General features: G+C 59.3%; 57 protein-coding genes (1 of these 57 cut by a window edge). 29 read left to right on the forward strand and 28 right to left on the reverse strand.

Going from position 1 to position 55,118, the window contains the following annotated elements; translation table 11 throughout:
• Together QOL84_RS24535 and QOL84_RS24540 are read right to left on the reverse strand one after the other, a co-directional pair.
• Positions 1–387, reverse strand: partial view of an MOSC domain-containing protein gene (locus tag QOL84_RS24535; protein ID WP_283438880.1) — the 5' portion only. The gene continues 420 nt to the left of window position 1, outside the view; only the first 387 of its 807 coding nucleotides appear in the window; the start codon lies at positions 385–387; its stop codon lies off the left edge, out of view.
• A gap of 168 nt (positions 388–555) precedes the next feature.
• Positions 556–1,491, reverse strand: coding sequence for a chemotaxis protein CheV (locus tag QOL84_RS24540; RefSeq protein ID WP_007908676.1), 936 nt, complete (start codon positions 1,489–1,491; stop codon positions 556–558).
• Between the two features lie 454 nt (positions 1,492–1,945).
• On the opposite strand from QOL84_RS24540, the gene QOL84_RS24545 reads away from it, so the two are divergent.
• The 3 genes from QOL84_RS24545 (at position 1,946) to QOL84_RS24555 (ending at position 4,419) form a co-directional block, all read left to right on the forward strand.
• Complete coding sequence (locus QOL84_RS24545; protein WP_283438881.1) at positions 1,946–2,416, forward strand: hypothetical protein; 471 nt, start codon at positions 1,946–1,948, stop codon at positions 2,414–2,416.
• Between the two features lie 453 nt (positions 2,417–2,869).
• The gene (locus QOL84_RS24550) at positions 2,870–3,763 is read left to right on the forward strand and encodes a sensor histidine kinase (protein WP_129396158.1); all 894 of its coding nucleotides are present in this window, start codon (positions 2,870–2,872) and stop codon (positions 3,761–3,763) included.
• Entirely contained in the window at positions 3,760–4,419 is a 660-nt protein-coding gene (locus QOL84_RS24555) for a response regulator (RefSeq protein ID WP_283438882.1), read from the forward strand. Before QOL84_RS24550 ends, QOL84_RS24555 begins: the two co-directional genes overlap by 4 nt.
• Here the strand turns inward: QOL84_RS24555 and yegS are convergent.
• Complete coding sequence (yegS, locus tag QOL84_RS24560; RefSeq protein WP_283438883.1) at positions 4,403–5,320, reverse strand: lipid kinase YegS; 918 nt, start codon at positions 5,318–5,320, stop codon at positions 4,403–4,405. The two genes, QOL84_RS24555 and yegS, sit on opposite strands and share 17 nt — an antisense overlap.
• Before the next feature lie 317 nt (positions 5,321–5,637).
• Here yegS and QOL84_RS24565 point away from each other — a divergent pair, with 317 nt between their 5' ends.
• A complete protein-coding gene (locus tag QOL84_RS24565) occupies positions 5,638–5,943 on the forward strand; it encodes a hypothetical protein (protein WP_283438884.1) in 306 nt (101 codons plus the stop codon).
• A gap of 59 nt (positions 5,944–6,002) precedes the next feature.
• Here QOL84_RS24565 and QOL84_RS24570 read toward each other — a convergent pair whose 3' ends face one another.
• Positions 6,003–7,229 carry a molybdopterin molybdotransferase MoeA gene (locus tag QOL84_RS24570; protein ID WP_283438885.1) on the reverse strand — a complete coding sequence of 409 codons (1,227 nt, stop codon included), beginning with the start codon at positions 7,227–7,229 and terminating at the stop codon, positions 6,003–6,005.
• Positions 7,213–7,752, reverse strand: coding sequence for a molybdenum cofactor biosynthesis protein B (moaB, locus tag QOL84_RS24575; protein ID WP_123466480.1), 540 nt, complete (start codon positions 7,750–7,752; stop codon positions 7,213–7,215). Before moaB ends, QOL84_RS24570 begins: the two co-directional genes overlap by 17 nt.
• An 81-nt stretch (positions 7,753–7,833) precedes the next feature.
• Between moaB and mobA the strand changes: the two genes are divergently transcribed.
• The gene (gene mobA, locus QOL84_RS24580) at positions 7,834–8,436 is read left to right on the forward strand and encodes a molybdenum cofactor guanylyltransferase MobA (protein WP_283438886.1); all 603 of its coding nucleotides are present in this window, start codon (positions 7,834–7,836) and stop codon (positions 8,434–8,436) included.
• A gap of 78 nt (positions 8,437–8,514) precedes the next feature.
• On the forward strand, positions 8,515–8,736 hold the full coding sequence (locus QOL84_RS24585; protein WP_007908660.1) for a YgdI/YgdR family lipoprotein: 222 nt from the start codon (positions 8,515–8,517) through the stop codon (positions 8,734–8,736).
• A 77-nt stretch (positions 8,737–8,813) separates the two neighbouring features.
• Here QOL84_RS24585 and QOL84_RS24590 read toward each other — a convergent pair whose 3' ends face one another.
• From QOL84_RS24590 to QOL84_RS24600, 3 genes are all read right to left on the reverse strand, one after another.
• Positions 8,814–9,704: a pseudouridine synthase gene (locus QOL84_RS24590; protein WP_283438887.1), complete on the reverse strand. Its 891-nt coding sequence runs from the start codon at positions 9,702–9,704 to the stop codon at positions 8,814–8,816.
• A 71-nt stretch (positions 9,705–9,775) separates the two neighbouring features.
• On the reverse strand, positions 9,776–10,093 hold the full coding sequence (locus QOL84_RS24595; protein ID WP_095189592.1) for a transcriptional regulator: 318 nt from the start codon (positions 10,091–10,093) through the stop codon (positions 9,776–9,778).
• Between the two features lie 113 nt (positions 10,094–10,206).
• The gene (locus QOL84_RS24600) at positions 10,207–10,443 is read right to left on the reverse strand and encodes a glutaredoxin family protein (RefSeq protein WP_129394881.1); all 237 of its coding nucleotides are present in this window, start codon (positions 10,441–10,443) and stop codon (positions 10,207–10,209) included.
• 196 nt (positions 10,444–10,639) lie between these two features.
• Here QOL84_RS24600 and QOL84_RS24605 point away from each other — a divergent pair, with 196 nt between their 5' ends.
• Positions 10,640–12,352: a cation:proton antiporter gene (locus QOL84_RS24605; RefSeq protein WP_283438888.1), complete on the forward strand. Its 1,713-nt coding sequence runs from the start codon at positions 10,640–10,642 to the stop codon at positions 12,350–12,352.
• On the opposite strand, the gene QOL84_RS24610 is transcribed toward QOL84_RS24605, so the two are convergent.
• Positions 12,349–13,557, reverse strand: a complete 1,209-nt coding sequence (locus QOL84_RS24610; RefSeq protein ID WP_283438889.1) for an ammonium transporter — start codon at positions 13,555–13,557, stop codon at positions 12,349–12,351. The two genes, QOL84_RS24605 and QOL84_RS24610, sit on opposite strands and share 4 nt — an antisense overlap.
• A 305-nt stretch (positions 13,558–13,862) precedes the next feature.
• Here QOL84_RS24610 and QOL84_RS24615 point away from each other — a divergent pair, with 305 nt between their 5' ends.
• The 8 genes from QOL84_RS24615 to QOL84_RS24650 all read left to right on the forward strand — a co-directional run bounded on the left by QOL84_RS24615 (position 13,863) and on the right by QOL84_RS24650 (position 25,200).
• Positions 13,863–14,177: an ElaB/YgaM/YqjD family protein gene (locus tag QOL84_RS24615; RefSeq protein ID WP_053122315.1), complete on the forward strand. Its 315-nt coding sequence runs from the start codon at positions 13,863–13,865 to the stop codon at positions 14,175–14,177.
• A gap of 2 nt (positions 14,178–14,179) precedes the next feature.
• Positions 14,180–14,566, forward strand: a complete 387-nt coding sequence (locus QOL84_RS24620; protein ID WP_008079909.1) for a phage holin family protein — start codon at positions 14,180–14,182, stop codon at positions 14,564–14,566.
• Positions 14,563–14,901, forward strand: a complete 339-nt coding sequence (locus QOL84_RS24625; RefSeq protein WP_129394884.1) for a hypothetical protein — start codon at positions 14,563–14,565, stop codon at positions 14,899–14,901. The genes QOL84_RS24620 and QOL84_RS24625 overlap by 4 nt, the downstream gene beginning before the upstream one ends.
• A gap of 124 nt (positions 14,902–15,025) precedes the next feature.
• On the forward strand, positions 15,026–16,189 hold the full coding sequence (locus tag QOL84_RS24630) for an EAL domain-containing protein (RefSeq protein WP_283438890.1): 1,164 nt from the start codon (positions 15,026–15,028) through the stop codon (positions 16,187–16,189).
• Between the two features lie 69 nt (positions 16,190–16,258).
• A complete protein-coding gene (locus QOL84_RS24635; RefSeq protein ID WP_129394886.1) occupies positions 16,259–17,587 on the forward strand; it encodes a deoxyguanosinetriphosphate triphosphohydrolase in 1,329 nt (442 codons plus the stop codon).
• 341 nt (positions 17,588–17,928) lie between these two features.
• On the forward strand, positions 17,929–18,555 hold the full coding sequence (locus tag QOL84_RS24640) for a response regulator transcription factor (RefSeq protein WP_064391377.1): 627 nt from the start codon (positions 17,929–17,931) through the stop codon (positions 18,553–18,555).
• 8 nt (positions 18,556–18,563) lie between these two features.
• Positions 18,564–22,205 carry a transporter substrate-binding domain-containing protein gene (locus QOL84_RS24645; protein WP_283438891.1) on the forward strand — a complete coding sequence of 1,214 codons (3,642 nt, stop codon included), beginning with the start codon at positions 18,564–18,566 and terminating at the stop codon, positions 22,203–22,205.
• Positions 22,206–22,254: 49 nt separating this feature from the next.
• Entirely contained in the window at positions 22,255–25,200 is a 2,946-nt protein-coding gene (locus QOL84_RS24650) for an HD domain-containing phosphohydrolase (protein WP_283438892.1), read from the forward strand.
• On the opposite strand, the gene QOL84_RS24655 is transcribed toward QOL84_RS24650, so the two are convergent.
• Complete coding sequence (locus tag QOL84_RS24655) at positions 25,201–25,683, reverse strand: GAF domain-containing protein (protein WP_283438893.1); 483 nt, start codon at positions 25,681–25,683, stop codon at positions 25,201–25,203.
• Positions 25,680–26,570, reverse strand: coding sequence for an ATP-binding protein (locus QOL84_RS24660; RefSeq protein ID WP_129394890.1), 891 nt, complete (start codon positions 26,568–26,570; stop codon positions 25,680–25,682). The genes QOL84_RS24655 and QOL84_RS24660 overlap by 4 nt, the downstream gene beginning before the upstream one ends.
• A gap of 166 nt (positions 26,571–26,736) precedes the next feature.
• Between QOL84_RS24660 and QOL84_RS24665 the strand changes: the two genes are divergently transcribed.
• Positions 26,737–29,058: a hybrid sensor histidine kinase/response regulator gene (locus QOL84_RS24665; RefSeq protein WP_129394891.1), complete on the forward strand. Its 2,322-nt coding sequence runs from the start codon at positions 26,737–26,739 to the stop codon at positions 29,056–29,058.
• Here QOL84_RS24665 and QOL84_RS24670 read toward each other — a convergent pair.
• The 3 genes from QOL84_RS24670 to msrB form a co-directional block, all read right to left on the reverse strand.
• Positions 29,042–29,503: a MarR family winged helix-turn-helix transcriptional regulator gene (locus QOL84_RS24670; RefSeq protein ID WP_283438894.1), complete on the reverse strand. Its 462-nt coding sequence runs from the start codon at positions 29,501–29,503 to the stop codon at positions 29,042–29,044. The genes QOL84_RS24665 and QOL84_RS24670 overlap by 17 nt on opposite strands.
• Positions 29,500–29,985, reverse strand: a complete 486-nt coding sequence (locus tag QOL84_RS24675; RefSeq protein ID WP_129394893.1) for a glutathione peroxidase — start codon at positions 29,983–29,985, stop codon at positions 29,500–29,502. Before QOL84_RS24675 ends, QOL84_RS24670 begins: the two co-directional genes overlap by 4 nt.
• A gap of 247 nt (positions 29,986–30,232) precedes the next feature.
• Complete coding sequence (gene msrB / locus QOL84_RS24680) at positions 30,233–30,628, reverse strand: peptide-methionine (R)-S-oxide reductase MsrB (protein ID WP_129394894.1); 396 nt, start codon at positions 30,626–30,628, stop codon at positions 30,233–30,235.
• A 227-nt stretch (positions 30,629–30,855) separates the two neighbouring features.
• Here msrB and QOL84_RS24685 point away from each other — a divergent pair, with 227 nt between their 5' ends.
• Positions 30,856–32,067, forward strand: coding sequence for a pyridoxal phosphate-dependent aminotransferase (locus tag QOL84_RS24685; RefSeq protein ID WP_003226761.1), 1,212 nt, complete (start codon positions 30,856–30,858; stop codon positions 32,065–32,067).
• A 304-nt stretch (positions 32,068–32,371) separates the two neighbouring features.
• Positions 32,372–33,259, forward strand: coding sequence for a protease HtpX (gene htpX / locus QOL84_RS24690; protein WP_129394895.1), 888 nt, complete (start codon positions 32,372–32,374; stop codon positions 33,257–33,259).
• Between the two features lie 199 nt (positions 33,260–33,458).
• Here the strand turns inward: htpX and QOL84_RS24695 are convergent, their stop codons facing one another.
• Complete coding sequence (locus tag QOL84_RS24695) at positions 33,459–34,106, reverse strand: thiopurine S-methyltransferase (protein WP_283438895.1); 648 nt, start codon at positions 34,104–34,106, stop codon at positions 33,459–33,461.
• Positions 34,107–34,209: 103 nt separating this feature from the next.
• Between QOL84_RS24695 and QOL84_RS24700 the strand changes: the two genes are divergently transcribed.
• Positions 34,210–34,977 (forward strand): DODA-type extradiol aromatic ring-opening family dioxygenase, encoded by a 768-nt coding sequence (locus tag QOL84_RS24700; RefSeq protein ID WP_283438896.1) that lies wholly within the window; start codon positions 34,210–34,212, stop codon positions 34,975–34,977.
• 104 nt (positions 34,978–35,081) lie between these two features.
• On the opposite strand, the gene QOL84_RS24705 is transcribed toward QOL84_RS24700, so the two are convergent.
• The gene (locus QOL84_RS24705) at positions 35,082–36,755 is read right to left on the reverse strand and encodes a DEAD/DEAH box helicase (RefSeq protein WP_129394898.1); all 1,674 of its coding nucleotides are present in this window, start codon (positions 36,753–36,755) and stop codon (positions 35,082–35,084) included.
• 424 nt (positions 36,756–37,179) lie between these two features.
• Here QOL84_RS24705 and QOL84_RS24710 point away from each other — a divergent pair, with 424 nt between their 5' ends.
• Positions 37,180–37,971 carry a crotonase/enoyl-CoA hydratase family protein gene (locus QOL84_RS24710; RefSeq protein WP_283438897.1) on the forward strand — a complete coding sequence of 264 codons (792 nt, stop codon included), beginning with the start codon at positions 37,180–37,182 and terminating at the stop codon, positions 37,969–37,971.
• A gap of 104 nt (positions 37,972–38,075) precedes the next feature.
• Here the strand turns inward: QOL84_RS24710 and QOL84_RS24715 are convergent, their stop codons facing one another.
• A complete protein-coding gene (locus QOL84_RS24715; protein WP_129394900.1) occupies positions 38,076–38,831 on the reverse strand; it encodes a spermidine synthase in 756 nt (251 codons plus the stop codon).
• 150 nt (positions 38,832–38,981) lie between these two features.
• On the opposite strand from QOL84_RS24715, the gene QOL84_RS24720 reads away from it, so the two are divergent.
• Positions 38,982–40,328 (forward strand): class II 3-deoxy-7-phosphoheptulonate synthase, encoded by a 1,347-nt coding sequence (locus tag QOL84_RS24720; protein ID WP_283438898.1) that lies wholly within the window; start codon positions 38,982–38,984, stop codon positions 40,326–40,328.
• Positions 40,329–40,435: 107 nt separating this feature from the next.
• Here the strand turns inward: QOL84_RS24720 and QOL84_RS24725 are convergent, their stop codons facing one another.
• Together QOL84_RS24725 and QOL84_RS24730 are read right to left on the reverse strand one after the other, a co-directional pair.
• Complete coding sequence (locus tag QOL84_RS24725) at positions 40,436–41,662, reverse strand: winged helix-turn-helix domain-containing protein (protein ID WP_283438899.1); 1,227 nt, start codon at positions 41,660–41,662, stop codon at positions 40,436–40,438.
• A 64-nt stretch (positions 41,663–41,726) separates the two neighbouring features.
• Positions 41,727–41,948, reverse strand: a complete 222-nt coding sequence (locus tag QOL84_RS24730; RefSeq protein WP_283438900.1) for a DUF1127 domain-containing protein — start codon at positions 41,946–41,948, stop codon at positions 41,727–41,729.
• Positions 41,949–42,044: 96 nt separating this feature from the next.
• On the opposite strand from QOL84_RS24730, the gene QOL84_RS24735 reads away from it, so the two are divergent.
• Positions 42,045–42,899: a LysR substrate-binding domain-containing protein gene (locus tag QOL84_RS24735; protein ID WP_174823975.1), complete on the forward strand. Its 855-nt coding sequence runs from the start codon at positions 42,045–42,047 to the stop codon at positions 42,897–42,899.
• On the opposite strand, the gene QOL84_RS24740 is transcribed toward QOL84_RS24735, so the two are convergent.
• Positions 42,889–43,638: a sulfite exporter TauE/SafE family protein gene (locus tag QOL84_RS24740; RefSeq protein WP_283438901.1), complete on the reverse strand. Its 750-nt coding sequence runs from the start codon at positions 43,636–43,638 to the stop codon at positions 42,889–42,891. The two genes, QOL84_RS24735 and QOL84_RS24740, sit on opposite strands and share 11 nt — an antisense overlap.
• Positions 43,639–43,749: 111 nt before the next feature.
• On the opposite strand from QOL84_RS24740, the gene QOL84_RS24745 reads away from it, so the two are divergent.
• The 3 genes from QOL84_RS24745 (at position 43,750) to QOL84_RS24755 (ending at position 45,915) form a co-directional block, all read left to right on the forward strand.
• Positions 43,750–44,706, forward strand: coding sequence for a LysR family transcriptional regulator (locus QOL84_RS24745; protein WP_283438902.1), 957 nt, complete (start codon positions 43,750–43,752; stop codon positions 44,704–44,706).
• A gap of 72 nt (positions 44,707–44,778) precedes the next feature.
• Positions 44,779–45,243, forward strand: coding sequence for a MarR family winged helix-turn-helix transcriptional regulator (locus QOL84_RS24750; protein ID WP_283439473.1), 465 nt, complete (start codon positions 44,779–44,781; stop codon positions 45,241–45,243).
• Positions 45,244–45,495: 252 nt separating this feature from the next.
• The gene (locus tag QOL84_RS24755) at positions 45,496–45,915 is read left to right on the forward strand and encodes an organic hydroperoxide resistance protein (RefSeq protein WP_283438903.1); all 420 of its coding nucleotides are present in this window, start codon (positions 45,496–45,498) and stop codon (positions 45,913–45,915) included.
• A gap of 194 nt (positions 45,916–46,109) precedes the next feature.
• On the opposite strand, the gene QOL84_RS24760 is transcribed toward QOL84_RS24755, so the two are convergent.
• Complete coding sequence (locus tag QOL84_RS24760; protein ID WP_007908599.1) at positions 46,110–46,679, reverse strand: elongation factor P; 570 nt, start codon at positions 46,677–46,679, stop codon at positions 46,110–46,112.
• Between the two features lie 48 nt (positions 46,680–46,727).
• Positions 46,728–47,870, reverse strand: a complete 1,143-nt coding sequence (gene earP / locus QOL84_RS24765; RefSeq protein WP_283438904.1) for an elongation factor P maturation arginine rhamnosyltransferase EarP — start codon at positions 47,868–47,870, stop codon at positions 46,728–46,730.
• 124 nt (positions 47,871–47,994) lie between these two features.
• Between earP and QOL84_RS24770 the strand changes: the two genes are divergently transcribed.
• A complete protein-coding gene (locus tag QOL84_RS24770) occupies positions 47,995–48,405 on the forward strand; it encodes a hypothetical protein (protein ID WP_283438905.1) in 411 nt (136 codons plus the stop codon).
• Between the two features lie 2 nt (positions 48,406–48,407).
• Complete coding sequence (locus QOL84_RS24775) at positions 48,408–48,890, forward strand: GreA/GreB family elongation factor (RefSeq protein ID WP_129394908.1); 483 nt, start codon at positions 48,408–48,410, stop codon at positions 48,888–48,890.
• Positions 48,891–48,899: 9 nt separating this feature from the next.
• On the opposite strand, the gene cysB is transcribed toward QOL84_RS24775, so the two are convergent.
• From cysB to QOL84_RS24800, 5 genes are all read right to left on the reverse strand, one after another.
• Entirely contained in the window at positions 48,900–49,874 is a 975-nt protein-coding gene (gene cysB / locus QOL84_RS24780) for an HTH-type transcriptional regulator CysB (RefSeq protein ID WP_008079948.1), read from the reverse strand.
• A 112-nt stretch (positions 49,875–49,986) separates the two neighbouring features.
• Positions 49,987–50,490 (reverse strand): universal stress protein, encoded by a 504-nt coding sequence (locus tag QOL84_RS24785; protein ID WP_283438906.1) that lies wholly within the window; start codon positions 50,488–50,490, stop codon positions 49,987–49,989.
• Positions 50,491–50,587: 97 nt separating this feature from the next.
• The gene (locus tag QOL84_RS24790; protein WP_283438907.1) at positions 50,588–51,493 is read right to left on the reverse strand and encodes a 5'-nucleotidase; all 906 of its coding nucleotides are present in this window, start codon (positions 51,491–51,493) and stop codon (positions 50,588–50,590) included.
• A 22-nt stretch (positions 51,494–51,515) separates the two neighbouring features.
• Positions 51,516–52,472 carry a putative 2-dehydropantoate 2-reductase gene (locus QOL84_RS24795; protein ID WP_283438908.1) on the reverse strand — a complete coding sequence of 319 codons (957 nt, stop codon included), beginning with the start codon at positions 52,470–52,472 and terminating at the stop codon, positions 51,516–51,518.
• Complete coding sequence (locus tag QOL84_RS24800; protein ID WP_283438909.1) at positions 52,469–52,855, reverse strand: thioredoxin family protein; 387 nt, start codon at positions 52,853–52,855, stop codon at positions 52,469–52,471. Before QOL84_RS24800 ends, QOL84_RS24795 begins: the two co-directional genes overlap by 4 nt.
• Between QOL84_RS24800 and QOL84_RS24805 the strand changes: the two genes are divergently transcribed.
• Positions 52,854–53,297: a PilZ domain-containing protein gene (locus QOL84_RS24805; RefSeq protein WP_129394912.1), complete on the forward strand. Its 444-nt coding sequence runs from the start codon at positions 52,854–52,856 to the stop codon at positions 53,295–53,297. The two genes, QOL84_RS24800 and QOL84_RS24805, sit on opposite strands and share 2 nt — an antisense overlap.
• 143 nt (positions 53,298–53,440) lie before the next feature.
• Entirely contained in the window at positions 53,441–54,517 is a 1,077-nt protein-coding gene (locus QOL84_RS24810; RefSeq protein ID WP_129394913.1) for a 3-deoxy-7-phosphoheptulonate synthase, read from the forward strand.
• A 60-nt stretch (positions 54,518–54,577) separates the two neighbouring features.
• On the opposite strand, the gene QOL84_RS24815 is transcribed toward QOL84_RS24810, so the two are convergent.
• A complete protein-coding gene (locus QOL84_RS24815) occupies positions 54,578–54,859 on the reverse strand; it encodes a GNAT family N-acetyltransferase (RefSeq protein WP_003226804.1) in 282 nt (93 codons plus the stop codon).
• Between the last annotated feature and the right edge of the window lie 259 nt (positions 54,860–55,118).

The raw sequence follows: 55,118 nt of genomic DNA on the forward strand, positions 1-55,118 counted from the left end.
GCGATCCAGCGGCACCTGTACCAGGCGGGTCGGTTTACCGATGAAGTCACTGACCCAACGCGCCGCCTCATCACCAGCGTCCGGCACGCGCAGGGTGTCACGCCAAATGGTCACGCCGCGCAGTTCGGCGTCATCGCCGGGCAAGGCAATGTCGATGGCAGACTGTTCAGGAGCGCGGAGGGTCAGCCCACCCTGAGCATTCCACAGGGCCGACAACTGGCTCATTTTCGCTTCAGCGCGCTGGGTCAGGAAGCGGCCGCTGGCTTCGTCCACGAGCATCCAGCGTCGGTCGCCATCAAGCCCCAGCTTGTCGAGATCGACGCTTTGCAGCACATCGACTTTGCCGGATTTCAACGGGTAACGATAAAGCGCGCTCAGACGCAGCATGGCCAGCTCCCTGGAGGATAAAGACGCCACCCTATACGAGCTGGTTCAGGGAATCAAAGAGCAAAGACTGTAGGAGTGAGCCCGCTCGCGATAGCGGTGTAGCAAGCAATGACTCGGGGCTGACACCCCGCTATCGCGAGCAGGCTCACTCCTGCACAGGGTGTGTGATCAGGCCGGGACTTCGTCGAGCATCAGGCGCTGGCGCACCACGTCGACCAGTTTGTCCGGCTGGAACTTGGAGAGGAAATTGTCGCAACCGACCTTCTTCACCATCGAGTCGTTGAAGCTGCCGGACAGCGAGGTATGCAGCACCACATACAGGCCGCGCAGACGCGGATCATTGCGAATTTCGGTGGTCAGACGGTAACCGTCCATTTCCGGCATTTCCGCGTCGGTGAAGATCATCAGCAGCTTGTCGGTCATGTTCACGCCGGTGTCGGCCCAGGCCTTGAGCATGTTCAACGCCTTCAGGCCGTCGCTGGCAATGTGCATTTTTACCCCGAGCTGGCCAAGGGTGTCGCGCAATTGCGAAAGCGCCACATTGGAATCGTCCACCAACAGCACTTCGCGGCCACGGGCACGCTCCAGCACTGGATCTTCGAGCTTTTCGCGGGAGACTTTGGCGTTGTACGGAACGATCTCGGCGAGAACTTTTTCGACGTCGATGATTTCCACCAGTTGATCGTCAACCTTGCTGATCGCGGTCAGGTAGTGCTGACGGCCAGCGCTGGTTGGCGGCGGCAGAATGGCTTCCCAGTTCATGTTGACGATGCGATCCACACCACCGACCAGGAAAGCCTGCACCGAGCGGTTGTATTCGGTGACGATGATCGTGCTGTTCGGCCCCGGCACCAGCGGGCGCATGCCGATCGCCTGGGACAGGTCGATCACCGGCAACGTCTGCCCGCGCAGATTGACCACGCCACAGACAAACGGGTGCCGCTGAGGCATCAGGGTCAGTTTCGGCAACTGCAGCACTTCCTGCACCTTGAACACGTTGATCGCGAACAATTGGCGCCCGGCCAGTCGAAACATGAGAATTTCCAGGCGATTCTCACCCACCAGTTGCGTGCGTTGGTCTACCGTGTCGAGAATGCCGGCCATCAATGACTCCTGGGCTTGTTCTGTTGATTTCACTAAGAGGGTTTATCGGCTGCGTGCGGCGAATCTTGATGACTGCTAAATTCGCATAGCAAAATGCCACATCCGACCATTGATGTCACATTAACATCATGGTTTACTGGCCCCCGTGATTTCATCTGCTACAGTCCTTGCGGCGCGACCTCGGTTTGCGTCCCAGGTTCCCGCGTCTAGGGGATTCCCCTACCCACAATCAGGCCCAACCTGATATTCGCGATATCCAATAGCCATTAATGTGACGCCATTCTCATTGCATGAACGGAGTCAGGCTATTGTGTGCGATCGCAGTTCAGTGGAAACACATCCTCTTGAAACCCCGAACTTGTGCACCTGCGCACCGGGGCGCGATCTCGCGACGGTTCATGATCGTCGACACACACGGCATTCCCTCATCAGACATGACGTGGTGGAGATAAGCATGCCAATCGACCGTAAAGAGTGGGCCCAGCGGTTCCCCGAATTTCTTGTCGAGGCGGAAACGCTGCTGGCCAAGTCCGAAGAGTGCCTCAGCCACCTGCAATTGATCAGCAACGACAAAGATGCCATCGATTGCATGCTTACTACCCTCCTCAAGCTCGCGGGCAGAGCCCAGGCTTTGGCCCTGGAAGCTGTTTCCGAGTTTTCCCTGCACATTTACGGCTTGCTCAACCTCGCGCAGGATCATGTCGACCTGCACGAACAGGCGCTCGCGGCCTTGAAAGACTGCTTCACGCTGATGGCCTGGCAGCTCGAACTGGTTGATCAGAACACCGGGCAATTGAGCCTGGATGACAGTGAACAGACCTCGTTGCTCGAGGCCTTCGCCTTCCAGGTCGGCCAGACTCGCTTTCAACCGGTACCCGCGTCACAGCCTTTGTCACTTATGTCCTATTCAGAGCGACAGGCCTGACCGAACGTGCATGTCGTAATTGAAATGTTCATACCTGCCAGCGACAAGACCCATTAAATAACCCACCTGATCAGAGCGGATATTTTCCAGCAGGCCTCAGGGTTTTCCTGTGTCCAGGCAACCCAACTTCGGACACGTAACGATATCTATCGAACTCGATAAACTGACTTTTTCCATTATGGAACTTACGTCCAACATGTCGTATTTCCTGACTCATTGGACATATATGGCAAACGCGACCAACGGTATCTTAAGTGGTATTATGCCGACCGTTAGTTGCTTTCAATTTAATGGCACAGTGACTTCAGAGATCGACATCCAGCGAAGTTGACGGTCAATACCGCTCACTGAAGCCTGTTGAAATCAATAATATATTTGTCAGCATTTCCAGACAGAGACCCGTCAGCCTTCGGCAGGTCTACCCGCAGCGAACATCCATTGGCTCCATCCGTTATGTACGCCAGCCTCAAGTCAATCTCTACATGGCCACCCTCCCGGGAAAATGCCCGCCGGTTCACCCTCATATTGTGTGTGCTCGCGGCACTGGGCAGTCTGCTGACCTATGGTTTTTCCCTGCCACTTTACTTCGGGTTGCTGTCGCTCAACATCGCGGCCACGGCTTGTGTATGGGTGCAATATCGGCTGTCGCGCAAATCGATAAAGTTTCAGCCGCAGGAACTCGCTGATCGCTTGCTCGAAGTCCAGGAAAACGAGCGCCATCGCCTCAGCCGCGAATTGCACGACGACATTGGCCAGTTGCTGACCGCCGCCAAACTGCAAAGCGAATGGCTCAAGCGGCGGCTGCCGGAAGATTTGCAAGAGCACTGCACAACGCTTTGCGACACGCTGGAAGAAACCCTCAACAAGGTGCGCGATGTTTCGGCGATCCTTAACCCGCGCCAATTGACCAGCCTTGGCCTGGAGGCCAGCCTGCGCGCGCACCTGCTCAAGACACTGGCCAACACCCCGGTGCACTGGAGCCTCGATTGCCAGCAGCGCCTCAACGGTATTCCTGAAGAAATGGCGGTTGCCGCGTTTCGTATCGCGCAGGAAGCCGTGACCAATATCCTGCGTCACGCCCAGGCGAAAAATCTGCTGATACGCGTGCAGCGACTGCCTCAGGGACTGACGCTGATGATCACCGATGATGGCCAGGGATTTGCGCCAGCCGCCAATCCGGGACGAGAAGGACAACGGGGCATGGCCGGGATGGCCGAACGTATCGAGCAATTGGGTGGCACGCTGAGCGTCACCAGTGAGCCTGGCAATGGCACTCGGATCGAAGCACTTTTCCCCTGGGCGCCCCGGGCACTCGAGCGGGCCAGTACGAATAAGGTTATGCGTTGACTTGTAACTTACTTCTGGTGGATGACCACTCGCTGATCAGGGCCGGCGTTCGCGCTCTGGTATTGGATATTCCCGGTTACGCAGTAATCGGCGAAGCCAATGACGGCTCGCAACTGCTCGAAATGGTCGAGCAGTTGCGTCCCGACATCGTGCTTCTGGATATTTCCATGAAGGAAACCGGCGGCCTCGAAGCCCTGCAACGGCTCAAACGCGTGCGCCCGCAAAGCAAAGTGCTGATTCTGTCGATGCACACCGACCCTGCGCTGATCATGCAGGCGCTGGAGTCCGGCGCCCACGGTTATCTTCTGAAGGACACCACTGCCACCGAACTCGAACACGCGCTGGAAGCCTTGCGCAACGGCGAGCGTTATTTGAGTCCGGCGATCGCCCACACGGTGATCACCCAGGCGTTGACCCGGAATCAGAAGCAGCAACCGGAAGTGGCCGACTCGCATAATCTGACGGCGCGTCAGCTGGAAATTCTCCGGCTGATCGTGCGCGGCAAATCCACCCGGGAAATTGCCAACGGCCTCGGTCTGAGCATCAAGACTGTCGAGACCCACCGCTCGCAGATCATGAAACGCCTGCAAATCTACGATGTGGCGGGCCTGGTGCTGTTCGCCGTGCGCGAGCAGATCATCAGCCTTGATGATTGACCGACGGTTTGCCGCCCAACAGCGGTGAACCCTTGGGCAAATGCACCCGCAACGCCGCCGGACGCGCTTCAAAGCGCATGCTGTCGCCCTCCAGCGGTTCGCCGTCAAGATTGATATAAAGCCCCTCGGCCACCTTGATCTCGACCCACGGCAAGCGAGTGCGGACGAACATGTTGTCGATGCCGAAGCCGTCGCTCAGCAGGTTCTTCAATGTCCCGACCAACTCCTGTGGCGCGGGCAGGATACTGATATCGAGCATCCCGTCATCGACCAACGCCTGCGGACACAGCACGTGCCCGCCACCGGCCTGGCGACCGTTACCGATGCCCAACGCCAGCAGGTCGCCACGCCAATGGAAATCCGGCCCTTGCAGCTCACCATGGGCGGCGTGCAGCTCACTGAATCGCGACAATCCGGTGAACAGGTAGGCAGCGCCACCCAAGACCTTTTTCAGGTCTTCCGAGGTGTTGGCGGTGACCTGACTGCCGAAACCGCCCGTGGCCATATTAAGGAAGATCTGCCCGCCCACTTCGCCCAGATCGATAGCCGATGGCGGTGTATCAAGCAGTTCAAGCGCCTCGGCCGGCTCCAGCGGGATACCCGCCGCACGAGAAAAATCGTTGGCCGTGCCCAGCGGCAATAGCACAAGGCTGGCCTTATGGGGTTGTTGCGCAAGGGCTTCGGCGATGTCGCGCAAGGTGCCATCACCGCCGCCGGCAATAATTTGCGTGTACCCCGCCTCCAGCGCCTCCGTCACCAGACGTTGCGCATCGCCGGCTTCCCAGGTCAGTCGAACCGCCAGCTCCCAGCCTTTCTCGCGCTTGGCCTCGACGGCGGCACGTACCGACTCGTTGAGTGCCTGCTTGCCATGCAGAATCAATAGCGCCCTTCGCTCACTCATAACAGTCACTCCGACAATGGTTGGGTCATGAGATATCCGACCCTCGAAGCGCACAAAAAAGTCGCTGGAATCGCAATTAATTCAAGCGTCTGGCCGTGGCGTCCTACAGGGTGGTATTTATTCTTACAAAAAATGCGGAAACGGCTTAATTGACCAGGCTTTGTGTCTAGTCCACCGTGTGTCGGCGCTATCAATCTGCAACCCAACAATACACAAGGATGTGCATGTAATGAGTGGATACACCTTCACGACTATCGACAATCAATCGGGCGACATCCGTTGCCAACGTCAACTCGAAGCAGAAGGCGGATGCGCTCATGCAAAGCGTTGATGCCAGAAAACCAGTGAGTCAGACCGTACCCGTCAGTGACTGTCACCTGCTGCATAAAACCGATACCAAAGACCGCGCCAAAACCACTGGAGACTTCGCTATGGAACCTCGATTTGCCGAGCTTGAAACCCATCTCAAGTACATTCGACGCGACATGGACGAAGTCAGAGGTGACGTCAAATCGATCAAGCATCGTCTTGCCTATGCGGCAGGGGCAACCGCAGTGGTATTGGGTCTGCTGGGCTGGGTGGCCAACAGCCGTTTTGATCAGTTGGTGACGCTCGTGGGCTGAATGTCCGGAGTGCTGGCGCCGGTTGTTTGCAACCGGCACGGCACTCACGGCAGCGAGTTTCAACCGAGAAGATCGCTCATCGGGATGAAACCCACCTCATCACCGGCCACCAGCGTTCTTCCTTCCAGCACCTCGACAAGACCATCGGCCCAGGCAGCACTGCGCAGGACACCGGAGCTTTGATTGCGGTAAATGATTGCCCGCCCCTGCTCAAGACGACCGCGCAAATATTCCCGCCGGTTGCCTGCTTGTGGCCAGTCGAAGCCCGCAGGCACCTTGAACTTCAGCGGTTCGAGATCCTTCACACCTTGCCGGCGCAACAGATAAGGGCGAGTCAGCAAGGCGAACGTCACCAGCGTCGACGCCGGGTTCCCTGGCAAACCGATCACTGGCACATTGCGAAAATGGCCGACGGTCAATGGTTTGCCGGGCTTGATCGCAAGCTTCCATAACGCCAGCTCACCCTCCTCCCGCAACGCGATGCCAAGAAAGTCGGCCTCGCCGACCGACACGCCGCCGGTGGAAAGAATCAAGTCAACGTCCTGCAGTTCGCCCAGGCGGGTTCGGGTGGTGGCCAGATCATCCGGAAGAATACCGGCATCGATCACCTCACACCCAAGCCGCTGCAACCAACTGCACAGCACCACGCGATTGCTGTTGTAGATCTGCCCCGGGCCTAACGCCTGCCCCGGTTCGACCAGTTCATCCCCGGTCGACAGCACCGCCACACGGACCTTGCGCACGACATTGAGCCCGGCACAACCCAACGATGCAGACAAGCCCTGCTCGATCGGGCCGAGCCGGGTTCCAGCCTCAAGGATCAATTCACCGACCGTGGTCTCCTGACCTTGCGGACGGATGTTCTGTCCTGCGGCCATCGTCTCGATGAAACGTACCCGGCCATCGGCCTGGACCTCGGCGTTTTCTTGCATCTCGACGCAATCTGCACCCGCTGGAACCGGCGCACCGGTAAAAATCCGCGCGCAGGTTCCCCGCTGCAAAGGCTCGGGCGCCTGACCGGCAAAAACCTTCTGGCTGACCGGCAGCGGTGCGCCCGTCCAGTCGGCCAGATTCAGGGCATAGCCATCCATGGCGCTGTTCGGCCACGGTGGCAGATCAAGGGTCGAAATCAGATCCTCGGCCAGCACCCGTCCCTGAACCTCGGCCAGCGGCAAGTATTCACGCTCGCTGATGGGCGAGGCCGCGGCCAGTTCCAGCAAGCGCGCCAACGCCGCCTCGACGGGCATCAGGCTAGCGGTCTTGCCCGGCTTACCCACGGGATTCACAAGGCGCCGCCTGTTTCAGATGCGTAACGAAATTGCACGGGCGGTGTCGAGCATCGAGCTGTTCGCCAAGAATGCCGTCCCAACCTGTACGCACCGCGTTGGTCGAGCCCGGCAAGCAGCAAACCAGCGTACCGTTGGCCAGCCCCGCGAGTGCGCGCGATTGCACGGTAGAGGTGCCGATGTCGGCTACCGAAATCTGCCGGAACAGTTCGCCGAAACCATCCACTTGCTTGTCGAGCAGGCACGCTACCGCTTCCGGCGTGCTGTCGCGACCAGTGAAACCGGTGCCGCCAGTGATCAGCACCACTTGCACGACATCGTCGGCAATCCAGTTGGCGACTTGCGCACGAATTTTGTAGAGATCATCTTTGAGCAAGACCCGCTCCGCCAGAAGGTGACCAGCCGCCGTCAAGCGGTCGACGAAGACCTGGCCTGAGGTGTCGGTTTCCAGGGTACGGGTATCACTGACAGTCAGTACCGCTATATTGAGCGGCACGAAAGGTACATCAGCCTTGGCTTTCATAGGCTCGTCCAGTTGTAGGAGAAACAGCCCGGTGTTATATCACAGCGCCCCATTTTTTCGCCGCCCCCGTGGAGAGCTGCCATGCCCCTGAATACGCAATTGCCACCCTGCTCCATTCTGCTCCTGGCAGGCGGACGCGGCCAACGCATGGGCGGCCAGGACAAAGGACTGGTGGAGTGGCTGGGCGAACCGTTGATTGCCCATCTGCACCGCCAGGTGCGGGCGCTGACTGATGACCTGATCATCTCGTGCAACCGCAATCGTGAGCGTTATGCACCGTTTGCCGATCAGTTGGTCACAGATGACGAAGGCGGATTTCCCGGGCCGTTGGCCGGTATCCTTGCGGGCCTGAACGCCGCCCGCCACTCGCACCTGCTGGTGTTGCCATGCGATGTTCCGCGCATTGACGCAGCGCTGCTGCAAAGCATGCGCGAGACCGCCAGGCAGAATCCTGAAAAACCTTTAATGTTGCGCCATGACGAACATTGGGAACCGTTGCTGTGTGTGATTCCGGTCGCCCTTTTGCCTGCATTCGAAGAGGCCTGGAACAGCGGTGAGCGCAGTCCTGGCCGGGTCATGCGCAACCTCGGCGCCTGTGCACTGGAATGTCCTGACAATGACCCGCGACTGGCCAACCTCAATACCCCCGAACTGTTAAATTCGCACAACACTGTGTCAGACTGACAGCACTCAAGGAACTCTCACGCCTTGTATACGTCTCAAGCTCAGTAACCAAAAGAATTCCCATTCGGAGACACACCCATGACTCAACGGACCCTCGCCACTTTCATGCTCGCACTGGGCCTGGCTACCCTCGCTGGTTGCTCGTCGCCTACAGTGATCACCTTGAATGACGGTCGCGAAATCCAGGCCGTCGACACCCCGAAATACGATGACGATTCGGGCTTCTACGAGTTCAAACAGCTGGACGGCAAAGAAACCCGCATCAACAAGGATCAGGTTCGTACCGTTAAAGAGCTGTAAGCTCTGGGTCGACACCGGATACAGAAAAGCCCGCATTATTGCGGGCTTTTTCATGGGCGCTGGAAAGTGGACTCACCTCACCACTGCAAAGTGATCCGGCTCTCGAATTGCCGTTCTTCACCCGTCACCGGATCGATAAATCGCAGCCCCTGCGCCAGAAGCTTGAGCGGATTGGCGTAGTCATCCTCGACGTCTTTCAGCACATCCGGATAAAACGGATCGTTGCAGATGCTCGCGCCAAGGGCGGTCATGTGCACACGCAGTTGATGCTTCTTGCCGGTCACCGGGAACAGCCCATAACGCCAGAGTTCACCGTTTTTTTCACGGACTTCCACCGCTGTTTCGGTATTACTGACACCCGGCCCTTCCTGCATGCGAAAGAACGGCTGGCCATCGACCAGGCGGCTTTTGTGGATCAGTGGAAAATCAAGATCGGGCAAGGCCGGGGCAATCGCCTCGTAACGCTTGTCGATCTGCCGTGTCGGGAACAGCGACTGGTAGGCCGAGCGGGTTTGCGGATTGGCCGAGAAAATCACCAGCCCCGCCGTGTGCCGATCGATCCGGTGCAGCGGCACCAGATGGGGGTTGTCCAACCGCCGAATCAAGCGCCGCAGCAGGGTTTGCTCGACATACTCGCCGGCGGGTGTCACCGGCAGAAAATGCGGCTTGTCGGCCACCACCAGATGTTCATCGGCATAGAGAATTGACTCGACCACCGGAATCGGTTTTTCGTCCGGCACTTCGCGGAAGTAGTGAATCCGCAGACCTTCCTTGTACGGCAGATCCAGCGTGATCGGCTGGCCCTGACCATCGAGTACCCGACCGCGGGCAATCCGGTCCAGCCATTGCTCGCGACCAATCGCACTGAAATGCTCGCACAGGCAATCGAGCACGGTCAGCCAGGAACCGGGCGGCAGGTACAGCGTGCTGGCCTGATTCTGAGCAGCAGAGAAAGTAGAGGTGGACATACGCGAATTCGAATCCTCAAGACAGGCCGGCATTATCCAACACCGACGGAAACGAACCTAGCGCAGAATCCTCAGGCGGGAATCGATTTGAGCGCCGCGGCCTCGGTGAACTCCTTTAGCCAGCGCAGCACATCGACGGCCTCCCAGCGTCCCGGGTCATACAAGGCGTACAGCAAACCCTGATAGCCGACCACATCGAGTTGCCGGTGGTAACCGGCACGCTGGAACAAGGCTTCGATCTCGGCAAAACAGGTGTTGAAATGCAGTTTGTTGAACGGCGTCTTGCCTTCCGTGACCAGCCCGTCCAGGCGCAATTCGAGGACGGCCTCGCGCACCACGTCAACCGACATCCGGTTCACGCTGTTCTTCAACTGTTCGACATTGACCACGGTTCATCCCTCTGACGCAATTACTGTATGAACATACAGTAACTGAATAAACCGCAAAGTGCCAAGGGATGGATGCGCGGTGACGACCAGCGGGGGCACGTTGCGAAAATCGCTCAGCGCAGGAACGCCACGACTTGATCGGCGCTGAACGGCCAGTCCAGTTCCGCACCGGTATCGACCCGACGCAGTACCGGGATGCGCAGGCTGTAAGCCTCGAACCAGCGCTCGTCTTCAGCGATGTCTACCAGCTCGACCAGCAGACCATGCTCGACAAAAGGCATCAGCTCGGCTTCAGCCACTTCACAGAGATGGCACCCCAGGGTGCCGAACAGCTGACATTCAGGAGGCATGTGCGCTCAACCAACAATTAATTCGCCCATTCTAGGCTCGCCTCCAAATGCCGTCGACCCGCTACCGCCCAAAGGCTCAAGCGCTGCACGCGCAAAACCCTGACGCACATCAGTTGGCAGAAATGGCAATTACGCGATCCTCCCGGACTTTTTGCCTCTACGCTTGAGAAGCTTGAGCCTGACATCGGAGTGTCCCGTGTTTGCCAATCTGTTGATCATCCTCGCCTCGTCCCTCGTGGTGATTGCCCTGTTCCGGCGCCTGCGCCTGCCACCGGTTCTGGGTTACCTGTGCGTCGGATTGCTGGTCGGGCCGAGTGCCTTCGACTGGGTCAATGAGAGCGAACACCTGCCCGATGTGGCTGAACTGGGCGTGGTGTTCCTGCTCTTTTCGCTGGGGTTGGAGTTCTCCCTGTCGAAGATGATTGCACTGCGTCAGGTGGTGTTTCGTCTGGGCAGTCAGCAGGTGTTGATCAGCACGGCGTTGCTGGGTTCGCTGCTGATGCTGCTGGGTATGCCGCTGACGCCTGCGCTGTTGCTCGGCGCAGGGCTGTCGTTGTCGTCTACGGCCATCGTTACCAAAGAGCTGGGCAGCCTCGGCGAGGTATTCAGCAGTCACGGCCAGAATGCGGTCGGCGTTTTACTGTTTCAGGACGTCGTCGCCGTGTTGCTGCTGACGCTGGTTCCGGTGTTTGCCGGCAGCAGCGACCAGGCCTGGTATTGGGCTTTACCGCTGACCCTGGCAAAAACTGTGGTGCTGTTTGTCGGGCTGCTGCTGGCCAGTCGCTGGTTGCTACCACGGCTGTTCCATGAAGTTGCCGCGTCGCGCTCGGCGGAATTATTCGTGCTGCTGGCGCTGGTGATCGTACTGCTGACAGCATGGCTCACGCATTTGCTGGGCTTGTCGCCTGCTCTGGGGGCTTTCCTCGCCGGCATGTTGCTGGGTGAAAGCCACTATCGGCATCAGATCGAGGCGGACATTCGGCCGTTCCGCGACATTCTGCTCGGGGTGTTTTTTGTCAGCATCGGCATGCTGATCAATCTGCAATTGTTCGTCAGCCACAGCCTGTTGATCCTCGGCCTGACGCTGGGACTGATGATCATCAAGGGCATCGTCGTTGCGCTGCTGGTGAAGTGGCGCGGCAGTGACAGTGAAACGGCATGGCGCAGTGGCCTGGCGTTGGCGCAGGGTGGCGAATTCTGTTTTGCCTTGATGGCACAGATGCAGCAGAACAGCCTGATGCCCAATGAACTGGGCGCTCTGCTGCTCGCAGCGACATTCTGCTCGATGCTGCTGACCCCGCTGTTATTGCGCGCCGCACCACGCCTCGCTGCGGCCTTGCACCGCAAGCCCAATCAGGAAGCGCAGATCGAGGAGATCAGCGCGCTCAATGCTGGCCTCGATAAACATGTGGTGATTTGCGGGTACGGCCGGGTCGGCCAATCCATCGGCCGTTTCATGCGCAACGCCCGGCAACCTTTCATTGCGCTGGACAATGATCCGGTACGAATACAGGAAGCCGCCTCGGGCGAAAGCGACGTGCACTACGGCGACTCATCGCGCGGCGATCTGTTGACCGCTGTCGGTCTGTTGCGCGCGAGGTTACTGGTGATCGCCGTCGACCAGAGTGATGTGGCCCTGCGCATCCTCAAGGAGGCGCGCCGGCTCAACGCGCACGTGCCGATTCTGGTGCGCACCCGCGACGACAGCCAATGGGCTGAACTGAAAGCCGCCGGCGCCACCGAAGTGGTGCCGGAGCTGCTGGAATCGAGCCTGATGCTCGCCTCTCACGCGCTGATCATGCTCGGACTGCCGGCGCATCAGGTGCAGGAGAAAGTCGATCAGGTGCGTATCGATCGCTATCGCCTGCTGCACGGCTTCTACCCGGGAGCCGTCGATGAGGAGACTTAATCCTGGCTCACCGCGCCGATCTTGTGCAGTGACAGATCGGCGCCGTAATACTCTTGTTCCTGACTCAGGCGCAGCCCGTGCAGCGCCTTGATCGCGCCGTAGACCACGAACCCGCCGAGCAGCGCCACGGCGACACCCAGCGCGGTGCCGAGCAACTGGCTGATGAGGCTGACGCCGCCGATGCCACCCAGCGCAGTCTGGCCGAATATGCCGCAGGCAATCCCGCCCCACACGCCACACAAACCGTGCAATGGCCAGACACCCAGCACATCGTCGATGCGCCATTTGACCTGCGCAGCGGTAAAGCACCAGACGAACAATGCACCGGCAATCGCTCCGGTCACCAGGGCGCCGACCGGGTGCATCAAATCAGAACCGGCACAGATCGCCACCAAGCCAGCCAACGGGCCGTTGTGCAGAAAACCCGGGTCGTTGCGCCCGACGAGCAGCGCCGCCATGGTGCCGCCGACCATCGCCATCAACGAGTTGACCGCGACCAGACCACTGACGCCCTGCAACGTCTGCGCACTCATCACGTTGAAGCCGAACCAGCCGACAATCAGAATCCACGAACCGAGCGCCAGAAACGGAATGCTCGACGGCGCGAATGCGACCAGTCGTCCGTCGCGATAGCGGCCGTTGCGCGGGCCCAGCAACAGCACGGCGGCCAGCGCCAGCCAGCCGCCCATGGCGTGCACCACCACCGACCCGGCGAAATCATGGAAGGCTGCACCGAACTGCAACGTCAGCCAGGCTTGCAGGCCATAGTTGCCATTCCAGATCATGCCTTCGAAAAACGGGTAGATGAAGGCCACGATCAATGCTGTGGCGCACAGCTGCGGAACGAAGCGCGCTCGTTCGGCAATGCCGCCGGAAATAATCGCCGGAATCGCCGCAGCAAAGGTCAGCAGGAAGAAAAACTTCACCAGTCCATAACCATGATCGGCATTCAGTACAGCCGCTGGCTGCATGAACGTCACGCCGTAGGAGATCCAATAGCCTATAAAGAAATAGGCCAGCGTCGAGACGGCGAAATCACTGAGGATTTTCGACAATGCGTTGACCTGGTTTTTCTGCCGGACCGTTCCGACCTCAAGAAAGGCGAAGCCGGCATGCATGGCCAGGACCATCACCGCGCCGATCAGAATGAACAACGTATTGGAGCTGTGAACCAGCGTGTCCACAGCGCTTTGCAGATTTTCCATGAATAGGCAGACCTGAAGGCTAAAAAGGCACCAAAGCGGTTCGTGCGCACATTTCATGCACCAAGTTGCGACCGCGCGGTCACCGAATGGAATTTCGGCTGAACCGTTTTGGCGCACGAGGTCGATGTGCTGACACCCACCGGGATTATTTGAGTTAAGGTTTTCCTGCATGCGCGCCCGGCAACAGCGCACGACTTGCGAGCGACGCACCACGACACAGCAAAAGTTGTACCAGTCATTTCTACTGAACCTTCGCGCAAGGCTCATACTCGAACGCTTCAGACGTCACTTACGGAGATCTACCCATGGCCAGCATCAAGGCAAAGACTGCTCAAGAAATCCTCATGAACGACTTCCAGACCCTGGTCGCCGACACCGAACGGTTGCTCGAGCACACCGCCACCCTGGCCGGCGATCAGGCGGATGAACTGCGCGAACAGATTCACGACAGCCTGTTGCGTGCCCGGGAAACTTTGAAGTTGACCGAAGACACCTTGCGCGAACGCGGTCAGGCTGCTGTCAGCGCGACTGAAGATTATGTCTCGGCCAATCCATGGCAATCGGTGGGCATCGCGGCCGGTGTCGGCTTTCTGATTGGCCTGCTGGCCACACGGCGCTGATCATGTCGATCGGTGAATCCGGCCCGACTGCGGGCACCGCCTCCTCCACCCGGCGCCTGGGCGCAGCCGTCCTCGGTCTGCTGCACAGCCATGTCGAATTGTTCGGCATCGAATTGCAGGAGCAAAAATCACGCACCGTCAGCCTGTTGCTGTTCGCAGGCCTGGCGCTGGTGTTTGCTCTGCTGTTGCTGGTGGGTTTATCGACACTGGTCATGATCATCTTCTGGGACACTTATCGCCTTGCCGCGATCATCGGTTTGTGCGTGTTTTATACCCTGGCTTCGATCTTCTGCGGGCTGCGCCTCAAGGCTGCAATCTTCGATGAGTCCTCGCCCTTCCACGGCACGCTCGAAGAGCTGGCCAACGACCGGGAGCGCCTGCTGCCATGAGCTTGCCTGAACTTCCACACAACAGCTCACGCCGGGAAATGCGCAAGGCACTGATTCGCTTGCGCATGGAAATGCACCGCCAGGAAATTCGTCATGAAGTCGGGCAAGTGCTGCAGCCATTGCAGCGCGTGCGCGGCATGACGCAAAACCTGCACGACGGTTTTGGTATCAAGCATGCGCCGTTGTGGGGCGTGGCCGCTGTCACGCTACTGGGCTTTCTCACCGGCAAAGGCGCAAAAAGCGGCGGCGTCGGTGGTCTGACCCGGTTGGTTCGACTGGGCACCAGCCTTGGCCCGTTGATCAAACTGGTGATGCAGAGTTCGAGCAAACGCTAAGCCGATACATCTGGCTACATTCTTGCACTGTCGCTGGGATGAACCTCTTTACCCGGAGGTTCAATCCCGCGCGCCTACCCGGTCGGCGGGGTTCAACCAGAACAAGAACGACTAAGGAGGCCTCGTGATCGACGGGCAACCGCTCGCCTGCTTTCAGCCTTTCATCGATACCGCCACCGGACGTATTGCAGGCGTCGAAGCATTGGGCCGCCTGCGCCAGCCTGATGGTCAACTGACGTCGGTCGGGCCGCTGTTCGCCGACCCGCGCATGCCAGCCATCGCCTTGCGCCGCCTTGACCGGCAGATCCGCGACAATGCCATAAGCCGTCTGCACGAAGCGCCGGCCGACTGGTTTCTCAGCCTCAACATGTCGCCGCGCTGGATCAGCCGTCTGCGCCCGGACCAGGCCCTGCCCAGCCTCAAGCAACTGGCTCGACACAACGTCGATCCGCAACGCATCGTGTTCGAAATCACTGAACTGGGCGGCAACGGCCAACGTCTGGCCGAGGTCGTTGCGCGTTATCGCGATGCTGGCGCGAGAATCGCCATTGACGATTTCGGTGCCGGCTATTCACAACTCGATCGCGTACTGGCGCTGCAACCGGACATCCTCAAACTCGACATGCGCCTGTTTCAGGCCGCCGCCCTTGGCGGGCCGAGCAGTGAGGTGGTCAAGGCACTCGCGCAGATGGCCGAGAAAACCGGCTGCTGGATCATCGCCGAAGGGGTCGAGACCGAAGCGCAACTGAATTTCGCCCTCGAATGCGGATCACGTTACGTGCAGGGTTTTCTCTTCGCCCGCGCGCAGGAAGCGTTCTTTGCCACCGATGCCTTCGTGCCGCGCTTCGCCGAACTGCGCCAGCGCTATGTGCAACAGAAACTCGCCGAGCGCGGGCGCTTGATGCAGATGCGCCAGCAACTCGGTGAATTGATGGCCATCCTGCAAGGCTGGGCCGGGGCGCATGCACCGCTCAGTGCATTACCACAACTGGAAGCCTTTCCCTGGCTGCTGCGCTTTTATCAGTGCGACCGCCACGGCACGCAACTGACCCCAAACCTTGAGTGGCGACACAACGGCTGGGTCGCCGATAACCGCTATCTGGGCCACAACTGGTCATGGCGTCCGTACTTCTATCACTTGCTCGCCGAGGGCTGGGAGGAGCGGCGCCTGACCCTGTCCAACACCTACCGCGACGCCACCAGCAATCAGTATTGCCTGACGGCCGGGCAGTTTTTCGATAACGGTGAGCGGCTGCTGTTGATCGACATTGACGCCGCAGGGTTGTAGTTCGGCTTGCAGGCATGCGCACGAACCGGGAAGCTAGGGCAACAGTCATCCTGACGGAGAGAATCAGCCTTGGATTGGCAAACCCTGCTCAACCGCGAACGCCTCGGCAAGCCGCTGCACAGCCCGCAAGAACTCGGCCGCAGCCCTTTTCACAAAGACCACGACCGCATCATCTTCTCCGGTGCCTTCCGCCGCCTGGGCCGCAAGACCCAAGTGCACCCGGTGTCGAGCAACGACCATATTCACACGCGTCTGACCCACTCGCTGGAAGTCAGTTGCGTGGGTCGTTCGCTGGGCATGCGGGTCGGCGAAACCCTGCGCAGCGCCCTGCCCGACTGGTGCGACCCGAGTGATCTGGGCATGGTGGTGCAATCGGCGTGTCTGGCCCACGACATCGGCAACCCGCCCTTCGGTCACTCCGGTGAAGATGCCATTCGCCACTGGTTCCAACAGGCCGCCGGGCGTGGCTGGCTCGATGCAATGAGCGAAGCCGAGCGCGGTGACTTCCTCAATTTCGAAGGCAACGCTCAAGGCTTTCGGGTACTGACTCAACTGGAATATCACCAGTTCGACGGTGGCACTCGCCTGACCTACGCGACCCTCGGCACGTATTTGAAATACCCGTGGACGGCACGTCACGCTGACTCGCTCGGTTACAAGAAGCACAAGTTCGGCTGCTACCAGAGCGAGCTGCCGCTGCTCGAACAGATCGCCCACAAACTGGGTCTGCCGCAACTGGAAGATCAACGCTGGGCGCGCCATCCGCTGGTTTATCTGATGGAGGCCGCCGACGACATCTGCTATGCGCTGATCGATCTGGAAGACGGTCTGGAAATGGAGTTGCTCGAGTACGCCGAAGTCGAGTCGCTGCTGCTCGGGCTGGTCGGTGATGACCTGCCGGAGACTTACCGTCAGCTCGGCCCGCAGGATTCCCGCCGGCGCAAACTGGCGATTCTGCGCGGCAAAGCCATCGAGCATTTGACCAATGCGGCGGCGCGAGCATTCGTCGAGCAACAAGACGCGCTGCTCGCCGGCACTCTGCACGGCGATCTGGTGGAACACATGCACGGTCCGGCCAAACGCTGCGTGTTGAACGCCAAGGACATTGCCCGCAAGAAGATCTTTCAGGATAAACGCAAGACGCTGCATGAAATCGGCGCCTACACCACGCTGGAGATCCTCCTCAACGCGTTTTGCGGTGCGGCACTCGAGCAGCACAATGGTCGTACGCCGTCGTTCAAGAGCCGCCGCATCCTCGACCTGCTGGGAAACAACGCACCTGACCCGCATGGGCCGCTGCACGCGTCGTTCCTGCGCATGATCGATTTCATCGCCGGCATGACCGACAGTTACGCCAGCGACATGGCGCTGGAAATGACCGGTCGCTCCAGTCACTGACAATGTTCGTCTCGACCGTCCAGCCTGCGCTGGCCGGTTGAGTGCGGGTGTCGTGAGTAGTCATCGCCCGCCCAGGAACCCATGTGTCTCTCAAAAAGCTTTCACAAACTCTCCTGAAACATTAATAAACATCTACCCGATATCTTTAAACAATTTAGAACAGCCCTATAAACATACAAACCCCACACTTCCTAATGCTACACCTAGTTCAACCGTAGTCGAATTCCCTTAAGTGTGTAGGAATAATCCTATATTGCCGCTAGAGCCACCTCAGTTCATGCGAGCGCTCATTCATCTGAGCTAAGGTGCGCGCTTTATTCGCGTACGTATGGGATTTGATTATGAACTCCGTTTTTATTGTCGATGATCACCCCGTCATCCGACTTGCCGTTCGAATGCTGCTGGAGCACGAAGGCTACAAGGTCGTTGGCGAAACCGATAATGGGGTCGATGCCATGCAAATGGTCCGCGAATGCATGCCCGATCTGGTCATTCTCGACATCAGTATCCCCAAGCTCGATGGGCTGGAGGTTCTCGCTCGTTTCAACGCCATGAGCACCCCGCTCAAGACCCTCGTACTGACCGCCCAGTGCCCGACTCTCTTCGGTATTCGCTGCATGCAGTCCGGCGCATCCGGTTACGTGTGCAAGGAAGAAGACCTCAGTGAACTGGTCAGCGCCATCAAGGCAGTTCTTTCCGGTTACAACTATTTCCCCAGCCAGGCACTCAATCCGGTACGCAGCGACGATATACGTTATGCCGAACTTGAACTGTTCAAATCCGTCAATGACCGTGAACTTATGGTCTTGCAGTTATTTGCCCAAGGCCGTACTAACAAGGAAATTGCCAAAGGCATGTTCCTCAGTAACAAGACCGTCAGCACTTACAAAAAACGCCTGATGCAAAAACTCAAAGCCAAGTCCCTGGTGGAACTTATCGAGATGGCCAAACGTAACGCATTAGTGTGAGAGCCCGCATGCCCATTCGCCTTGTCCATTTTGCCGGACTGATTGCAGGCCTGTTTCTGAGTACACAGGTTCTGGCCTCCCTCCTCGCCCCGCACAGCTATGTCCTGCGGAGCCGGTCAACGTTCGAATTGATGCCAGTGCCCCTCGATGCCTCACAACGGCAATGGTTGCAGGGACGGCATGAACTGATCCTGGGCACCTCCGCCCCGGATTATCCACCGTTCGACATGACGTCAAGCGGGCGCGACTACGAGGGCTTCACCGCGGACTACGCCGGTTTCCTCCGCCAGGCCACCGGCTTGCCGATCCGCATCGAGCGCTTCGCCTCCCGGGACGCGGCCCTGGAAGCGCTGCTGGCGGGCCAGGTCGACATCCTCGGCAGCGCCAACGGATTCGAAGCGAGCAACCCCGACATCGTCCTTTCCATCCCCTACGCCATCGATCAACCAGTGCTGGTGACCCGGGAAGACGAGACCCGTTCGCTGACCGAAAGGCTGGCCGGATTGCGTCTGAGCATGGTCTATCACTACTTGCCGCAAGAAGAAGTCAAAGCCCTGTACCCGAAGGCCATTCTCACTTCCTACCCGTCCTACCAGAATGCGATCAACGCGGTAGCATTTGACCAGGCCGACGTGTTTCTCGGCGACACCATTTCCACCCACTACATGATCAACAAGGGTTACCTGAACAACATTCGCATGGCCAACTTCGGCAAACAGGAAGCCCATGGCTTCAGCTTTGCCGTACACACTGGCAACGGGCAACTGCTGAACATCATCAACACCGTACTCAATGCTGTTCCGCGCAGTGAACGCGACAGTATTGCGAAACGCTGGAGTGCCGGCAGCGACATCCTGCTGACCGACCAGAAGTTGCAATTGACCCGTAATGAAGAAGAATGGCTCAAACAGCACCCGGTGATTCGAGTGGTGGTCAACGACGCCCTCGCGCCGCTGACATTTTTCGACAGCGACGGCAATTTCCGGGGCATCACCGCCGACCTGCTCGAACTGCTGCGCCTGCGCACCGGACTACGCTTCGACATTCGCCGCAGTCACAGCGACGACGCAATGATCGAGCAGGTCAGGCTGCATCAAGCCGATCTGATCGCTGCCCTGCTACCAAGTCCGCAACGTGAGAAGCGCCTGCAATTCAGCCGCCCCTACCTGGAAAACTCCTACGTTTTACTGACGCGCAAAGCCGCTGACAGCCCTTCGCATCTGAGTCAGCTCAAGGATAAGTACCTGGCGATCGCCCAGGGCAGTCCCTTGACCGATTACCTGCGCCGCGAGTTTCCACACATCGAAGTCATTGAAACGTCCGATACCTTCAGCGCCGCGACCTTGCTTGCCGAGGGCAAGGTTGATGGCGCCGTCAGTTCGCTGGTGATTGCCAACTATCTGATTTCATCGCGCATCTTCGAACACCCCTTGCAGATCACTACCACCCTTGGCACACGTCAGGCAGCGTTTTCACTGGCCATCGCGCGAGGCAATACCGAGCTGGGCTCGATCCTCGACAAGGCACTGCTAAGCATCACGCCCGAAGAACTGGGCGTGATCAACAGTCGCTGGCGGGGTTTCTCGACAGCGGCGCAAAGTAACTGGCGGCATTACCAGCGCCTGTTCTATCAAGTGATTGGTGGTGCCTGCCTGCTGCTGTTGTTGTCATTGCTCTGGAACGCTTACATGCGTCGACAGATCAAGCAACGCAAGATGGCCGAACGGGCCTTGAATGATCAGTTCGAATTCATGAGTTCGCTGGTCAACGGCACGCCCCATCCCATCTATGTGCGTGATTGCCAGGGTTTGCTGCAGAGCTGCAACGACAGCTACCTTGATGCGTTCAATGCCAAACGCGAAGACGTCATCGGCAAAAGTGTCATGCAAGGCACGCTGAGCAACGCGTTCGAAGCCCAGACATATCAGGCGGACTACCAACGAGTGGTAGCTGAAGGTACGCCGCTGGTACTTGATCGTCCGTTGCATATCGGTACCCGACGCTTGACGATCTATCACTGGATATTGCCCTACCGCGACTCCAGCGGCGAAGTCAAAGGCATCATCGGTGGCTGGATCGACATCAGCGAGCGCCGCCAACTGTTCGATGAACTGCGCCTGGCCAAGGAACAGGCGGATGACGCCAATCGCGCCAAAAGCACCTTTCTGGCGACCATGAGCCACGAGATCCGCACGCCGATGAATGCGGTGATCGGCATGCTCGAACTGACCCTCAAGCGCATGGACCAACAGCATCCGGACCGATCGTCAATCGACACCGCCTACCACTCGGCCAAGGATCTGCTGGGACTGATCGGCGATATCCTCGATATCGCCAGAATCGAGTCCGGCCGCCTGAGCCTGAGCCCGGAACGGGTCAACCTTGTTGAAACGGTGGCGTCGGTGGCGAGAATCTTCGATGGCCTCGCCCGACAGAAAAACCTCCCCCTGACACTGACCGTCAATCCACCCGAACTGGACGTCGACGTTGATCTGGACCCGATGCGCTTCAAGCAGGTGCTGTCGAACCTGATCAGCAACGCCATCAAGTTCACCGAACACGGACGCATCCGTATCGACCTCGACATACTGCCCGGCGGCACACCCGAACTCTCACTGATCCAGTTGACGATTCAGGACACCGGCGTCGGTATCAGCGCCGAAGTCCAGCAACGACTGTTCGAACCTTTTTCCCAGGCCGACAACGCTCAACAGCAAAGCCGTGGCGGCGCAGGCCTCGGTCTGTTCATCAGTCGCAGCCTCTGCGAAATGATGGGTGGCCGGTTGCAATTGTGCAGTCAGCCCGGCATCGGCACCCAGGTCTGCCTGTCGATGCCGCTACAGACGCTACCCAGCGAAGTGAGCACCGCACGGCGCGAGCCGCCGATCCGGGTGACTTTCGCGCCGTTGAACATATTGGTGGTCGATGACCATCCGGCCAATCGCCTATTGATGTGCCAGCAACTGGAATACCTGGGGCACCGCTTCAGTCTGGCCGAAGAGGGTCGAAGCGGTCTGGAAAAATGGCAGACCGGCAATTTCGATCTGGTCATCGCCGACTGCAATATGCCGGTGATGAACGGCTATGAGCTGACCCGAGCGATTCGCCAGCAGGAGCAACTGACCGGGAAACCACCGTGTACCGTGCTGGGTTTCACGGCCAACGCGCAACCCGAGGAAATCCAGCGCTGCAAACAGGCCGGCATGAACGACTGCCTGTTCAAACCGCTGAGCCTCAGCGCGCTGAGCCACTGGGTCAACGAACTCAAGCCGGCCTTCCCGGCACCAACCTTCAACCTTGAAGGCCTCAGTCAGCTCACGGGGGATAACCCGGTGCAGATCCAGCGTCTGCTCCGCGAACTGCTCAACAGCAGCCGGCTTGATCGCCAGGAACTGCTGGCCTTGTCGCCGCACTCCGACCGCGAGGCGTTGATCGTGACGGCGCACAAGATCAAGGGCGCCGCGCGGATTGCCCAGGCGTCGCGCCTGATCGCCTGTTGCGAAGCACTGGAGCAAGCCTGCGTACAAGTGCAGTCCGCAGCCACCATCGCTCAACACTGCAAAACCACCGACACGGCAATACTTGAACTGGAGCAGGCATTGCAACAACAGCTGGAGCAGAACCATAAAAGCAGAATGACCGAGCCTTAACTATGCTTGGGCGCTGAGCAGTGTGTTTATCCCCCATGGAGAGTCAGCAATGCCCAGCCCACTGCGCACGGATCAACGCCGGTTCCCTCTGCACGTACATATCAGCGTGATGTTCACCTTCCTGATGTTGCTGACCGCAGTGGTGCTGGGGCTGTTCAATTACAGCCAGACGACCCGCATCATTCTTTCGAGCAGTGAGCATCTGTTCAATCGGATCGAACAGGATGTACGCCTGGATCTGCACGCCACGTACCAGCCGATCCGCCACTTGTTGAGCCTGCTGGCCGACTACCCCGCGGCCCAGGCAACTGATCTGCAACAGCGTCTGGCTCTGCTCAAACCCTTCAGCCAGTCGCTCAAGGACAATCCTGACCTCGCTTCGCTTTACCTCGGCTATGGCAATGGCGACTTCTTCATGGTGCGGGCCTTGCGCAGCGAGGCCTTGAAGACCCAGCTCAAGGCGCCGCCGGCAGCGGTGTATCAAGTCTGGAGCATCGAGCACGACGGCAGCGCCGGCACCCGCTCGCAGTCATTGTTTTTCGATCAGGGCCTGTCGCTCCTCGCCCGCCAGGACAACCCCGATGACAGTTACGATCCACGCAGCCGCGATTGGTACAGCAACGCCCGGCAAAGTGGCGACCAGATCACCACCGAACCCTATGTTTTTTTCTCCACTCACAATGTCGGTACCACCCTGGCCCGACGCAGCGCTGACACGACGGTCATCGGCGCCGACCTGACCCTCGCCGCGCTCTCGGCGACGCTGATCAAGCACGTGGTGACGCCGAACACCGAGATCGTCCTGTTCGACGCCGAAGGCAATGCCGTGGCCTGGCCGGACAGCAGCCGACTGATCGTCGACGACCGCACCGCGCGCCTGGCCAAGGCTGCCGACTTGAGCCCGCGCCTGCATGCCTTGTTGTCCGGCAAGCAGCACGGCAATCGCATAAAAGTCGATGGCCGCCCGTGGATCGTCGCCCGCAGCAGCTTGCAGGAGGGCGGGCCGCAAGGCCTGCAAATGGCCTTGCTGGTGCCGGAGGATGAATTGCTCGTCGACGCTTATCGCATGCGCTGGCAAGGCGCGCTGATAACCCTGGCAACGTTGCTGTTGTGCCTGCCATTGGGCTGGCTGATTTCGCGCACACTGGTCAAACCCTTGCACGCTCTGGTCAAGGAAGCCGATGCGATTCGCAGTTTCGACTTCAATTTCCCGGTGACCCGGCGCTCGCCCGTGCTGGAAGTTGACCAACTGAGTCTGTCGATGGCGCGCATGAAGGACACCCTGGCGAGCTTCTTCCGCATCACCGACAGCCTGTGCGCCGAAACCCGCTTCGCGCCGTTGCTGCAACGGGTGCTGTTCGAGACGGTGCAGATCGCCCAGGCACAGGCGGGCCTGATTTATTTGCGCGAGAGCGATGGCAGCCGCATGGAGCCTTACGGATTGGTGATCGATGACACCCCGCAAACCCTGGAAACTTTCGACATTCAGGGCCACGACCTGCAAACGAGCCAGGGCCCGGCATGGTTCGAGGAACTGGTGCACGCCGACAATGTGGTCACCAACCTCGGTTTCGAGCAGGCCAGGGATTTGCAAAAAGTATTGCTCGCGATGACGTCACCGCGCGTGCATCTGATCGGCATACGCCTGCGCAACCGCCACAACGAAACCATTGGCCTGTTGATTTTGCTGGTCAATGACAGCGGCACGCCTGCCGATCTGGAAAAACTGCGCCCCGACCGTATCGCCTTCCTGCAAGCGGTATCCGGCGCGGCGGCAGTGAGTATCGAAAGCCAGCGCCTGCAGGCGAAACAGAAACAGTTGCTGGACGCTTTCATTCAATTGCTCGCCGGCGCTATCGATGCCAAAAGTCCGTACACCGGCGGCCACTGTCAGCGCGTGCCGGAGCTGACCCTGATGCTCGCCCAGGCTGCGGCGGCCAGCCAGGCACCGGCGTTCAGCACCTACCAGCCCACCGAGGATGACTGGGAAGCCTTGCACATTGCGGCGTGGCTGCACGATTGCGGCAAGGTCACGACGCCGGAATACGTGGTCGACAAAGCCACCAAGCTGGAAACCATCAACGACCGCATCCACGAGATTCGCACGCGCTTCGAGGTGCTCAAGCGCGATGCCTGGATCGATTACTGGCAAGCGCTGGCCAAGGGCGCAGACGAGGTGGCATTGCGCGACCTGCGGGATGCCACACTGGCTGCGCTGGACGCAGACTTCGCCTTTGTCGCCCGTTGCAATCTGGGCGGCGAAGCCATGGCCGAAGCCGATCTGCAACGCCTCGATAAGCTTGCCCGCCGGACCTGGACGCGCACGCTGGATGATCGATTGGGCGTGTCGTGGGACGAAAACCGCCGTCAGGCCCGCACGCCTGCGCCGACCCTGCCGGTCAGCGAATCGCTGCTGGCAGACAAGCCCGAACATCTGCTTGAACGAGACAAGAACGAGTTGATACCCGAAGACAATCCATGGGGTTTCAAGCTGGATGTACCGCGCTACAAATACAATCGTGGCGAGTTGTATAACCTGAGCATCACCCGTGGCACGCTGACCCGCGAGGAGCGCTACATCATCAATCACCACATGGTGCAGACGATCATGATGCTCAGTCACCTGCCCTTCCCCGGCCACCTCGAGAGCATCGCCGAAATCGCCGGCGGCCATCATGAAAAGATGGACGGCAGCGGTTACCCGAAACGCTTGAAACGTGAGGAAATGAGCCTGCCGGCACGGATGATGGCGATCGCCGATATTTTCGAAGCGCTGACCGCAGCCGATCGGCCCTACAAGAAGGCCAAGTCGCTGAGCGAAGCGTTAGGGATCATGGCGACGATGTGCCGCGAGGCGCACATCGATGCACAACTGTTCGGCTTGTTCGTCAACGAGGGTGTGTACCTGCAATACGCCGCACGTTTTCTCGATCCACAGCAAATCGACGCCGTGGATACGGCCAGCCTGTTGCACAAGGCTGGCCTCACCGCATGATCAGCAGTCGGTCAGACGTAGGAAGATCGACGCCAGTTGTTCGATGCCGGCCTGATCGTCGGCGCCGAAACGCGCCAGTTTCGGGCTGTCCAGATCGAGAACAGCGACCAGGTGGCCGTCCTTGACCAACGGCACGACCAACTCACTGTTCGACGCGCTGTCGCAGGCGATGTGCCCGGGAAACGCGTGCACATCTTCGACCCGCTGGGTTTGCCGAGTGGCCGCCGCCGCGCCGCACACGCCACGACCGAATGGAATGCGCACGCAGGCGATTTGCCCCTGAAACGGGCCGAGCACCAGTTCTTCGTTACGATTGAGGTAGAAACCGGCCCAGTTCAGATCATCGAGCTGGTTGAACAGGAACGCCGAAAACTGCGCAGCGTTGGCGATAAAATCGCGCTCGTCAGCCAGCAGCGACTCCAGTTGAGCGGCCAACATGCCATAGCCTTCGAGGCCCTGGCCGCTTTGTTGCAAATCAATCATGCCTTGTGCTCCAACAATTTCAGTCCCACCCAGTATCGGGCGAATTGATACGCGCAACGTCCGTTGCGATTACCGCGGCCGGTGGCCCAACGCACGGCAAGGATGTCCAGTTCTTCGTCGCGCTGCCAGCTCAGGCCGGCCTTGGCGGCCAGTTGGCCGATCCAGTGTTCGACGACGTCGAGGAAATGTTCTTGGGTAAACGGGTAAAACGACAGCCACAGGCCGAATCGATCCGACAGGGCGATCTTGTCTTCGACGGCTTCGCTTGGGTGCAGCTCGCCATCTACACGTTTCCAGTTTTCGTTGTCGCTTTCCTTTTCCGGCACCAGATGGCGGCGGTTGGAGGTCGCGTAGAGCAAAACGTTATCCGGCGCCTGCTCGAGCGAACCGTCGAGCACGCTTTTCAGGACGCGGTAATCGCCTTCACCGGACTCGAACGACAAATCATCGCAAAACAGCACGAAGCGTTGTGGCAGCTTACCGATCTGCTCGACCACGCGGGGCAGGTCAGCCAGATGGTCGCGCTCGATTTCGATCAGGCGCAGGCCGGATTTGGCGTGTTCGGCGAGCAGCGCCCGTACCAGCGAGGATTTGCCGGTACCGCGCGAGCCCCAGAGCAATGCGTGGTTGGCCGGCATGCCGTCAAGGAATTGCTGAGTGTTGCGGCCCAGCTGCTCGAGTTGACGGTCGACACCAATCAGGTCGGACAGGCGCATGTCGAGGCTGACTTCCAGCGGCAGCAGATACCCGCTGCGGCCGTCACGCTGCCAGCGCGCAGCCAGGCACGTGCCCCAGTCAATGACGGGGCGCGATGCCGGCAACAGCGGTTCGATTCGCGCCAGAACCGATTCGGCGCGCTCAAGAAAAGCATTCAATCGGGAATCCACGTCTTCTCCTCGGGCATTTTCAAAGTGATGATGGTAACCCTGCGACGGCAAACAGATTTAAACCCCCGCGCCGCGCCTTGTTACAAGGCGATTCGGGAACCTCGGCATCCATACATGATCGACTATGCTTGAGCAGCGAAGGGAAACGGAAGTGGTTCAACACCCCATGGATATCAAATTCACCCACCGGCTGTCTTACAAGCAAGCCAGGCTTACTGTGCTGGTCGGGTTCATTCTGGGCACGCTGCTCAGCCTGCTGCAAATCGGCATCGATTATGCCAGTGAAGACGCCTCCATCAATCGTGAAATCCTGTCTTTGCTGGAAATCAGCCATAACCCGGCATCGCGCATCGCCTACAACATCGACGCCGAACTGGCACAGGAACTCACGCTGGGTTTGCTGCGTTCGCCGGCGATCATCTCTGCGCAACTGACCGACAACAACGGTACGGTGCTGGCCAGCGTCAAACGCCCCGAACTGCAGAGCAGCTATCGGGTGATCAGCGACTTCCTGTTTGGCGCCAAGCGGCAGTTCGAAGACCGCCTCTATCTTGATCACTTGCCCAACGAATCTCTGGGTGTATTGAGCCTTGAAGTCGACACTTATGCTTTCGGCAGCCGTTTTCTGCGCCGCGCGGAAATCACCCTCCTCAACGGTTTTGCCCGCAGCCTGATCCTGACCGGAATCCTGCTCGCGCTGTTTTACGTCATGCTGACCAAACCACTGGTGCGGGTGATCCGCGAACTCAGCGGGCGTGACCCTCGCTCCGCCGAGCCAACAACTCTGGAGTGTCCGGCCGGGCACGGCAATGACGAGATTGGCGTGCTGGTCAAAGTTGCCAACCAGCAGTTCGAAAACATTGCCACCGAGATCCAGCAACGCCGCAACGCCGAAAATCGCCTGACCGACTACCTTGGGCAACTGGAAAACATTGTTTCGGCGCGCACCGCTGAACTCAAGGCGATCAACGCCCGGCTCAGCCAGTCCAACCAGGAACTCGAAGTCGCGCGCAGCACCGCGCTGGAAATGGCAGAAGCGCGCTCGGCCTTCCTCGCCAACATGAGCCATGAAATCCGCACGCCGCTCAACGGTTTGCTGGGGATGATCGCGCTGTCGCTCGACGGCCCGCTGAACGCCGAGCAACAGCAACAGCTGTCGATTGCCCATGACTCCGGCAAGGTGCTGGTGGAGTTGCTCAACGATATTCTCGACCTGTCCAAGTTCGACGCCGGGCAATTGGAGCTGGAAAATATTCCGTTCGATCTCGGCTCACTGATCGAAGACACGGCCAACCTGCTGTCGCAGAATGCCGCGCCGAGCGTTGAGCTGACTTGCCTGATCGATCCGCACTTCCCCGCTCTGGTACTGGGCGATCCGACCCGGGTTCGACAGATTGTCAGCAACCTGCTGTCCAACGCGCTGAAGTTCACCCGTTTCGGCCGCGTCGATGTGCGCCTGTCGGCTTACAAGGACGGCGTGCGCATCGAGGTCTGCGACACCGGGATCGGCATCGCCCAGGATGCGCAGGTGAAAATATTCCAGCCGTTCACCCAGGCCGGCGCCGGGATTACCCGCCAGTACGGCGGCACCGGGCTGGGACTGGCACTGACCTATAACCTCTGCGAGGCCATGCAGGGACGTCTGACCATCAGTTCCGAGACCGGTTTTGGCAGTCAGTTCTGCGCCGAGTTGCCACTTCCCTGCCACACCCGCGCGCTGGCCCCGGCGCCACTGCACGGCAAAGTACTGGCAATCACTGCGGGCAGCAGCGGCCTGGCCGAGTTGCTGCAAAGCGTGCTGCCGGTCTGGGGCCTCGAGTATGAACAGCGGACCATCGACGATTCGCTCCTGGGCCTGACGCCAGACGTGCTGATTACCGACTGTCCGGAATGTCTGTTCGGCTTGCGACCGACCCTCGTCGCGCCGATTCTGCTGGTGACCGCCTATGGCAGTTTCCTGCCCAGCGAAGAGGCTGCCGCCCTCGCGCCTTTGCAGCAACAGGCACGACCGTTGGCGCGTAATGCGCTCTATCAGAATCTGCGTCGCACCCTGCAACCGGACACCACCACGATCAACGATGCGCGCCTGGAGTCTTCACCCAGCGTGCGGCGTGGGCGGGTGTTGCTGGTCGAGGACAACCCGGTCAATCAGTTGGTGGCCAAGGGCATGCTCGGCAAGCTCGGCTGCGAGGTCGTGGTCGCCGCGCATGGTGCCGAAGCGCTGGATCAGTTGGAGTATCACGAGTTCGACATGGTCCTGATGGACTGCAACATGCCGGTCATGGACGGCTACGAAGCCAGCCGGCAGATTCGCCAGAGCGGACGCTGGCCGAGTCTGCCGATTGTCGCCCTGACCGCCAACGCCATGTCCGAAGAGCGCGAACGCTGCCGGGCGGCGGGCATGAGCGACTATCTGGCGAAACCGTTCCGCCGCGAGGAACTGGCGGCACTGCTGGATCAATGGATTCCGTCTACGACAGCGCTTTGATCTGCCCCAACAGTTGATCGAGGCCGTTGCGCAGGTCATTGAGCCGGTCCAGATCCACACCGCTGTCGCACAGCAGCCGGGCCTTCAGCGGCCCGACCTGTTCGCGCAACGCCTGGCCAGCAGACGTCAGACTCAAATGCACTTCCCGCTCATCACGGGCCGAGCGCTGCCGCTGAACCAATTGCAACTGCTCAAGACGCTTGAGCAAAGGCGTCAGCGTGCCGGAGTCGAGCGCCAGGCGTTCGCCCAAAGCCTTGACCGTCGGTTGTTCCGGCGCGGCGTCCTGCCACTCCCACAACACCAGCATCGCCAGATATTGCGGATAGGTCAGGCCAAGTTGATCGAGCATCGGCTTGTAGGCACGAATCACTGCCCGGGACGCGGCGTACAGTTTGAAGCACAACTGACTGTCGAGCTTCAGCGAATCGACCGACAGATTGTTCATTTGAGCAGGGCTTCGATCTCGCGGCTCAGGTCCTGCGGCTTGGTTGCCGGGGCAAAGCGCTTGACCAACTGGCCGTCCTTGCCGATCAGGAACTTGGTGAAATTCCACTTGATGCCCTGAGAGCCGAGTACGCCCGGCGCACGTTTCTTCAACTGTACGAACAGCGGATGGGCTCCGGCACCGTTGACGTCGATCTTCTTGAACAGCGGGAAACTGACACCGAAGTTCAACTCGCAGAATTCGCTGATTGCGCCTTCGTTGCCCGGCTCCTGCTTGCCGAACTGGTTGCAAGGAAAGCCCAGCACCACCAGGCCCTGATCCTTGTAGGTCTGCCAGAGTTGTTCAAGGCCTTTGTACTGTGGGGTGAAACCGCATTTGCTCGCCGTGTTGACCACCAGCACGGCTTTGCCGGCGAAATCGGCCAGGGTCTTTTGCTCGCCTTTGATGGTGGTGCACGGAATATTCAGCAGGTTGTCGCTCATGAGACGGGCTCCGCAGATAATCGGGAAAGGACAAACATAGCGAGCAATTAAATTGTGTGCAATTTAATTAATAGAACCACACCCCGTGTAGGAGCTGCCGAAGGCTGCGATCTTTTGATCCTGTCTTTAAAAAGCAAAATCAAAAGATCGCAGCCTTCGGCAGCTCCTACAGGGGTCGATCGAACGGTCCGACAGGCGTGCGATCGTCGAATTGATCGCACCGTCCGAAAGGCGTGCGATTGTGGGTTTATTCGCGCGGTTCGAGGTTCAGGCACACCGAGTTGATGCAATAACGCAGGCCGGTGGGCGGCGGGCCGTCCGGGAACACATGACCCAGATGCGCGTCGCAGCGGGCGCACTTCACTTCGGTACGGATCATGCCGTGGCTGACATCGCGGATTTCGGTCATCGCGCTTTTGCCGATCGGCTCATAAAAGCTCGGCCAGCCACAACCGGAGTCGAATTTGGCTTTGGAGTCGAACAATGCTTCGTTGCAGCAGACGCAGTGGTAAACACCGTCGGTTTTGGTGGCGTTGTATTTGCCGGAGAACGGTCGCTCGGTCGCACTGAGGCGGCAAACCTCGTACTGCTGCGGGTCGAGCATGGCTTTCCATTCTTCCAGGGTTTTTTCCAACTTTTCCATCATCACACCTCAGCGGCTGAAAAAGCCCGATCTGTACCTTTTCCACGGATCGGGTGGCACGTATGATTGCGCCTTGTTTTGACGCCAGTCTGGCAGCCACGTTACACGCACTCAAACGGATTTTTTGCAGCGTTGAGTGCCGGCAACCGATTGGCGTGCACATGCAGGATTCCCAGTACGGTAGTTCATACAGCGTCTGGATCGTTCATTTTCGGGATCACATCGCCATGCAGTTCAGCAAATCGAACAAGCTCGCCAACGTCTGCTACGACATTCGCGGCCCGGTGCTCAAGCACGCCAAACGACTGGAAGAGGAAGGCCAGCGCATCCTCAAGCTGAACATCGGCAACCCGGCGCCGTTTGGTTTCGAGGCGCCGGACGAAATTCTTCAGGATGTGATCCGCAACCTGCCGACCGCGCAAGGCTACAGCGACTCCAAAGGCCTGTTCAGCGCGCGCAAGGCGGTGATGCAGTACTACCAGCAAAAGAATGTTGAAGGTGTCGGCATCGAAGACATCTATTTGGGCAACGGCGTGTCCGAGCTGATCGTGATGTCGTTGCAGGCGCTGCTCAACAACGGCGACGAAGTGCTGGTTCCGGCGCCGGATTATCCACTGTGGACCGCCGCCGTCAGTCTGGCCGGTGGTAATGCCGTGCATTACCTGTGCGACGAAGGCGCCGACTGGTTCCCGGATCTGGCCGACATCAAGGCCAAGATCACCCCGAACACCAAAGCCATGGTGATCATCAACCCGAACAACCCGACCGGTGCGGTGTATTCGAAGGAAGTGCTGCTGGGCATGCTGGAAATCGCCCGCGCGCACAACCTGGTGGTGTTCTCCGACGAGATCTACGACAAGATCCTCTATGACGATGCCGTGCACATCTGCACCGCGTCGCTGGCGCCCGACCTGCTCTGCCTGACCTTCAACGGTCTGTCGAAGTCGTACCGTGTGGCCGGTTTCCGCTCCGGCTGGATCGCCATCTCCGGGCCAAAACACAACGCCCAGAGCTACATCGAAGGCATCGACATGCTGGCCAACATGCGCCTGTGCGCCAACGTACCGAGCCAGCATGCGATCCAGACCGCACTCGGTGGCTATCAGAGCATCAACGATCTGGTGCTGCCGCAAGGTCGTTTGCTGGAACAGCGCAACCGTACCTGGGAGCTGCTCAACGACATTCCGGGCGTCAGCTGCGTCAAGCCGATGGGTGCGCTCTACGCCTTCCCGCGCATTGATCCGAAAGTCTGCCCGATCCACAACGACGAAAAGTTCGTTCTCGACCTGCTGCTTTCCGAGAAGCTGCTGGTCGTTCAGGGCACCGCGTTCAACTGGCCATGGCCGGATCATTTCCGTGTGGTCACCCTGCCCCGCGTCGACGACCTGGAAATGGCCATCGGCCGCATCGGCAACTTCCTCAAGTCCTACCGCCAGTAACTGGCCAGCAGTGCGCGACGGCCCGAACGTCGCGCACTGTCTGATTCAGCAACACTTCTGTGATCCGCGCCTGCACAGGCCTTCTACACTTGCGATTCGAACCGGTCACCCGCGTCTGAGGTAATGGCGACGGGTCGCCGCCATGCGTCATCGGTAGCAATATTGGCAGTGGGAATTGTCCTGCACGCCTGCGAATTCGCTGTAGGACACAGTTTGAAATAGTCACTCGGTTGAATAGCCCCGTGCCGCACCTTATATACCCCGCAGTACGCTACATCTTTAGCTTGAGGAGATTTCTACAACCATGATGCGCATCCTGCTGTTTTTGGCCACTAACCTGGCGGTCGTGCTGATAGCCAGCATCACCCTGAGCCTTTTCGGCTTCAACGGGTTCATGGCGGCCAACGGGGTTGATCTCAACCTTAGTCAGCTGCTGGTTTTCTGTGCGGTCTTTGGTTTCGCCGGTTCGCTGTTCTCGCTGTTCATCTCCAAGTGGATGGCAAAGATGAGCACCGGTACCCAGATCATCAGCCAGCCACGTACCCGTCATGAGCAATGGCTGCTGCAAACCGTCGAGCAACTGTCCCGTGAAGCCGGGATCAAAATGCCCGAAGTCGGTATTTTCCCGGCCTACGAAGCGAACGCTTTCGCCACCGGCTGGAACAAGAACGACGCGCTGGTCGCGGTCAGCCAGGGTTTGCTGGAACGTTTTTCACCCGATGAAGTGAAAGCCGTACTGGCCCACGAAATCGGCCACGTTGCCAACGGCGACATGGTCACCCTGGCACTGATCCAGGGCGTGGTGAACACCTTTGTGATGTTCTTCGCGCGGATCATCGGCAACTTCGTCGACAAAGTGATCTTCAAGAACGAAGAAGGCCAGGGCATTGCCTACTACGTGGCAACCATCTTCGCCGAACTGGTTCTGGGCATTCTTGCCAGCTCGATCGTCATGTGGTTCTCGCGCAAGCGCGAATTCCGTGCCGACGAAGCCGGTGCGCGCCTGGCCGGTACCAGCGCGATGATTGGCGCCCTGCAACGCCTGCGTGCCGAACAGGGCTTGCCGGTGCACATGCCGGACACCCTGAACGCCTTTGGTATCAACGGTGGCATCAAACAGGGCTTTGCCCGCATGTTCATGAGCCACCCGCCGCTGGAAGAGCGTATTGACGCACTGCGTCGTCGCGGTTGATCAGATTGGCGTAAATGCAAAAGGCCCGCAGTGATGCGGGCCTTTTTTTGTTGCCTTGATTAGTCGGCTGTTCTCACTGGCCTCATCGCGAGCAGGCTCACTCCTACAGGGTTCTGTGGCGGTCACACAATCTGCGATTCAGCACAAATCACTGTAGGAGTGAGCCTGCTCGCGATGAGGCCAGAAAATCCCACGCTATTTATCGGGAAGAAACGCGGTACACCCGCTCCTCCAGGCGCGTAACCCCCGCCTGCAAGAACTTCCAGCTCTCGCCCAGCACATCTTGCTCCTTCAGCGCCTGCACCTGCCAAACATCACCCAGCAACCGCTGCACCTCTTCATCCACCACCGCAAATGGCGGCCCCGGCATCTGCGCCTGATCGTAATCCAGCGTAATCAACAGCCCTTGCACCCCTTGCGCAAGGATCTGCTGAAGATGCGCCGCATACCGCTCACGCATCGGCGGCGGCAAGGCTATCAGTGCCGCCCGGTCGTACAGCGCCGTGCAGTCGGTCACATCGTTCGCCGTCAACGCGAAGAAGTCACCACACCACAACTCGATGGCATCACCGCGATAGACCTTGAACGCGCCCTTCTGACTAATCTGCGGCTGAATCTGATGCTCGGTGAAGAAGTCTTCGATCGCCTTTTCCGACAGTTCGATCCCGAGCACCGAATGACCGCGCCCAGCAAGCCACGCCAGATCCAGACTTTTCCCACACAAAGGTACGAGCACCCGCGCCGATGCAGGGACCGCCCAGTGCCGCTGCAAATACGGGTTCACGTCAGGCAGATGAAAACCGATCTGGCCCGACGCCCATTTCTTGTGCCAAAACTCAGGCTGCATGTATCACTCCCAAAAAATCGATCAAAAAGCGCTAAAACTTATATTAGATTTAGATCAAACAACTGACTGAAGATGGCTCATCTTAACGCTCAGGATCCTTTCCATGTTTCCCAGCCTGTATATCTCCCATGGCTCGCCCATGCTTGCGCTCGAACCCGGTGCCAGTGGCCCGGCACTGGCGCGACTGGCAGCCGAACTGCCCCGACCAAAAGCCATCGTGATCGTCTCCGCACACTGGGAGAGCCACGAATTGCTGGTCAGCAGCCATCCGCAACCGGAAACCTGGCACGACTTCGGCGGCTTCCCCCGTGCACTGTTTGAAGTGCAGTACCCGGCGCCCGGCGACCCACAACTGGCCGCCGAAGTCGCCGCGCTGCTGAACAGTCACAACCTGCCCGCGCGCCTTGATTCACAACGTCCGTTTGATCACGGGGTGTGGGTACCGTTGTCGCTGATGTATCCGCAAGCCGATATTCCGGTAGTGCAGGTCTCGCTGCCAAGCCGCGCCGGCCCGGCGTTACAGACCCGCGTCGGCCGAGCGCTGGCCAGCCTGCGTAATCAAGGTATTTTGCTGATCGGCTCCGGCAGCATCACTCACAACCTGCGCGAACTGGACTGGCATGCCGGCCCGGAAAGTGTCGAACCGTGGGCGCGGGATTTCCGTGACTGGATGATCGACAAGCTGGCGGCCGACGATGAGCCGGCGCTGCATGACTACCGTCAGCAGGCGCCGAACGCCGTGCGCAACCACCCGAGTGATGAGCATTTGTTGCCGTTGTATTTTGCACGGGGTGCGGGTGGTGAGTTCAGCGTGGCGCACAAGGGCTTCACGATGGGTGCGCTGGGGATGGATATTTATCGTTTTGGTTGACGCCTTCGAGAGCAGGCTCGCTCCCACAAAGGCAAAAAGCAGGCAAAAAAATCCCCGAACCAGTCGGGGATTTTTTATCTGCGATCAATCAGCCCAGGGGCCGATCAATCTTCGCGATAGCGACGCAGTTTCAGCTGCTTACCGGCAACGCGAGTGTCCTTCAGTTTGGTCAGGAGTTTGTCCAGACCATCTTCCGGCAGCTCGACGAGGCTGAAGCTGTCACGCACCTGGATGCGACCGATCGCTTCACGGGCCAGACCGCCTTCGTTGAGGATGGCGCCCAGCAGGTTTTTCGCAGCGATACCGTCACGCGCACCCAGCGCGGTACGGCAACGAGCACGGCCTTCGCCCAAAGGCATTGGCGCGCGACGCTCGCGGTCACCACGATCAGGACGATCACCGGTGCGCTCAGGACGGTCGCCACGCGGTGCATTGTTCGGCACCAGTGGACGTTCCTTCTCGATCGCTGCCAGGGTCAGCGCTTGGCCATTGGTAGCCTTGCGCAGCAGCGCAGCAGCCAGAGCACGCGGAGTGCAGCCGATGTCTGCAGTCAGACGATCGAGCAACTCACCGTGAGTCGATTCGGCATCAGCAACCAGCGGCGACAGGCTGTTGGTCAGTTTCTTGATGCGTGCATCGAGAACAGCTTGAGCGTCCGGCAGGCGTACTTCAGCCACTTTCTGACCGGTTACACGCTCGATCACTTGCAGCATGCGGCGCTCACGTGGAGTCACCAGCAGCAGTGCACGACCTTCGCGACCGGCACGGCCAGTACGGCCGATACGGTGAACGTAAGATTCCGGATCGTACGGCATGTCAACGTTGAATACGTGAGTGATGCGCGGAACGTCCAGACCACGAGCAGCAACGTCGGTCGCAACAACGATGTCCAGACGGCCATCTTTCAGCGAGTCGATGACGCGCTCACGCTGGTTCTGGGCGATGTCACCGTTCAGCGCCGCGGCTTTGTAGCCTTTGGCGTCGAGGGCGCTTGCCAGATCCAGGGTCGCTTGCTTGGTGCGTACGAACATGATCAGAGCGTCGAAATCTTCCACTTCCAGCAAGCTGAGAACGGCCGAAGTCTTCTGGTCAGCGTGAACCAACAGGTGAGCCTGTTCGATCGCGGTAACGGTCTGGGTCTTGGTCTGGATCTTCACGTGTTGCGGATCGCGCAAATGGCGTTCAGCAATGGCACGGATCGACTGCGGCAGGGTAGCCGAGAACAAAACGGTCTGACGGGTAGCTGGCAGAGCCTTGAAGATGACTTCCAGGTCATCCATGAAGCCCAGCTTCAACATTTCGTCAGCTTCGTCGAGAACCAGGTGGTTCACGGTCGACAGAACTTTTTCGTCACGGCGCAGGTGGTCGCACAGACGGCCCGGAGTGGCGACAACGATCTGTGCGCCATTACGGATTGCTTTCAGTTGCGGGCCCATCGGCGCGCCGCCGTAAACGGCCACAACAGTAACGCCCGGCATCTGCTTGGCGTAGGTTTCGAAAGCGGTTGCTACTTGCAGCGCCAACTCACGAGTTGGCGCCAGGATCAGGGCTTGCGGTTCGCGCTTGGCAGGATCGATGCGGTGCAGGATAGGCAGTGCGAACGCGGCGGTTTTACCGGTACCGGTTTGCGCCTGGCCAATCATGTCCTGGCCGGCCATGATGATCGGGATCGATTGCTGCTGAATCGCCGAAGGCTCTTCGTAGCCAGTCGCTGCGACGGCTGCAAGAATATTCGGGTTAAGATTAAAAGCGGCGAATCCGCCGGTTTCCTGGGTCATGGGTCTGCCTCTAAGTGCATCCGCAAAGACCCATGCTCCAAAGCTGCGCATGCCGTGTTGAGACTCAAGAGTCGCCCTGGCAGCTTTGTCGGCGGGGATTTGCGAAAACGAATGAATGAAAAAAAAGAATCGTCCGGGAAGAGCCCGCAATGCGGACGTGCAGCCGAAGCTGACTTCGGGAAATTGCGCTACCTAAACGCGGCCCGGTTAAAGGCCGGCGCGCACTATACCGGATTTTGCCCAAAAAGGGAGCTTTTTTTATCGGCAAAATACCTGTGTCACCGCTGTGTAACGGGGTTTTGCGGATAATCGCGCCAAGGTCTATTTTTCAAAGGCCCGGCCCTGCGGGCGATGACGCTTAAACGATTCATCGACATGCGGCATTCCGTCGCTGCACCCGCCCTTCCCGCCCGAGGATCCTGCCATGAATCAGCCCTGCCCCGGCCGCGTCAGCCGAGAACGCCGTGGTCACGTCCACCTGATCGGCCTCGATCGGGCGGCCAAACGCAATGCTTTCGACCTCGACCTGCTGAATGAGCTGAGCCTGGCCTATGGCGAGTTCGAGGCGGACAGCGAGGCACGAGTCGCGGTGGTGTTCGGCCATGGCGAACACTTTACCGCCGGTCTGGATCTGGTGAATACCAGTGGCGCACTCGCCGAAGGCTGGCAGGTTCCGACCGGCGGTTGCGATCCGTGGGGCGTTTTCGTCGGCCCACGGGTGAGCAAACCGGTGATCGTCGCCGCCCAAGGTTATTGCCTGACCATTGGCATCGAGTTGATGCTGGCCGCCGACATCAACCTGTGTGCGAGCAATACTCGCTTCGCGCAAATGGAAGTGCAGCGTGGGATCTTTCCTTTTGGTGGCGCGACTTTACGTTTTCATCAAGTCGCCGGCTGGGGCAATGCGATGCGCTGGTTGCTGACCGGCGATGAGTTTGATGCGCACGATGCGTTGCACCTGGGGTTGGTGCAGGAAGTGATGGCCAGTGAAGACCTGCTGCCACGGGCGATTGAACTGGCTGAGCGAATTGCCCGGCAGGCGCCGCTGGGGGTGCAGGCGACGCTGATGTCGGCGCGACAGGCACGGTATGAAGGTGAGACGGCGGCGGCGCAAGGGTTGCCGGCGTTGGTGAAGAAGTTGCTGGCGAGTGAGGATGCCAAAGAGGGCGTGCGGTCTTTGGTTGAGCGCCGACCTGGCATCTTCAAAGGAATCTAACCCCCCTGTAGGAGCTGCCGCAGGCTGCGATCTTTTGATGTTGATCTTGTAAAAAACAGGATCAAAAAATCGCAGCCTGCGGCAGTTCCTACAGGGGGCGGTGATCAGGTCGCCGGGCGAATGGCGTTGATCAACGACTGCAACGAATAGCCTAACCGTGGCGCCAACGCTGCGGCCCGCGCGGTCAACGCTTGCATGTCCAGCTCCTGATCGAGGTCCGCCGGCACCAGCAGAATCACATTGCCCTCCTTCACCGGCAGCTCCCAATAATGCCGGTGATAGAGCCCGCGCAACAGTGCCGCGCCCAGCGGCTGGCCATCATCGGTGGCCCACTGATTGATCACCAGCCAGCCACCCGGATTCAGACGCTTCTGGCAATCACCGAGAAAACCCCAGGCCAGATGCCCGACACCCGGGCCGACGTCAGTGTAGAGGTCGACGAAGATCAGATCCGCAGGCTCTGCGGTCGGCAACAACTCCAGCGCATCGCCGACACGGATGTACAGGCGAGGATCATCATCCAGCCCAAGGTATTCGATAGCCAGACGCGGCACATCCGGGCGCAGCTCGATCGCTTCAACGTCTTCCAGCGGCAGAAACTTGAGGCATGCCTGGGTCAACGTACCCGCACCAAGCCCTAGAAACAGCGCACTCTCCGGCAACTCATGGCACAACGCGCCAATCAGCATCGCGCGGGTATAGTCGTACTCCAGCCAGCTCGGATCAGCGGTGAACACACAGCTCTGCTCGATGGCATCGCCGAATTCGAGAAACCGGTAGTCAGCCACTTCCAGCACGCGAATCACGCCGAACTCATCCTGTACTTCGGCGAGCAGATGCTCGACGCGCTCCTCAGTCATTTCGTCTCCTGATGGTCACCGGGCGCGGTGACGCGATGGCACCGCTGTGGCGCCGTGGCAAAGCGGCGATTGTCGGCGATGGGGCGGGAGCAGGTCACGCACTAATTGCTGCTAACATGGCCTTCCGTGCGTAGAACCTTAGAGACCGTGATGAGCCAACCGTGGAGCCCTGATAGCTGGCGCGCCTTGCCGATCCAGCAACAACCCCAATACCCCGACGCCGCGCACCTGCGCCAGGTCGAGCAAACCCTGGCCAGTTATCCGCCACTGGTGTTTGCCGGTGAAGCGCGCGAACTGCGTCGGCAGTTTGCCGAAGTCACTCAGGGCCGGGCATTCCTGCTGCAGGGCGGCGATTGCGCGGAAAGCTTCGCCGAGTTCTCCGCCGCGAAGATTCGCGACACCTTTAAAGTGTTGTTGCAAATGGCGATCGTCATGACCTTCGCGGCCGGTTGCCCGGTGGTCAAGGTCGGGCGCATGGCCGGTCAGTTCGCCAAGCCGCGTTCGGCCAACGACGAGACCATCGATGGCGTGACCCTGCCGGCTTATCGCGGCGACATCGTCAACGGCATCGGTTTCGATGAGAAGAGCCGCGTACCGGATCCGGAACGTCTGCTGCAGTCCTATCACCAATCCACCGCGACGCTGAACCTGTTGCGCGCCTTCGCCCAGGGCGGCTTTGCCGATCTGCACCAGGTGCACAAATGGAACCTCGATTTCATCGCCAACTCGGCGCTGGCCGAGAAGTACAGCCACCTCGCCGACCGCATCGATGAAACCCTGGCGTTCATGCGCGCCTGCGGCATGGACAGCTCGCCGCAACTGCGCGAAACCAGTTTCTTCACCGCCCACGAAGCGTTGCTGCTGAACTACGAAGAAGCCTTCGTGCGCCGCGACAGCCTGACCAACGATTACTACGATTGCTCGGCGCACATGCTGTGGATCGGCGACCGCACTCGTCAGCTCGACGGCGCGCATGTCGAATTCCTCCGTGGCGTGAACAACCCGATCGGGGTGAAAGTCGGCCCGAGCATGAACCCGGACGATCTGATCCGCCTGATCGACGTGCTCAACCCGGACAACGATCCGGGGCGCCTGAACATGATTGCGCGGATGGGCGCGAACAAGGTCGGCGATCACCTGCCGGCGCTGATTCGCGCGGTGCAGCGTGAAGGCAAGCAAGTGCTGTGGAGTTCCGACCCGATGCACGGCAACACCATCAAGGCGAGCAGCGGCTACAAGACCCGCGACTTTGCGCAGATTCTTGGCGAGGTGAAGCAGTTCTTCCAGGTGCACGAAGCGGAAGGCAGCTACGCCGGCGGGATTCACATCGAGATGACCGGGCAGAACGTCACCGAGTGCATCGGTGGGGCGCGGCCGATTACTGAAGATGGCTTGTCGGATCGCTATCACACGCATTGTGATCCGCGGATGAATGCTGATCAGTCGCTGGAGTTGGCATTCCTGATTGCTGAAACCCTGAAGCAAGTCCGCCGCTAAGGTTCGACATCTCTATCGCTTTAACGGGCCCTTTCGCGAGCAAGCCCGCTCCCACATTTGGAATGCATTTCAAATGTGGGAGCGGGCTTGCTCGCGAAGAGGCCCGTTCAATCAACGCCTATCTTGGCCAATGCGACTCGCAACCGTGCGGCACTCTCGCGCTGACAATTAAGCTGCACCCGCGCAAGCCCGAGCCAATCCGCCATCCGCCGCAAATTCAGCGCCAGCGCCAACATCCCGTCCGCATCCAGCCCCGGCACCTCTTCGTGCAGCGCATGCACCGCCAACCGCCCCGCCGCTCGCTCGGCACGCACATCCACCCGCGCCGCAATCCGCTCATTGTGCAAGAACGGCAACACGTAATAGCCATAAACCCGCTTGTCCTGCGGCGTATAGATTTCCAGCCGATAGCGGAAGTCGAACAACCGCTCGGTGCGGCTGCGCTCCCAGATCAACGAGTCGAACGGCGACAACAACGCACTGGCAACCACCTTGCGCGGGACTTTTGGCTCCGGCAGGCAATAAGCGATCTGCCGCCAACCGGCGACTTCGCACATCTGCAACTGCCCGGCCTCGACCAGCTCCGCCAAGCGTGGTCGCGCATCCGCCGGGTTCAGGCGAAAGTAATCACGCAGGTCTTTTTCCGTGCCGACGCCCAACGCCTGCGCCGCATGCAACAGCAACCCACGCTGCGCCTCGGCCTCATCGGGCAACGCTTGCTGCAGGATAGAAGAAGGAATCACCCGCTCCGGCAAATCGTACAACCGCTCAAACCCACGCCGCCCCGCTACCGTCACTTCACCGGCGGCGAACAACCACTCCAGCGCATGCTTTTCTGCGCTCCAGTCCCACCAGGGCCCGGCCTTGTCTTCACGCGTCGACAGACTGCCGGCACCCAGCGCGCCCTGCTCTTCAACCGAGCTTAAAACCCGACGAACAACGTCCTGCTGCTCACGGCCGAACTTTGCCAGTTGCTGATAGATGTCCTCACCACGTTTGGCCCGCTGCATGCGCCAGCCCATCAATGGGAACATCGACAGCGGCAACAACGACGCCTCATGCCCCCAATATTCAAACAACGAACGACGACGCCCCGAACTCCAGGCAGCCTGGTCGAGCAAATCAGCGGAATAGGAACCGAGACGGGAAAACAGCGGCAGGTAGTGCGAGCGCACCACGGCGTTGACGGAGTCGATCTGCAACAGCCCCAGCCGTTCGATCAGCCGGTTGAGGTGTGGCGCCTTGACGGTCGGCGGCTGGCGCCCGTTGAACCCTTGGGCAGCCAGCGCCAGACGTCGTGCCTGTTTGAGGGAAAAGGATACTGTTGCGGGCATGAGCATCTCCTTGTCTGCTCGCAACCTACCTCACCTGAAAGTGGTTTGTGTAGCACTGGCGCCATCATTTATGCATCGGGTCATCCCAGAACGGCCGCACGGCTTCGTGTTCAACGTCGGCACGACTGACCCCGATGTCCTTCAACGCTTCGTCACTCAGACTGGCGAGCAACTCGCGCTCACGGTGCAATTCATACCAGCGGCTAAACTTGTGCAGCAGATCGGAAACGATATGGCCGTGGCTGGAAAATTTGTCTTCGTCTACATACTCTCTTTGACCTTTCATCGTCTTGCCCTCCTTGTGGATGGCTCAAGTCTCGCCCTGGCGTTAAGATCAATCCAACGAATGTTTCTGATGGCATGCATCACGGAGATTCATCAATTGTCGGCCTACCCCAGTATCGATACCGATGTTCTGCGCACCTTCGTCGCGATTGCCGATCAGGGCGGTTTCACCCGCGCCGGCGAGATGGTCAACCGCACGCAGTCGGCGGTGAGCATGCAGATGAAACGTCTGGAAGAAGACGTGTTGCAGCGCCAGCTGTTCGAGCGTGACGGACGCCAGGTGCGCCTGACTGCCGAAGGCCAGGTGCTGCTCGGTTACGCGCGGCGCATCCTCAAGCTGCACAGCGAAGTGTTCAACACCCTGCGCGAGCCACACATGGTCGGCACGGTGCGCATCGGTACGCCGGACGATTACGTCATGCGCTTTCTGCCAGGGATCCTTTCGCGATTCGCGCAGTTCTACCCGCTGATCCAGATCGAAGTGCATTGCGAATCGACCAAACAACTGTTGCAGCGTACTGACCTGGATTTGTCGATCGTCACCCGTGAACCGGGCAACGAAATCGGTCAGTTGCTGCGCAAGGAGCGTTTTGTCTGGGCCGAGGCGCAGAATTTCAGCGCCCACGAACAGACGCCGCTGCCCTTGGCGATGTTCAACAGTGATTGTTTCTGCCGTTTGTGGGCGTGCAATGCGCTTGATGCCATGGGCCGCGATTACCGCATTGCCTACAACAGCACCAGTTTGTCGGCGCTGATGGCCGTGGTCAGCGCCGGTCTGGCGATCACCGCGCAACTTGAAAGCCTGATCACCCCGGACATGCGCATCCTCGGTGCCGATGAAGACCTGCCGCTGTTGCCGGAAGCCAGCATCATGCTGATCCGCAACCTCAACAACCCTTCGCCGATCACCGAATGCCTGGCCGAGCATATTGTCGAAGGCTTCAAACTTTAAACGCGAGCATCACCGCACACAGCACCAGAAAACCGCAGAACAGCCCACGCAGCAGCCGTTCCGGCATGGCGTGGGCGACCTTGACGCCCCAACTGATGCTGGCCAGACCACCGATGGCCAGCGGCAGACCGATCATCCAGTCAACTTCGTGATGCACGGCGTAGGTCACCAGGGTCACGCCGGTACTTGGCAGCGCCAGCGCCAGTGACAAGCCTTGCGCGACGACCTGCGTGGTGCCGAACAGGCTGGTCAGCACGGGCGTCGCCACCACCGCCCCGCCGACCCCGAACAAACCGCCCATGGTCCCGGACGCCGCACCGAGCACACCCAGCCACGGCCATGAATAACGCATCTCGGACGTCGCTGCCGGTTGGCGGCCGAACATCTTCAACAGGTTGTACGTCGACAACACCACAAGGAACGCGACGAAACCGATGCGCATGGTTTGCGCATCGATGCCGACCGCCCAGATCGAGCCGATCCAGGCAAAGCAGAACCCCATCAGCGCCAGCGGCAGCGCGTGACACAACTCGATGCGATTGCGCTGGTGATACCGCCACAGCGCCAGCATCACGTTAGGCACGACCATGACCAGCGCGGTGCCTTGGGCGATCTGCTGATCCAGGCCGAACCACACGCCCAGCAACGGAATGGCGATCAAACCGCCGCCGATACCGAAGATGCCACCGAGTGTGCCGAGCGCAGCGCCGAACAACAGGTACAACAAAAACTCCATCACAGCCGAATTCCTCTCACGTCAGGCGATTCATCCTACGCAGTCATGGCTGGCGGGGAAACGCACAGCAACGCACAATGGCTATGCCAATTTCGCACAAGCGCATAACTCAACATGAACCCTAATCAGTTGACCGATCAACTCGGGCTGTTTCTCGATGTATTGGAGAGTGGCAGCTTTTCCGCCGCTTCGCGCCGTCATCCGCTGACACCTTCGGCGGTCGCGCGACGTATCGATAGCCTGGAAAGCGCGGTCGGCAGCCAGTTGTTCATTCGCAGCACTCATGCCGTGCTCGCCACGCCGGCCGGTCTCGCGTTTGCCGAGCGGGCACGACGCATCGTTGCCGAACTGCAACTTGCCCGCGCTGAAGCGGTGTCGCTGAGTAGTGCGCCGGAGGGCCTGATTCGCATCGATGCTCCGGCAGCATTCGGGCGGCGACATCTGGCGCCGGTGATTGCCGATTTCCTCGTTCTGTATCCGGGGCTGGATGTGCAATTGCACTTGATCGACAGCTTCGTCGATATGGCCGGTTCCAATCTTGGCAAAGTCGATCTGGTCCTGCGCGCAGGGCAAATGGCCGACACCCGGTTGGTCGCGACACCGCTGGCAAGCATGGTGCGGATCGCCTGCGCCAGCCCCGACTACCTCAAGCGCCGAGGCGTGCCGAGCGTTCCTGGGCAATTGAGTTCACACGACGGGCTCGACTGGGACGGACTCGCCCCACCGTTCGCCTGGCGTTTTGAATTGAACGGGCAAATGCAACTGCATCGCCCGGCGCGGATCCGCATGAGCGCCAATAACGCCGAAGCACTGGTCTGCGGCGCCCTCGCCGGATTGGGCATTGCGCACCTGCCGACGTGGCTGGCCAGTGAATACCTGTTACGCGGCGAACTGCTGCCGCTGTTTTGCGAAAGCGGCCTGCCCAACCCTGAGTCCACCGGCATTTATGCATTGCGCATGGAACAGCAGAAGAATTCGCGCAGCCGCTTGTTGCTCGAGTATCTGAAAAGCCGTTTCAGCCCGGTGCCGCCGTGGGATCTGGCGCTACAGCGAGATTTGGGCCGGCACTGACGCTGGAGAATTATCTGGCGCATTAAACATTCGGGCGCTAGATTCATGACCATCACCGATCAAGGCTTTGCTATGACCTCCGAGCGCAATACCCCCGACATTTGCGAAGAACTGCTGCTGGACAACCAGGCCTGCTTCGCCCTGCATTCCACTTCGCTGATGATGACCAAAGTCTACAAGCCGCTGTTGCAGGCGCTGGGCCTGACGTATCCGCAGTACCTGGCGATGATGGTGCTGTGGGAAAAGGATGGTTTGACGGTCGGAGAGATCAGCGCAAAGCTGCTGACTGATCCGGGTTCGCTGACGCCGCTGCTGAAACGCCTGGAGGCTGAAGGTTTGCTCAGCCGCACGCGCAGTCGCGAGGATGAGCGGGTAGTCATCGTCGAATTGACCGAACAGGGCCGAGCGCTAAAAGACCAGGCGCGCACTGTTCCCCCTTGCATCCTCGGCGCCAGCGGCTTCACGCTGGAACGCCTGCAAAATCTGCAATCGGAGCTGCAGGCCCTGCGCAGCCACCTGCAACAAAGCCTCGCCTGAATCCACTCTCCCCCCTGTAGGAGCTGCGGCACGCTGCGATCTTTTGATCTTAAAAAAGCCAAGGTCAAAAGATCGCAGCGTGCCGCAGCTCCTACAAATGTTTCAGCCACTCTCCATAGCGCTTCCTGCACTTATCGAATCATTTTTGAAAATTTATCTTGCGCGCCAAATATTAGCGCGATACATTTGCCTCGTACTTACTTAGCGCGCAAACAATTAGCGCGAAATATGACACTCAACGAGGCTCACACCATGCAAACTCTCTACACCGCAATCGCAACCTCCACCGGCGGCCGTGATGGTCGTGCGATCTCCAGCGACAACATTCTCGACGTCAAACTCGCCACTCCGAAAGAGCTCGGCGGTGCCGGTGGCGCAGCGACCAACCCTGAGCAGCTGTTCGCAGCCGGCTATTCGGCCTGCTTTATCGGTGCGCTTAAATTCGTTGCCAGCCAGACCCAACGCAAAATCCCCGACGACGCGTCGATCACCGCGCACGTCGGCATCGGCCAGATTCCTGGCGGCTTCGGTCTGGACATCGACCTGCACATCAGCCTGCCAGGCCTGGAACAAGCCGATGCGCAAACGCTGGTCGACGCTGCCCACCAGGTCTGCCCGTACTCCAACGCCACCCGTGGCAATGTCGATGTACGCTTGCACGTCACCGTTTAAAGTCACACCCATATCCCAATGTAGGAGTGAGCCTGCTCGCGATAGCGGTGGTTCAGTCGATGAAGATTGTTGACTGTGCTGACGCCATCGCGAGCAGGCTCACTCCTACAGGGGATCTGCGGCGTGACACAAATCACAGGCACAAAAAAGCCCGACTCAATGGTCGGGCTTTTTCTTTCCGCAAAAAGCAGTGCTTATTTGGCACGGCCTTTGTAGGAACCGCCTTCGCGGGTGTCGATTTCGATCTTGTCACCGATTTCGATGAAGTCGGCAACTTGCAGCTCAGTACCGTTGGCCAGCTTGGCTGGCTTCATGACTTTGCCGGAAGTGTCGCCGCGAGCCGAACCTTCGGTGTAGTCAACTACGCGCACGATGGTGGTCGGCAGCTCTACGGAAACCAGACGCTCTTCGAAGAAGATCGCTTCGCAAACATCGGTCATGCCTTCTTCAACGAAAGGCAGAACGGCTTCGATGTCTTCAGCGTTCAGCTCGTACATGGTGTAGTCGGTGGTGTCCATGAACGTGTAGGTGTCGCCGCTGATGAAGGACAGGGTCGCTTCTTTGCGGTCGAGGATCACGTCGTCCAGTTTGTCGTCAGCGCTGTAAACGATCTCGGTCTTGTAACCGGTCAGCAGGTTTTTCAGCTTGGTCTTCATGATCGCGCTGTTACGGCCCGACTTGGTGAATTCAGCTTTCTGAACCAGCCAAGGATCGTTCTCGAGACGGATCACGGTACCGGGTTTCAGTTCTTTACCAGTTTTCATTGCGAATATCCGAATTTGGATGGGATTTACAAAAATCTAGGCCGCGTATCATATCCAATTTAGGTAAAACTGTACCAGCGCTGCGGCAAGATCGGCCTGCAAGCCTTGTTCCAGACACCATGCTTCGGCATTTTTGTGCAGTTCTGGCCAATGATTACGGGCGGCGAGCCATTGTTCAGCAATCGGCAGACCGGCATTCCATGCGCGCCACAAACCGTTCGTCGCCTCGGCAGCGGCCGGGGACAGGCCTTTTGTGTAGAGCGCGAGGAACGCGTCAAGCTTGTCCAGATGGATGTCTTCGTCCTGCTGATAGATGTGCCAGAGCATCGGCCGCCCTGCCCACTGCGCGCGGACAAACGAATCTTCGCCGCGCACCGCGTTGAAATCGCAGCACCAGAGCAAATGATCGTATTGATCCTGTCGGACGAACGGCAGCACTTGCACGGTCAATGCCTGACGCACATGAAGCGCCCCGACGCTCAGGGTTTCCACCCCGAGCCAGCGCGCTACATCACCGAGGATCCGCCCTTCCGGCACCAGCAGGTGAGTCGGCATGGCGTCCGCCGCCAAGACATCCAGCCAACTGGCCAGCCCGGTATTCTCGTAGGCAAACAGCGAAATCAGCTGTGCATCGGCCGCGCGATCAATCCCCAGCCCTTGCAGGAATTGTCGCTGCGCTGCGCGATCGTGTTGAAACTGCCGACGCTGATCGAGCAATCCTCGCTCGCGCAGCAGGCCTCCGGTACCCGGCTGAAATCCCGGGAAGAAGAAAAACTTCTGCACCGATTTGTATTTGACCGACGGCAAACCGTGACAACCGATCACCCAGTCTTCGGCACTCAAGTAGTCAAGGTTCATCCACAGCGGCGGTTTTTCCCGCTCGGCCATGACGTCCATGTAATCACTCGGCAGTTGGCAGGCGAATGCAGCAATCACCACATCAGCAGCCTCGGTGTGCACCCAGTCACTTGGCCAATGGCGAACTTCAACGCCCTGTTGCCATTGTTGCGCGACATCGATGTCGATCTCGGGGCAGAGACGCTCGAATGCGCGCAGGTCATCGACCCACAAACGCACCTCCAGTGCGTGTTCGGCGACCAATTGCCGGGCCAGGCGCCAGGTCACACCGATGTCGCCGTAGTTGTCGACCACCGTGCAGAAAATATCCCAGCGGGTTTTCGGTTGCAGCATTCAAGACTCCCGTTGGCAAAAGCACCGATTGTCCGCATAAATGACCTCGTGCAGAAGAGCCGACGAGGATTAATCTTCGTGCGACAATCGCCACTTGCCCGCAATCATCCGCCAGGAGGCAGCCATGCCCTACCGTCCCAATCCGCGTCGCCCCTTGCCTGTTCAGCTTAGCGCGCTGCACCTGACCGGCAGCATTGCCTTGGGCATGTGGCTGGGTTTCCTCGCCATCGCGCTGACCTGCTGGCTGCTTTCCCGCTTTCTGTTCACTGAACAACTGGCGCCTGTCGCTCAGGCGGTGCAGCAACTGGCCAAGCCGCCGGCTGCCGTCCAGGTGCAACCGGATATTCCGCCGCAAAGTCCGCTGTTCGACCAGTACGAAGAAAACCTGCGCAAGAACGAACAGCAGGCTCGACTCGATCAGGCGCGCAGCAGCTCGCGCAATCAGTCGAACCCGAAATGCCAGTTCTGGCTGCAACAGGATCAGACGGCTCCGAGCGAAAAAAGCCGCGCCAACGTTTTACAATTCTGCGATTGATCATGAACAAGCACAGCGTCCACCAACTGATTCTCGACAAACTGCGCGTTGACCTCGACATCGCCGAGCGTGCCGCGCAGACCGCTTACGAAACCGCGACTCACGAAGAGAACATTGCCGAAAACAAATACGACACGCTGGGCCTGGAAGCGTCGTATCTGGCAGCGGGGCAAGCAAAACGGGTCGAGGAAATTCGGCAGTCACTGGCGCTGTGCCAGAACCTGACGCTGCGTGCCTATGACGAAAACCGCGGAATCGAGATCGGCGCCCTGCTCGGCCTTGAAGACGAAAAGGGTCGCGAGCAATGGCTGTTTCTGGCGCCGGATGCGGCAGGCCTGAAAGTCGATGTGGTGGGTCAGCCGATTACCGTCATCACCCCACGCTCGCCGCTGGGCAAAAGCCTGCTGGGCAAGTTCGAAGGCGATGAGGTGGAGATTCTGGTGGCAGGCACCCGGCAACAGTTCGCTGTCACCGAGGTGCTCTGAAACAAGTGCTTAGTGAACCGGCAGTTCGACGCCGTCGAACAGCTCTTCCAGCTCTTGCTTGTTGTGGCACTGAATGGCTTTGGCCATGACTTCGCGGGTCAGGTGCGGGGCGAACTTCTCGATGAAGTCGCACATGAAACCACGCAGGAAGGTGCCGCGACGGAAACCGATCTTGGTGATGCTCGACTCGAACAGTTCGCTGGCATCCAGCACCACCAGGTCGCTATCGAGTTTGGTGTCGACTGCCATTTTCGCCACGATGCCCACACCCAGGCCCAGGCGCACGTAGGTTTTGATTACGTCGGCGTCGGCGGCGGTGAACACCACTTTCGGCGTCAGGCCGCGATGACTGAAGGCTTCGTCGAGTTTCGAACGGCCGGTAAAACCGAACACGTACGTCACGATCGGGTATTCGGCCAGCGCTTCGAGGGTCAGCTTCGGCAACTTGGTCAGCGGATGCCCCTGCGGCACGACCACGCAGCGGTTCCAGCGGTAGCACGGCATCATCACCAGATCGCCGAACAGTTCCAGCGCTTCGGTGGCGATGGCGAAATCGACGGTGCCATCAGCGGCCATTTCAGCGATCTGCATCGGCGAACCCTGGTGCATGTGCAGCGCGACGTCAGGGTATTGCTTGATGAAATTGCTGATCACCGGCGGCAATGCATAACGCGCCTGGGTATGCGTGGTGGCGATCGACAGGGTGCCTTTCTTCTCGTTGGAGAATTCCTGGGCGATCTGCTTGATGCTTTCGACCTTGCGCAGAATCTCGCCAGCGGTGGTGATGATGCGCTCGCCGGCCGGCGTGACGCGGGTCAGGTGCTTGCCGCTGCGGGCAAATACTTCGACGCCGAGTTCGTCTTCGAGCAGACGGATTTGTTTACTGATGCCCGGTTGCGAGGTGTAAAGGCTTTGGGCTGTAGCGGAAACGTTGAGGTCGTGGTGCGCCACTTCCCAGATGTAGCGCAATTGTTGAAGCTTCATATGAATCCCTCAAAGCAGGTAGACGCCACGGGCATCAGCGACGGTATATAACTATATTAATGGTTTGAAGAATAAATCTAGAACTTTTTTGTCAAAGTGCCATTATTCTGCTTCAGCGATCCTCACTGCGCCGACGCTCAAACAGTGGCACTAGATAAACCGGCACCTTCGATAACTGCAGAACCCGCGCCGCCGTACGCCCCAACGGCGTTTCCGCGCCCACCCCGTGGCTATGACTGCCAACGATCAGCAAGTCGACAGAGAGCTTCTGCACCTGGTCGAGAATCACCTGCGACGGATCGCCCTGCAGCACGCGCACCGCGCGAATGCGCTGCAAGTCTTGTTCGCCTTCATCACCCAATTCTTCACGAAAGCTTTCCAGCACCCGCTGCTCAATATTGGCGATGACTGTTTTCAGACCCTGGCTATGAAATTCGTTCAATGCCTGCTCATCGAGATAGCTCTGCAACACCGATTCGGCGAACAGCCCCATCGGCTCCACCGCGTGCACCACGTACAGGTCAGCATTGAACGTTCGCGCCAACGCCAAGGCATGCTGCATCACTAACGGTGCGTACAGACCGAGGTCAGTGGCATACAGCATCGAACGAATCATATGACCTCCTCGCAAGCCAACATGGCGGAGATTTGATTCAGCTTAGCAGTGCCTTGGCGAGTACGACGTGCGGCGCAACGTCTTGAACCACAGGGCTTTAGACCGACGGTTCGTTGCTGATGCCGTGCGGTACATGACCCGTGGCGACCACTTCACGCGCCAGTTCGCAGTGGCCGGCCTGATCATCGAAGAACACGTCAGCGGCGAACGCTTCGAGAAACGCCGATTTGGTCAGGCCGCCGAGGAACAGTGACTCGTCGAGACGGATGTCCCACTCGCGCAAGGTGCGGATCACCCGCTCATGCGCCGGTGCCGAACGCGCGGTGACCAGCGCCGTGCGGATCGGGCAGTCATCGTCAGGGAATTCGCGCTGCAACAGATTGAGTGCTGCGAGAAAGCCTTTGAACGGCCCACCACGCAACGGCTCGCGCGCCGCTTCACGCTCCTTGGCCTGGAACGCTTCGAGCCCGCCTGACTGATAGACACGCTCCGACTCGTCGGAAAAAATCACCGCGTCACCGTCGAAAGCGATACGCAATTCGTCACTCGCGGCACGGCTGGCGCCACCGGAGAGAATGGTTGCCGCAGCGAAGCCGGCGTCCAGCGCCGCGCGCACATCTTCCGCATGGGTGGAAAGAAACAGGTCGCAACCAAAGGCTTTCAAATAGGGATACGGACTGCGCCCGCCAACGAACGCCGCACGGGAAATCGCCAGGCCGTAATGGTGAATCGAGTTGAACACGCGCAGCCCGGTGTCGGCGCTGTTGCGCGAGACCAGAATCACTTCGACCCGCGCGCGACCGAGGCGACTGTTAAGGTTCAGGAGTTTTTCCACCAGCGGGAAGGCATCGCCGGGTGCCAAAATCTCGTCTTCGTGTTCGATCTGATATTGCCGATAGGCTTCGACGCCGCTCGACAGGTAGACCTTGTGGCTCTCGCTCAGGTCGAACAAGGCGCGCGACGAAATCGCCAGCACCAGTTTGTCATCGATGTTCTTGGCCATGCTTTCCCCCAGAGCGACCGACTCAAACGTTGCGTCGGTCGATAAAACACAAATTGCGGTACAACGCTTCAATACGCGGCAGCTCACAGCCTGCCGCTTTCGCCGCCGCCAGTGGCCGGGCGTAAATCGCCTCCAGCTCAAGCGGTCGTTTATGCAACAAATCGTGGTACATGCTCGGCCAGTAGTCGGGCATTTTTTCAGTCATCGTGAACAGAAATTCGGCATAGCCGGGCGGCACTTCCAGACCACAGGCCTTGGCGCCCTGCACCACCTCGGCCATCAATGCCTGGATCGATGCGCGGCTGTCGGCATCGGCCATCAACGGTGTGGTGCTGGCACCGAGCAACACCGATAGACCGTTGTAGGGAATATTCCAGACCAGTTTTTGCCAGCGTGCCTGATGCAGATTGGGCATTGCCTGGGAGTCGAGACCGGCACTGCGGAACAGCCCGGAACCTTGCTCGACAATCGCCATGCGCGCGGCGTCATCGGCGGCCGGGCCGCTGTGATAACCGACATTGACTGCACCGAGCGCCTGATGGGTGATCAGGCCCGGGCCATCACGATGCACGCAGATCAGGCACAGCCCGCCGAGCAAATGCAGGGAATCGGGCAACAGCGCGCGCAGACTGTCTTCGACATCCAGACCGTTCTGCAGTAACAGCACTTTCGCATCCGGCTTGGCTGCTTGAATGATTGCCGGCGCCAGATCAGCGTTGCTGGTGGTTTTTGCGCCGACCAGCAGCCAGTCACACTTGGGCATGTCCTCGGCTGCCGAATAGGCTTGCGCCGGATTCAGCGTCAGTTGGCCATGCACCGCGCTGTTGACCTGCAATCCGCGCTCGGCGACTGCCGAGAACTCGCTGCGCAACAGAAAGTGCACATCGAAGCCGGCACGCGCCAGCATCACCCCGTAAAACCCGCCAATTGCCCCGGTACCAATAATCCCCACCACCGGTTTATGCACTGCCCCCATCATGGCAACTCCTCTGCAATTCGACCCAGTGCCTGCGCCAGCGCCGCGTTCAGCGCATCGGCCGTCAGGCGTGTGTGCAATGCCCCAAAGAACTCGCCGTCGCGCACCACAAACAGCGCCGGCAAATGAAAGACCTGATAACGCTCGACCAACCCGCCGTTGTCGCCGGCATCGATCCAGCACAGGCGATCGATGGCCAGTTCGAGCCCCGGCAACGCCTCGCGGGCATAACGACAACTGGCGCAGCCGACGCTGGTGAAAATCACCAGGGAAACGCCGCTCATCGCCAACAGCCGTTGGTCGGCGTCGAAATCGGTCAGTGCGGATTCGACCACTATACTGGGGGAAACAATGTCAAATGGCCGACACAGGGAGTCTGTGCTCATGGGACGTTTCATTCCTCATCCGGACGAGGTGCCGGTTGAATTAACCTTGCTCAAGCCTGAGTGTATTTCCAGGCAACAGCTGCACACTATCAGCCTCGGCGGCATCGCTTGCAATTACCACCGTGCCTGGCGTCATGGCACGGCGCTGCAAGTGCGCATGCCGACGCTGAATGCCGACATCTGTTATCCGGGCTACGTGGCGTGGTGTCTGCGGCGTAAAAAAGGTTATCTGGTGGGCATCGCCTTCACCGATGAGCAGACGCTGTTCAGCGCGCGAATGGGTGAGCAGGTGTGTCAGATCGAGCGCTTCTGCCGCATGAATGACGCCCACGATGACCTGCACGATATTCAGGCGCTGGCCCTGCAATGGGTCGAGCAACACGCCGACGAGTTCTCCCATGACAGCGTGCGCAAGGCTTTCGCCCAGCCGGTGCTGGACTGACGCTGTTCTCTAAACAGTTACATGCCCATTGTCGAGCAGGCGCCTAACGCGCTAAGGTTCCGCTCCCCGACGCGCTTAAATCTGCTGTGCTCCGCCGCGCGGGGATCGCTGGCGGCCGGCACCCGTGACCTGACGAGTAAACGATGGCTGATTTACCGATCAACGACCTAAACGTCGCCTCTAACGAGACCCTGATCACTCCTGATCAGCTCAAGCGTGATATCCCTCTGAGCGACGCCGCCCTGCGCACCGTCACCAAGGGCCGCGAAGTCATTCGCAACATTCTTGATGGCACCGACCACCGTCTGTTCGTAGTGATCGGCCCGTGCTCGATCCACGACATCAAGGCTGCCCACGAATACGCCGATCGCCTGAAGGTGCTGGCGGAGGAAGTCTCCGACACCCTGTATCTGGTCATGCGTGTGTATTTCGAGAAGCCGCGCACCACCGTCGGCTGGAAAGGCCTGATCAACGATCCGTATCTGGACGACTCGTTCAAGATCCAGGACGGCCTGCACATCGGTCGCCAGTTGCTGCTGGATCTGGCCGAAAAAGGCCTGCCGACCGCCACCGAAGCCCTCGACCCGATCTCCCCGCAGTATCTGCAGGACCTGATCAGCTGGTCGGCGATCGGCGCGCGTACCACTGAATCGCAGACGCACCGTGAAATGGCTTCCGGCCTGTCCTCGGCTGTCGGCTTCAAGAACGGCACCGATGGCGGCCTGACCGTGGCGATCAACGCCCTGCAGTCGGTGTCCAGCCCGCACCGTTTCCTCGGCATCAACCAGGAAGGTGGCGTGTCGATCGTCACCACCAAAGGCAACGCCTACGGTCACGTGGTGCTGCGCGGCGGTAACGGCAAGCCGAACTACGATTCGGTCAGCGTTGCCCTGTGCGAGCAGGCGCTGAACAAGGCCAAGATCAAGCCGAACGTAATGGTCGATTGCAGCCACGCCAACTCCAACAAGGATCCGGCCCTGCAACCGCTGGTGATGGAAAACGTCGCCAACCAGATCCTCGAAGGCAATCAGTCGATCATCGGCCTGATGGTCGAGAGCCACTTGAACTGGGGCTGCCAGGCGATTCCAAAAGACCTCGCCGACCTGCAATACGGCGTGTCGATCACCGATGCCTGCATCGACTGGTCTGCTACCGAGACGACGCTGCGCAGCATGCACGCCAAGCTCAAGGATGTGCTGCCGAAACGTCAGCGCAGCTGATCGACGTTTCGCAGGCATAAAAAAACGCCGGGCATTGCCCGGCGTTTTTGTGTGCGCGATTCAGATCTTCGCGGCGCGGCGCTGATGGCGCTCCATGTAGCGCTCGACGTAGGAGCACGACGGGATCACCGTGTAGCCCATTTCTTCGGCGTATTGCAGCGCGCTTTCGGTCAGCGCGGCGGCAATGCCACGGCCACGCAGGGCGTTGGGCACAAACGTGCGATAGATATCCAGGGTCTGTTTCCCCAGATCCATATAGGTCAGGTAGGCACGATGACCGTCCACATTGGTCTCGAACTGATGACCAGCCTGGTCATGGTGGATGGACAACGCCTCGCTCATCACTACTCCTCGCGGGTCTTGGATTCTGACCCCTACCTTACCGATGTTTTTCCGGCGAAGGAACATCTACGCCACCCCGTGCCTGTTGGACACCGAGAAGAGCCACACCGATCTCGCGCAACCGAGCACCTGATAAATAGTAGGCACCATTGGCGAAAATGCTCAAGGTGCGCTCGTCATCAAGCGAGTTGACGGGGGGTTGCTCCGATGGACGCAGGGGTGGCGTGGGAGAAGATCTTCCCGGGCCGCTCACCTGAAC

The organism is Pseudomonas helmanticensis (genome assembly GCF_900182985.1).
Classification (GTDB): domain Bacteria; phylum Pseudomonadota; class Gammaproteobacteria; order Pseudomonadales; family Pseudomonadaceae; genus Aquipseudomonas; species Aquipseudomonas helmanticensis.

What these genes read in the sequence shown, in the direction of transcription:
- QOL84_RS24540 (WP_007908676.1), bottom strand. Translation starts at nt 1,491, where the DNA reads ATGGCCGGCATTCTCGACACGGTAGACCAACGCACGCAACTGGTGGGT.
- QOL84_RS24545 (WP_283438881.1), top strand. Translation starts at nt 1,946, where the DNA reads ATGCCAATCGACCGTAAAGAGTGGGCCCAGCGGTTCCCCGAATTTCTT.
- QOL84_RS24550 (WP_129396158.1), top strand. Translation starts at nt 2,870, where the DNA reads ATGTACGCCAGCCTCAAGTCAATCTCTACATGGCCACCCTCCCGGGAA.
- yegS (WP_283438883.1), bottom strand. Translation starts at nt 5,320, where the DNA reads ATGAGTGAGCGAAGGGCGCTATTGATTCTGCATGGCAAGCAGGCACTC.
- QOL84_RS24565 (WP_283438884.1), top strand. Translation starts at nt 5,638, where the DNA reads ATGCAAAGCGTTGATGCCAGAAAACCAGTGAGTCAGACCGTACCCGTC.
- moaB (WP_123466480.1), bottom strand. Translation starts at nt 7,752, where the DNA reads ATGAAAGCCAAGGCTGATGTACCTTTCGTGCCGCTCAATATAGCGGTA.
- mobA (WP_283438886.1), top strand. Translation starts at nt 7,834, where the DNA reads ATGCCCCTGAATACGCAATTGCCACCCTGCTCCATTCTGCTCCTGGCA.
- QOL84_RS24585 (WP_007908660.1), top strand. Translation starts at nt 8,515, where the DNA reads ATGACTCAACGGACCCTCGCCACTTTCATGCTCGCACTGGGCCTGGCT.
- QOL84_RS24590 (WP_283438887.1), bottom strand. Translation starts at nt 9,704, where the DNA reads ATGTCCACCTCTACTTTCTCTGCTGCTCAGAATCAGGCCAGCACGCTG.
- QOL84_RS24600 (WP_129394881.1), bottom strand. Translation starts at nt 10,443, where the DNA reads ATGCCTCCTGAATGTCAGCTGTTCGGCACCCTGGGGTGCCATCTCTGT.
- QOL84_RS24610 (WP_283438889.1), bottom strand. Translation starts at nt 13,557, where the DNA reads ATGGAAAATCTGCAAAGCGCTGTGGACACGCTGGTTCACAGCTCCAAT.
- QOL84_RS24615 (WP_053122315.1), top strand. Translation starts at nt 13,863, where the DNA reads ATGGCCAGCATCAAGGCAAAGACTGCTCAAGAAATCCTCATGAACGAC.
- QOL84_RS24620 (WP_008079909.1), top strand. Translation starts at nt 14,180, where the DNA reads ATGTCGATCGGTGAATCCGGCCCGACTGCGGGCACCGCCTCCTCCACC.
- QOL84_RS24625 (WP_129394884.1), top strand. Translation starts at nt 14,563, where the DNA reads ATGAGCTTGCCTGAACTTCCACACAACAGCTCACGCCGGGAAATGCGC.
- QOL84_RS24640 (WP_064391377.1), top strand. Translation starts at nt 17,929, where the DNA reads ATGAACTCCGTTTTTATTGTCGATGATCACCCCGTCATCCGACTTGCC.
- QOL84_RS24645 (WP_283438891.1), top strand. Translation starts at nt 18,564, where the DNA reads ATGCCCATTCGCCTTGTCCATTTTGCCGGACTGATTGCAGGCCTGTTT.
- QOL84_RS24650 (WP_283438892.1), top strand. Translation starts at nt 22,255, where the DNA reads ATGCCCAGCCCACTGCGCACGGATCAACGCCGGTTCCCTCTGCACGTA.
- QOL84_RS24655 (WP_283438893.1), bottom strand. Translation starts at nt 25,683, where the DNA reads ATGATTGATTTGCAACAAAGCGGCCAGGGCCTCGAAGGCTATGGCATG.
- QOL84_RS24665 (WP_129394891.1), top strand. Translation starts at nt 26,737, where the DNA reads ATGGATATCAAATTCACCCACCGGCTGTCTTACAAGCAAGCCAGGCTT.
- QOL84_RS24670 (WP_283438894.1), bottom strand. Translation starts at nt 29,503, where the DNA reads ATGAACAATCTGTCGGTCGATTCGCTGAAGCTCGACAGTCAGTTGTGC.
- QOL84_RS24675 (WP_129394893.1), bottom strand. Translation starts at nt 29,985, where the DNA reads ATGAGCGACAACCTGCTGAATATTCCGTGCACCACCATCAAAGGCGAG.
- msrB (WP_129394894.1), bottom strand. Translation starts at nt 30,628, where the DNA reads ATGGAAAAGTTGGAAAAAACCCTGGAAGAATGGAAAGCCATGCTCGAC.
- QOL84_RS24685 (WP_003226761.1), top strand. Translation starts at nt 30,856, where the DNA reads ATGCAGTTCAGCAAATCGAACAAGCTCGCCAACGTCTGCTACGACATT.
- htpX (WP_129394895.1), top strand. Translation starts at nt 32,372, where the DNA reads ATGATGCGCATCCTGCTGTTTTTGGCCACTAACCTGGCGGTCGTGCTG.
- QOL84_RS24695 (WP_283438895.1), bottom strand. Translation starts at nt 34,106, where the DNA reads ATGCAGCCTGAGTTTTGGCACAAGAAATGGGCGTCGGGCCAGATCGGT.
- QOL84_RS24700 (WP_283438896.1), top strand. Translation starts at nt 34,210, where the DNA reads ATGTTTCCCAGCCTGTATATCTCCCATGGCTCGCCCATGCTTGCGCTC.
- QOL84_RS24705 (WP_129394898.1), bottom strand. Translation starts at nt 36,755, where the DNA reads ATGACCCAGGAAACCGGCGGATTCGCCGCTTTTAATCTTAACCCGAAT.
- QOL84_RS24710 (WP_283438897.1), top strand. Translation starts at nt 37,180, where the DNA reads ATGAATCAGCCCTGCCCCGGCCGCGTCAGCCGAGAACGCCGTGGTCAC.
- QOL84_RS24715 (WP_129394900.1), bottom strand. Translation starts at nt 38,831, where the DNA reads ATGACTGAGGAGCGCGTCGAGCATCTGCTCGCCGAAGTACAGGATGAG.
- QOL84_RS24720 (WP_283438898.1), top strand. Translation starts at nt 38,982, where the DNA reads ATGAGCCAACCGTGGAGCCCTGATAGCTGGCGCGCCTTGCCGATCCAG.
- QOL84_RS24725 (WP_283438899.1), bottom strand. Translation starts at nt 41,662, where the DNA reads ATGCCCGCAACAGTATCCTTTTCCCTCAAACAGGCACGACGTCTGGCG.
- QOL84_RS24730 (WP_283438900.1), bottom strand. Translation starts at nt 41,948, where the DNA reads ATGAAAGGTCAAAGAGAGTATGTAGACGAAGACAAATTTTCCAGCCAC.
- QOL84_RS24745 (WP_283438902.1), top strand. Translation starts at nt 43,750, where the DNA reads ATGAACCCTAATCAGTTGACCGATCAACTCGGGCTGTTTCTCGATGTA.
- QOL84_RS24750 (WP_283439473.1), top strand. Translation starts at nt 44,779, where the DNA reads ATGACCTCCGAGCGCAATACCCCCGACATTTGCGAAGAACTGCTGCTG.
- QOL84_RS24755 (WP_283438903.1), top strand. Translation starts at nt 45,496, where the DNA reads ATGCAAACTCTCTACACCGCAATCGCAACCTCCACCGGCGGCCGTGAT.
- QOL84_RS24760 (WP_007908599.1), bottom strand. Translation starts at nt 46,679, where the DNA reads ATGAAAACTGGTAAAGAACTGAAACCCGGTACCGTGATCCGTCTCGAG.
- earP (WP_283438904.1), bottom strand. Translation starts at nt 47,870, where the DNA reads ATGCTGCAACCGAAAACCCGCTGGGATATTTTCTGCACGGTGGTCGAC.
- QOL84_RS24770 (WP_283438905.1), top strand. Translation starts at nt 47,995, where the DNA reads ATGCCCTACCGTCCCAATCCGCGTCGCCCCTTGCCTGTTCAGCTTAGC.
- QOL84_RS24775 (WP_129394908.1), top strand. Translation starts at nt 48,408, where the DNA reads ATGAACAAGCACAGCGTCCACCAACTGATTCTCGACAAACTGCGCGTT.
- cysB (WP_008079948.1), bottom strand. Translation starts at nt 49,874, where the DNA reads ATGAAGCTTCAACAATTGCGCTACATCTGGGAAGTGGCGCACCACGAC.
- QOL84_RS24785 (WP_283438906.1), bottom strand. Translation starts at nt 50,490, where the DNA reads ATGATTCGTTCGATGCTGTATGCCACTGACCTCGGTCTGTACGCACCG.
- QOL84_RS24790 (WP_283438907.1), bottom strand. Translation starts at nt 51,493, where the DNA reads ATGGCCAAGAACATCGATGACAAACTGGTGCTGGCGATTTCGTCGCGC.
- QOL84_RS24795 (WP_283438908.1), bottom strand. Translation starts at nt 52,472, where the DNA reads ATGATGGGGGCAGTGCATAAACCGGTGGTGGGGATTATTGGTACCGGG.
- QOL84_RS24805 (WP_129394912.1), top strand. Translation starts at nt 52,854, where the DNA reads ATGGGACGTTTCATTCCTCATCCGGACGAGGTGCCGGTTGAATTAACC.
- QOL84_RS24800 (WP_283438909.1), bottom strand. Translation starts at nt 52,855, where the DNA reads ATGAGCACAGACTCCCTGTGTCGGCCATTTGACATTGTTTCCCCCAGT.
- QOL84_RS24810 (WP_129394913.1), top strand. Translation starts at nt 53,441, where the DNA reads ATGGCTGATTTACCGATCAACGACCTAAACGTCGCCTCTAACGAGACC.
- QOL84_RS24815 (WP_003226804.1), bottom strand. Translation starts at nt 54,859, where the DNA reads ATGAGCGAGGCGTTGTCCATCCACCATGACCAGGCTGGTCATCAGTTC.